The 41999-nt window shown below is 35.0% G+C and carries 35 protein-coding genes, 3 tRNA genes and 1 pseudogene (1 of these 39 running past the window's edge); 18 read left to right on the top strand and 21 right to left on the bottom strand.

From position 1 onward, the window contains the following. The 3 genes from ACFSR1_RS22805 to ACFSR1_RS22795 all read right to left on the bottom strand — a co-directional run. A partial coding sequence (locus tag ACFSR1_RS22805) for a matrixin family metalloprotease (protein WP_378295333.1) occupies window positions 1-1235 on the bottom strand: 1235 nt, incomplete at its 3' end. 74 nt (window positions 1236-1309) lie between these two features. Continuing rightward, window positions 1310-1795 carry a hypothetical protein gene (locus ACFSR1_RS22800; RefSeq protein ID WP_378295332.1) on the bottom strand — a complete coding sequence of 162 codons (486 nt, stop codon included), beginning with the start codon at window positions 1793-1795 and terminating at the stop codon, window positions 1310-1312. A 1-nt stretch (window position 1796) separates the two neighbouring features. Continuing rightward, a complete protein-coding gene (locus tag ACFSR1_RS22795; protein WP_378295331.1) occupies window positions 1797-2189 on the bottom strand; it encodes a hypothetical protein in 393 nt (130 codons plus the stop codon). Window positions 2190-3674: 1485 nt separating this feature from the next. On the opposite strand from ACFSR1_RS22795, the gene ACFSR1_RS22790 reads away from it, so the two are divergent. Together ACFSR1_RS22790 and ACFSR1_RS22785 are read left to right on the top strand one after the other, a co-directional pair. Further along, the gene (locus ACFSR1_RS22790) at window positions 3675-6665 is read left to right on the top strand and encodes an amidohydrolase family protein (protein WP_378295330.1); all 2991 of its coding nucleotides are present in this window, start codon (window positions 3675-3677) and stop codon (window positions 6663-6665) included. Between the two features lie 25 nt (window positions 6666-6690). After that, entirely contained in the window at window positions 6691-7983 is a 1293-nt protein-coding gene (locus tag ACFSR1_RS22785; RefSeq protein ID WP_378295329.1) for an amidohydrolase family protein, read from the top strand. A 58-nt stretch (window positions 7984-8041) separates the two neighbouring features. On the opposite strand, the gene ACFSR1_RS22780 is transcribed toward ACFSR1_RS22785, so the two are convergent. From ACFSR1_RS22780 to tgt, 10 genes are all read right to left on the bottom strand, one after another. After that, window positions 8042-8359, bottom strand: coding sequence for a hypothetical protein (locus tag ACFSR1_RS22780; RefSeq protein WP_378295328.1), 318 nt, complete (start codon window positions 8357-8359; stop codon window positions 8042-8044). 110 nt (window positions 8360-8469) lie between these two features. Beyond that, window positions 8470-9591, bottom strand: a complete 1122-nt coding sequence (locus ACFSR1_RS22775; RefSeq protein ID WP_378295327.1) for a pyridoxal-phosphate-dependent aminotransferase family protein — start codon at window positions 9589-9591, stop codon at window positions 8470-8472. 507 nt (window positions 9592-10098) lie between these two features. Further along, window positions 10099-10893, bottom strand: a complete 795-nt coding sequence (locus ACFSR1_RS22770) for a DUF6503 family protein (RefSeq protein WP_378295326.1) — start codon at window positions 10891-10893, stop codon at window positions 10099-10101. A gap of 71 nt (window positions 10894-10964) precedes the next feature. Beyond that, window positions 10965-11957 (bottom strand): DKNYY domain-containing protein, encoded by a 993-nt coding sequence (locus ACFSR1_RS22765; RefSeq protein ID WP_378295325.1) that lies wholly within the window; start codon window positions 11955-11957, stop codon window positions 10965-10967. A 97-nt stretch (window positions 11958-12054) separates the two neighbouring features. Further along, window positions 12055-13239 carry an asparagine synthetase B gene (locus tag ACFSR1_RS22760; RefSeq protein WP_378295434.1) on the bottom strand — a complete coding sequence of 395 codons (1185 nt, stop codon included), beginning with the start codon at window positions 13237-13239 and terminating at the stop codon, window positions 12055-12057. 79 nt (window positions 13240-13318) lie between these two features. Further along, window positions 13319-14866 carry a replicative DNA helicase gene (dnaB, locus tag ACFSR1_RS22755; protein ID WP_378295324.1) on the bottom strand — a complete coding sequence of 516 codons (1548 nt, stop codon included), beginning with the start codon at window positions 14864-14866 and terminating at the stop codon, window positions 13319-13321. A 168-nt stretch (window positions 14867-15034) separates the two neighbouring features. Further along, complete coding sequence (locus ACFSR1_RS22750; protein ID WP_378295323.1) at window positions 15035-15988, bottom strand: acetyl-CoA carboxylase carboxyltransferase subunit alpha; 954 nt, start codon at window positions 15986-15988, stop codon at window positions 15035-15037. 69 nt (window positions 15989-16057) lie between these two features. Next, window positions 16058-16972, bottom strand: coding sequence for a DMT family transporter (locus ACFSR1_RS22745; RefSeq protein ID WP_378295322.1), 915 nt, complete (start codon window positions 16970-16972; stop codon window positions 16058-16060). Beyond that, window positions 16959-18035, bottom strand: coding sequence for an LptF/LptG family permease (locus ACFSR1_RS22740; protein ID WP_378295321.1), 1077 nt, complete (start codon window positions 18033-18035; stop codon window positions 16959-16961). Before ACFSR1_RS22740 ends, ACFSR1_RS22745 begins: the two co-directional genes overlap by 14 nt. Before the next feature lies 1 nt (window position 18036). After that, window positions 18037-19167 carry a tRNA guanosine(34) transglycosylase Tgt gene (gene tgt, locus ACFSR1_RS22735; protein ID WP_378295320.1) on the bottom strand — a complete coding sequence of 377 codons (1131 nt, stop codon included), beginning with the start codon at window positions 19165-19167 and terminating at the stop codon, window positions 18037-18039. A gap of 177 nt (window positions 19168-19344) precedes the next feature. Between tgt and ACFSR1_RS22730 the strand changes: the two genes are divergently transcribed. From ACFSR1_RS22730 to ACFSR1_RS22720, 3 genes are all read left to right on the top strand, one after another. Further along, the gene (locus ACFSR1_RS22730; protein WP_378295319.1) at window positions 19345-20190 is read left to right on the top strand and encodes a transketolase; all 846 of its coding nucleotides are present in this window, start codon (window positions 19345-19347) and stop codon (window positions 20188-20190) included. Between the two features lie 51 nt (window positions 20191-20241). After that, window positions 20242-21195, top strand: coding sequence for a transketolase family protein (locus ACFSR1_RS22725; RefSeq protein ID WP_378295318.1), 954 nt, complete (start codon window positions 20242-20244; stop codon window positions 21193-21195). 156 nt (window positions 21196-21351) lie between these two features. After that, a complete protein-coding gene (locus ACFSR1_RS22720) occupies window positions 21352-21969 on the top strand; it encodes a porin family protein (RefSeq protein WP_378295317.1) in 618 nt (205 codons plus the stop codon). Window positions 21970-22038: 69 nt separating this feature from the next. Here the strand turns inward: ACFSR1_RS22720 and ACFSR1_RS22715 are convergent, their stop codons facing one another. Then, window positions 22039-23319, bottom strand: coding sequence for an FKBP-type peptidyl-prolyl cis-trans isomerase (locus tag ACFSR1_RS22715; protein WP_378295316.1), 1281 nt, complete (start codon window positions 23317-23319; stop codon window positions 22039-22041). Window positions 23320-23335: 16 nt separating this feature from the next. Between ACFSR1_RS22715 and ACFSR1_RS22710 the strand changes: the two genes are divergently transcribed. From ACFSR1_RS22710 to ACFSR1_RS22700, 3 genes are read left to right on the top strand one after another with little or no spacing between them, the layout of a single operon-like run. Beyond that, a complete protein-coding gene (locus ACFSR1_RS22710; protein ID WP_378295315.1) occupies window positions 23336-23725 on the top strand; it encodes an RNA-binding S4 domain-containing protein in 390 nt (129 codons plus the stop codon). Then, a complete protein-coding gene (locus ACFSR1_RS22705) occupies window positions 23722-24303 on the top strand; it encodes a methyltransferase domain-containing protein (protein WP_378295314.1) in 582 nt (193 codons plus the stop codon). The genes ACFSR1_RS22710 and ACFSR1_RS22705 overlap by 4 nt, the downstream gene beginning before the upstream one ends. A gap of 22 nt (window positions 24304-24325) precedes the next feature. Beyond that, on the top strand, window positions 24326-24826 hold the full coding sequence (locus ACFSR1_RS22700; protein ID WP_378295313.1) for a phosphoribosyltransferase family protein: 501 nt from the start codon (window positions 24326-24328) through the stop codon (window positions 24824-24826). Here ACFSR1_RS22700 and ACFSR1_RS22695 read toward each other — a convergent pair. Then, entirely contained in the window at window positions 24818-25339 is a 522-nt protein-coding gene (locus tag ACFSR1_RS22695; RefSeq protein ID WP_378295312.1) for a shikimate kinase, read from the bottom strand. The genes ACFSR1_RS22700 and ACFSR1_RS22695 overlap by 9 nt on opposite strands. Window positions 25340-25473: 134 nt before the next feature. On the opposite strand from ACFSR1_RS22695, the gene ACFSR1_RS22690 reads away from it, so the two are divergent. From ACFSR1_RS22690 to ACFSR1_RS22645, 10 genes and pseudogenes are all read left to right on the top strand, one after another. Continuing rightward, window positions 25474-25546 (top strand) — tRNA-Lys (locus ACFSR1_RS22690). Window positions 25547-25735: 189 nt separating this feature from the next. Next, window positions 25736-25808, top strand: a tRNA-Lys gene (locus ACFSR1_RS22685). Window positions 25809-25881: 73 nt separating this feature from the next. Beyond that, window positions 25882-25965: transfer RNA gene (locus ACFSR1_RS22680), tRNA-Leu, on the top strand. A gap of 167 nt (window positions 25966-26132) precedes the next feature. Continuing rightward, window positions 26133-26273: pseudogene (locus tag ACFSR1_RS22675) on the top strand (transposase); the annotation flags it as partial. A gap of 393 nt (window positions 26274-26666) precedes the next feature. Next, window positions 26667-27050 (top strand): BlaI/MecI/CopY family transcriptional regulator, encoded by a 384-nt coding sequence (locus ACFSR1_RS22670; protein ID WP_378295311.1) that lies wholly within the window; start codon window positions 26667-26669, stop codon window positions 27048-27050. 124 nt (window positions 27051-27174) lie between these two features. Beyond that, window positions 27175-28377, top strand: a complete 1203-nt coding sequence (locus ACFSR1_RS22665) for a peptidoglycan DD-metalloendopeptidase family protein (RefSeq protein ID WP_378295310.1) — start codon at window positions 27175-27177, stop codon at window positions 28375-28377. A gap of 286 nt (window positions 28378-28663) precedes the next feature. After that, a complete protein-coding gene (locus ACFSR1_RS22660) occupies window positions 28664-29560 on the top strand; it encodes a MerR family transcriptional regulator (RefSeq protein WP_378295309.1) in 897 nt (298 codons plus the stop codon). 25 nt (window positions 29561-29585) lie between these two features. Further along, entirely contained in the window at window positions 29586-31079 is a 1494-nt protein-coding gene (locus ACFSR1_RS22655) for a phytoene desaturase family protein (RefSeq protein ID WP_378295308.1), read from the top strand. An 89-nt stretch (window positions 31080-31168) separates the two neighbouring features. Continuing rightward, window positions 31169-32008: a phytoene/squalene synthase family protein gene (locus ACFSR1_RS22650; protein ID WP_378295307.1), complete on the top strand. Its 840-nt coding sequence runs from the start codon at window positions 31169-31171 to the stop codon at window positions 32006-32008. 27 nt (window positions 32009-32035) lie between these two features. Further along, entirely contained in the window at window positions 32036-32485 is a 450-nt protein-coding gene (locus tag ACFSR1_RS22645) for a beta-carotene hydroxylase (RefSeq protein ID WP_378295306.1), read from the top strand. Window positions 32486-32487: 2 nt separating this feature from the next. Here the strand turns inward: ACFSR1_RS22645 and ACFSR1_RS22640 are convergent, their stop codons facing one another. The 6 genes from ACFSR1_RS22640 to ACFSR1_RS22615 all read right to left on the bottom strand — a co-directional run. Continuing rightward, window positions 32488-33048, bottom strand: coding sequence for a TlpA family protein disulfide reductase (locus ACFSR1_RS22640; RefSeq protein WP_378295305.1), 561 nt, complete (start codon window positions 33046-33048; stop codon window positions 32488-32490). A gap of 513 nt (window positions 33049-33561) precedes the next feature. After that, window positions 33562-36012, bottom strand: coding sequence for a carbohydrate-binding protein (locus ACFSR1_RS22635; RefSeq protein WP_378295304.1), 2451 nt, complete (start codon window positions 36010-36012; stop codon window positions 33562-33564). Window positions 36013-36138: 126 nt separating this feature from the next. Further along, window positions 36139-38922 (bottom strand): G8 domain-containing protein, encoded by a 2784-nt coding sequence (locus ACFSR1_RS22630; protein WP_378295303.1) that lies wholly within the window; start codon window positions 38920-38922, stop codon window positions 36139-36141. 510 nt (window positions 38923-39432) lie between these two features. Continuing rightward, window positions 39433-40521 carry a hypothetical protein gene (locus ACFSR1_RS22625; RefSeq protein ID WP_378295302.1) on the bottom strand — a complete coding sequence of 363 codons (1089 nt, stop codon included), beginning with the start codon at window positions 40519-40521 and terminating at the stop codon, window positions 39433-39435. A gap of 74 nt (window positions 40522-40595) precedes the next feature. After that, the gene (locus ACFSR1_RS22620; protein ID WP_378295301.1) at window positions 40596-41264 is read right to left on the bottom strand and encodes a Crp/Fnr family transcriptional regulator; all 669 of its coding nucleotides are present in this window, start codon (window positions 41262-41264) and stop codon (window positions 40596-40598) included. 227 nt (window positions 41265-41491) lie between these two features. After that, on the bottom strand, window positions 41492-41999 hold the final stretch of the coding sequence (locus ACFSR1_RS22615; RefSeq protein ID WP_378295300.1) for a nicotinate phosphoribosyltransferase. Its footprint extends 938 nt past the window's final position; only the last 508 of its 1446 coding nucleotides appear in the window; its start codon lies beyond the right edge, outside the window — the gene reads right to left on this strand; it ends in the stop codon at window positions 41492-41494.

Genomic DNA, 41999 nt, shown 5'->3' with positions numbered 1-41999 from the left:
CCTACAGCTTGGATTGTTGAGTAATTGCTAATATCTTTCCATCCACTACTGTCTGACCAAGCAGGGTCATTATTAGCGACAGAAACCCATTTGTCGGTATTACGATCATATCTTAAAGTAATCATTCCAGCATCTGCTCTAGCAAGAAGATAAAGGTCGTTTCCTACACCTACAGCTTGGATTGTTGAGTAATTGCTAATATCTTTCCATCCACTACTGTCTGACCAAGCAGGGTCATTATTAGCGACAGAAACCCATTTGTCGGTATTACGATCATATCTTAAAGTAATCATTGCAGCATCTGCTCTAGCAACAAGATAAAGGTCGTTTCCTACACCTACAGCTTGGATTGTTGAGTAATTGCTAATATCTTTCCATCCACTACCGTCTGACCAAGCAGGGTCATTAGTGGCAACATTTCGCCAAATAGGAAAAGGATATAGTGAAGTAATTCCTAGAATATCATCTTCATCTAAATGTCTCTGGATACCCTTATAATTTGGCCACATAATAGAATTAAATACAGAAGAATGTCTTAAACCTAAAGAGTGTCCAAATTCGTGAGCAGCTACTGTTACGAGGTCAAAAGTATTTGCTTGATTAGGAATATTAACCGTCCATGTTTCAGCGTCATCAAAGTGAGCATCACCTGCAAAACTACCATTGGGTGGTGGAAAAAAAGCATGAGCCAAAACACCAAATTGTCCATCAAAAGGACAGCAATCACCATGATTTCCTTGAGTAAACCTAATAACTATATCAGGACTTTGATTTGGATCAATTTCGGTGAAATTAAGAGGTGAAACATTTGACCATAAGTCAAAAGCTTGATGAATAGCAGTTCTTATTTGATTCTGGGTTAAATCCGAAGTAAATTCTGTTATTGTGTATGTTAAGTTAGTCTTATTCCATCTTCGACCATCAACTTCAAAATTGTTAGAACGTCCTTGCCTTACATCGGGATTACCACATCTAGGAATAGACATTGATTTTTTAGTAGCTATGTCAAATTCTCCTGTTTGTTCCAATCCGAAGAAAGTTTGATAAGAAATGAGAGCAGCTCGAGTAGGGCTATCAAAAACACCTAAAATTGCAATGTTTTTGAAAGTTGAATCTTCTTTTTCTATCAGCAAGTATCCAAATGTATTTAGATACTTTTGTAGAATTTCGATATCATTTCCTTTGTCACCAATTTCAAGTGGACTTTTCAGCTTATACATTGGTTTTGGATTCATATTTTTTTCTTTTTTAATTGGGCATAACGATAAATATAACAAACGTTGTTGTCCCGAAGGGCAACTATGTTTTGTTATATAGTGCTAGCACCTGTCTTTTCATTTGCTTGTTCATCATCAATTCCTATCATAAAGGAAATACCATTAAATGTATTTCCTTTTAAATTTGAATCGCCTATAGTCAGCTGCTCTACATTTCCATAAAACATTAATCCAATTGGCCTCAGATCCAATTGATCTATTGAACAAGAGTTGTCATTGCTCATAATTCCGTGAATAATTATTGTATCATGAGTCTTTATTGTTATTTCTCGAGAAGTTATGTCAGTCAATATTTTTATTTTAGAGTGTTGACTTTCGTTGTTTATAATTAATGGGGCCCAATTATTTTGATCAATTTTTGTATAAAGCCAAACCTTGGGAATTTCACCCTTACCAATTAAAAGTGGTGCAAAATCATTGATTCCAATTAAACTCCCACCACCAATTATTTTATTAGAACAAACTTCTAATTCGGTAAGAGGTATATAATTTTTAGGTAGTTTTGTTTTGATGTTCATTTCACGAATTTTCAAAGTGGTCTTTAATTTTTTTTACAATTCTCCTTTTTTCATTAGGAACAAATCTATTAATACAATAACTAATAATCATTAAAATTAGTGCAATAAGAAATGCATAAACCTCCCATTCATCAAATGGTATTTCTGAATTTATCTTATTGCCTAATAATTTGGCTATCATATTTATAAATAATGCAATTACCGCTCCCAAAAGAGTATTTGCTATGTTCAACCAAAAACTTTCTCTTTTAATTATTTTATCAAAATCGTAACGTTCTAAAAGGAAAGGAATTCTAGGAATTGAAATTTGAGGATTAGTTTCAAGATTACCATTTATGTAAAGCGGTGTATCAAAAGTTTGTCCTGTAAAATCTTCTGGTTCTTCTTGATTCATATAGTTTTCATTGATAAAATAGCTAATTTTAGCTTTTATTAATTCTACTTAACTTCTAATTTTTATGTTGATGTTTCCTTATTTAAATTTATGTCAAATTTTCTAAAAAATTGATTAAATTCTCATCCTTTTTAATAAACATCAACCATCAGAATTATAGGGTTTTTATATGGATTGGTGCCTAACATGTTTATATTTACCGTACATATATTTATATCATACTTTTTAAATAGAGTTACCTATATATCTCCTCTATCGTTGGATATGTGTAGCTCTTACTTTCAAAACTAGTATTCCTATCCTGATTTCCTTTGTGGAAAACCACAGACAATATTTTAGTGCCCACTTTATTGTGGGATTAGTTCAGTTATTTACCATAACTGCTTGATTAATTAACTTGTCAAAATGTTTAATAAGATCCCGCTCTACAGCGGGATTAGTTCAACTAGTTATCATGACCGCGTTGCTATGCAACTAGTCAGAATAAAGTTTTACTAACTTGATAATGTGGGGTGGGTTACGATAAGTGGTGTAAAACTATAAAATAAACTCGTACATTGTTTACGGTAAAACCGTAAAATTTAATCAGACCTCTGGGAACACCTTATTTTACTATGGTTTTAATTTTTAGATAAGGGAAAATTTATTCAAAATTTAGTTGTAATTCGTTTTATTAACTGATTTTTTCCCTTATATCCTTGATGAGATTTCTTGTCAAGCAAAATAGAATTCGCAATTCATTAGTCATTATTTTACAATTTCTACTTTCGTATTTCTTCATCCGGACTTCGAGCTTGTCAGTTGGCAGTTTTTAGTTGGCAGTGTGCAGGCTTCGACAACACTTCGACAAATCGCGCCCTGAGCGGAGTCGAAGGGCTCAGTGTGACACCTCAGTCCTCAGTCCTCAGTTGTCAGTTTGCAGTTTTTAGTTGGCAGTGTGCAGGCTTCGACAACACTTCGACAAATCGCGCCCTGAGCGGAGTCGAAGGGCTCAGTGTGACACCTCAGGCTTCAGTCCTCAGTTGTTAGTCCATTGACCATTGACCATCAACTATCGACATAACTCATAATTCGTAATTCATAATTCATAATTCATAATTCTTAATTCTTAATTTGTAACTCGGACTTCGAGAGCCTCAGCCCTCAACCCTAAACAACACCTCGACACAGCGTGCCCTGAGCGGAGTCGAAGGGCTCAGTGTGACACCTCAATTGTCAGTTTGCAGTTTTTAGTTGGCAGTGCGCAGGCTTCGAGAACACCTCGACACAGCGTGCCCTGAGCGAAGCCGAAGGGCAATTCAGGCTTCGAGAGCCTCAGCCTTCCGTCTTCAGACCACAAACAATAAACAATCAACCAACAACTGTCAACCAGAAACCACAAACCATCAACCAAACTCCCTTTCCTGTTAAAAAAATACTAATTTGTAAGGTCTTTCTTTGGCAACAGTTATCTTTAAAAACGAATTCATCTTTACATTAACTCTTATGAAAAAACTATTCTTATCACTCTTTGTGATATGTATGGGATTTACGATTTCTGCTCAAGAATATTTCCCTAAAAATGATGGTGTGAAAACATCTAATTCTAATTATACCGTTTTTACCAATGCAACCATTCATACCTCCCCCACAACGGAGATCAAAAATGGAATGTTAATTATCCAGAAAGGAAAAATCAAAGAAGTAGGAACGAACCTTTCTATTCCAAAAAACAGTGTCGTAGTAGATTTACAAGGCAAGCACATCTATGCCTCCTTTATTGATCCTTTTACGGACTTCGGAATTAAGAAACCTAAAAAAAATGGAAACTCTTTTCGAAGGAATCCACAATATGATGCCAGTCGAGAAGGTTATTATTGGAACGACCATATCCGTCCGGAAACAAATCCTTTGCATAGCTTTACTTATGATAAAAAGAAAGCTGATGAGTATATCAAAGAAGGTTTCGGAACTTTAAACACCCATATGCCTGACGGGATCATTAGAGGAACCGGTTTGCTGGTTGCTCTTAATAACGAGGGGACAGAAGGAGAACGTTTACTAAGTGATGCTTCTGCACAGTTCCTCTCTTTCTCCAAAAGCGAAAAAAGCAACCAGGCCTACCCAACTTCTTTAATGGGAGCGATGGCCTTATTGAGACAGGTGTATCTGGATGCGGATTGGTATGCCAAAGGAAACATAAATAATAAAGACTTATCCTTAGAAGCGCTACATAATAATAAAGGGTTACCGCAGATTTTTGAAGCTGGAAGCAGGATTAATGGTTTTAGAGCCGATAAGGTTGGAGATCAGTTTAATATTCAATACATCCTTGTTGGTGGCGGTGATGAATATGCAAGAATAGACAAGGTGAAGGCTACCAATGCCAAATATATCATACCACTTGATTTCCCGGAAGCTTATGATGTTTCGGATCCCTATATGGCCAACTTGGTAAGTCTTGGTGATATGCGCCACTGGAATCAGGCTCCATCTAACCCATCCGTTCTTGCAAAAAATGGGATTCAATTTTCACTAACCACGCATAAACTAAAAAAAATAGCGGACCTCAATGCTAGAATTGAAAAAGCTATAGCACACGGTTTAGACAAGAAAACGGTCTTGGCATCACTTACTACAATTCCGGCTCAAATGCTGGGAAAAAGTGATGTACTAGGTACTTTAAAAAAAGGTGCCTATGCAAACTTCTTAATTACCAGCAATGAACTGTTTTCTAAAGACAATATGATTTATGAAAATTGGGTACAAGGTCATAAAAACATAGTCAATGATATGAATACCACAGATATTAACGGAACGTATGATGTAACCCTTGCCGGAAAAACATACGATCTCTCTATCTCTGGAAAACCTTCAAAACCAAAAGCAGAAATAAAACTTGGAGAAACCAAATTAGGAAGTAAAATTACGTACAAAGATAATTGGGTATCCATCATATTTACTGATGCTGACACCACAAAAACCGAATACACCAGAATTGTTACTTCCATAAATAACAATGCCAAATATTGGACCGGAAAAGCCTTGCTGCCCAACGGAGCCGAAACAACCTTTACTGCAAAACAAAAGCCACCAAAGGAGGATAAAAAAGAAGATCCAAAGAAACCGGAAGACAAAAAAGAGGATCCAAAGGTATTGCCTGTTACCTACCCCAATATCGCATATGGTACCAGCACACTCCCTAAATCTGAAAATGTATTGTTTAAAAATGCAACCGTCTGGACCAATGAATCTGATGGAATTCTTACGGATACGGATGTATTGATTAAAAATGGAAAAATAGCTGCTATCGGAAAAAACCTTTCTGCAGGTAATGCCAAGGTTATTGATGCCACCGGAAAACACTTAACTACAGGTATTATTGACGAGCATTCTCATATCGCCGCTGCTGCCATCAACGAAGCCGGTCATAATTCTACCGCAGAAGTAACTATTGAAGATGTAGTGTCTCCAGATGATATTAATATCTACAGAAATCTGGCTGGTGGAGTAACCTCGATTCAGATCCTACACGGTTCTGCAAACCCGATTGGAGGTAGATCTGCCATTATCAAATTAAAATGGGGAGAAAGCGCAGAAAATCTGATCTACAACAATTCTCCTAAATTTATAAAATTTGCTCTTGGAGAGAATGTGAAACAGAGTAATTGGGGCGATGCAGAAAGAATTCGTTTCCCACAAACACGTATGGGAGTCGAACAAGTATATATTGATTATTTCACCCGCGCTAAAAACTATGAGCAACTAAAGAATAGTGGAAATCCATATCGTAAAGACATAGAAATGGAAACCCTTCTGGAAATTCTAAACGGTAAACGCTATATCAGTTGTCACTCTTATGTGCAGAGTGAAATCAATATGCTGATGAAAGTTGCTGAGATGTTCAATTTTAGAATAAATACGTTTACACATATACTTGAAGGCTATAAAGTAGCTGATAAAATGGCGGCTCACGGCGTTGGTGGATCAACGTTTTCTGATTGGTGGGCATACAAATATGAAGTAAATGACGCTATCCCTTACAATGCTTCGATCATGCATAATCAAGGGGTTACTGTTGCTATTAATAGTGATGATGCAGAAATGTCTAGAAGGCTGAACCAAGAAGCAGCAAAATCTGTAAAATATGGAGGTGTTAGCGAAGAAGACGCTTGGAAGTTTGTAACATTAAACCCTGCTAAACTATTACATATAGATGATCGCGTAGGAAGTATTAAAGTAGGTAAAGACGCTGATTTGGTTTTATGGACTGATCATCCCTTATCGGTATATTCAAAAGCTGAAAAAACACTGATAGAAGGTGCGGTTTATTTTGACCTGGAAAAGGATAAAGCAATGAGAAAAACGATTGCACAAGAGAGAAATCAACTCTCCACTATGCTGCTTAAAGCAAAAAACAATGGTTTGAAAACGCAACCTCCTAAGAAAAAGGAAAAGCAACATTTTCATTGTAACACCTTAGAAAGTATTCATTAAAAAACCTGGATTAAAAATAAAACAGATGAAAAATATCTCATATATATTGTTGTTCGTACTGGTTGCCTTCGGAAACCTAACAGCGCAGCAAACACCTGCTAAAAAGCAAACGGAAGCAATCACTATTATCGGTGCAACCGCGCACATTGGTAATGGAGAAGTTATTGAAAACTGCATGATTGCTTTTGAAAATGGAAAAATAACCTTTGTTGGAACCGGTAGAAATGTACCCACCAAAGGAACAGTAATTGATGCATCCGGCAAACACGTATATCCCGGTTTTATTGCTCCTAATACCACACTCGGATTGGTAGAAATTGGAGCGGTGAGAGCTACTGATGACGATAGTGAAATTGGAGGTTTTAATCCTCATATACGAAGTATTATTGCCTATAATGCCGAAAGTAAAATTGTGGAGAGTATGCGTCCTAACGGAGTTTTGATCGCACAAACAACTCCACGCGGAGGATGGATATCCGGAACCTCATCTATTGTACAGTTGGATGCCTGGAATTGGGAAGATGCGGCAATAAAAACTGATGACGGTATACACCTTAACTGGCCTAGTCCTTTTAGTAGAGGGAGATGGTGGTTAGGAGAAGATCCTGGTTTTAAGCCAAATAAAAAATATCAGGAACAAGTTACAGAAATCTCTGATTTTATAAATCAGGCAAAAGCCACGATAAAATCTGATTCGGGTAAGGAACACTTACCACATATGGCTATGAAAAATATTTTTGATGGTTCACAAAGGTTGTTTATACACGTGAGTCCGGAAAAAGCTATTCTAGATGTATTGAGTTTTATTCAGGAACAAGGTATCAAAAATGTGGTCCTGGTACACGCAGATGAGGCGTACAAAGTTGCTGACCAATTAAAACAAAGAAATATTCCTGTATTATTAACAAGAACTCATTCCACTCCGGATTACGAAGATGATGACTATGACTTACCTTATAAAAATGCAAAACTATTAATGGATGCAGGAGTATTGGTTGCCTTAGAAAATAGCGGTCAGATGGAACGTGCCAATGCACGTAACCTTCCTTTTCAGGCGGGCACCGTTGCTGCACACGGATTAGACAAAGAGAAAGCGCTGCAACTGATCACTGGTAACAGCGCCAAGATATTAGGTATAGATGATATGGTAGGCACCTTGGAAGTTGGTAAGGATGCAACGTTATTTATTAGTATTGGTGATGCTTTGGATATGCGAACAAATCAATTGGAGAAAGCTTTTATTCAAGGTAGAGATATAAGTTTAGAGAGCCATCAAACGGAACTTTGGAAACGATATAGTAACAAATACGGTAAATAATTAAAAACAAATTTACCGCAAAAAAAAGAGGCACTTGAGTAAAGTGCCTCTTTTTTTTTTAGATTCCCAGTTTCTCCATTTGATGTTTGCTTTTATATTTAAGCGCCACGGTAACTCTAACGGATTCGTAGATTTCATCTTCTCCTCTTGATCTCCATAATGCTTTTACACCTTCTTTCACCAACCAGGAAAATGATGGCGTATAGGTAGGTCTTGGCACTAAATGCATCGCATTAGAAGCCTCCAACGCTTCTGCATACATTTCTGCTGCCAGATCACCTAAATCATCAGTGACATTATATTCTGAAATGGTGTTATTAGGATAAAAAAAGTTTAAGATTTCTACGACCATTTGATCATTGCTTATAGAACTCATTGAATAAGGTTTTAAGAGATTAAAAATAACTTGTTCTACAAAATTTGTAAAATTTAATCCAATATCACACCCGGTTTTCAGTGAAATTCTTCACCCCGTTTTCGAGTATCTTAACTTTTAAACTCTTTCATATCCTGAAGTGCGCTTATTAGCATATTTACATGATTGAGCGTACAGCTTTCTCCCATAATACCAATCCTCCATATTTTACCGGCAAACGCTCCCAGTCCTCCTCCTACTTCAATATTATATTCATTCAATAATTTTTTACGTAGTAATGCTTCATCATTTCCTTCAGGCAAAAAAACTGAATTCAAATTAGGTAACCTATATTTTTCTTCAACCAAATATTTAAATCCTAAATTCTCCAATTTAGTTTTTAGAACCTGATGAACCTCTTGATGTCGTTTCCATCTATTTTCTAAACCTTCCTCCAGTACAATTCGCAGAGATTCTCTTAGCGCATATACAGAAGATACCGGTGCAGTATGATGATATGCTCGTTTGGCACCACCCCAATAATTTTTCACCAGACTTAAATCCAGAAACCAGCTTTGTACTTTTGTTTTTCTATTTTCTAAAACCTCTAAAGCTCTGTCTGAAAAACTTACCGGAGATAATCCCGGAGGAGCGCTTAGATTTTTTTGTGTTCCTGTGTAAATAGCATCAATATTCCAATCATCCACTCTTAATTCCATTCCACAATAAGAAGTCACTGCATCTACCATCAATAAACCTCCTGCATTGTGTACCAAATCACTTATTTCTTTAAGTGGTTGCAATGCGCCTGTAGAAGTTTCTGCGTGAACTAATGCAACGAGTTTTGGTTTCTTACAAATATCTAATGCTTTTTTTATGTCATCCGGAGTAACAACAGTTCCCCACTCTTTTTCAATTTTATGAACTTTTGCACCACATCTTTCTGCGATATCCGCCATTCTACCACCAAAAACTCCGTTAATACAGATAATTACTTCGTCTCCCGGTTCTAATAAATTTACCAAACAAGTCTCCATACCGGCACTTCCGGGAGCAGAAACCACAAATGTCATGTGATTTTTTGTCAGGAAAGTTTCTTGTACCATCGTTTTAACCTCATCCATAATCGTTACGAATTCGGGATCTAAATGGCCTATCAAGGGTGTGGACATTGCTTTAAGCACTCTAGGATGTGCATCTGATGGTCCTGGTCCCATAAGTATCCTGTTGCTCGTAGTAAGTTCTGTATACATAAAATTAGTTTTTGCGTGTGTTACTATATCGTTTTCGTAAATAGAATTAAATAAAGGATATAAAATTAACTAATTCTAAAAATGTATTTAAAATGACTTTATAGTACTCTTGTTAAAAAGCCTATTCGCAATGATTATTTCGCAATAAAGAAGCGGATTTCTTTTATAAAATTGTCGGATCCTAAAAATTCCATGTAAATTTTTATCAAAAAAAAACTGATTATCTGTAATGAATCATAATTATAGATGGAATGTCAGTCAGGTCGAGCGCAGTCTAGACCTAATCTTAAATTGGTTAGGTTAACAACCTCTCGACTGCGCTCGAGGAGACAATAGACCATGAAAGGTTGCGGATATTCAAAAAAAAATCTGTTTTACTAAAAAAATAAAGAGCTCTACCGGTTTTAAATAGTAGAGCTCTTTATGCTTTTAAAAAGGCTGTCTAAAAAGCAGTTCACATTTGTCAAACTGACAAATCATATTGTTTTTTGCTTTTCAGACGGCCTCCTATTTTACTTCTCTAGGTTTACTAAATATAGATGCATCCATTTTTTCTGAACTTGTAGAAGCATTCACAAACTTTCTTTCACTTTTGACATCACCAACAACACCTTCTTCATATGCTCTCCATTTTAGTGTTTTGGGAAGTAATAATCCATTCACATCATTCCAGTCCGTATATTCTATCAAACTTATCTTTTCACTACTTTCTTTACTAAAAAACGTTACCGTATATCCCAAGTATTTCATCTTATAGGATTCAGCATCATAGTACAAGAAATAATTATCTTTTGGGGAATCACCAATTGCTTCTCCATAGGATATTTTATAACCGGGATATGACACATCACCAACTTTCAGATCATCAACTTTTTGGTAAGAAATACCTTCATCACCTAATACAAATGGCATTGCGTAGAAATAGAACATCAAATTATGATAAAAGCGAGGGTTTCCTTTAAAATAGGTAGAATCTTGTTCTATCCAAGCTTCTTCCCCATCAAAACCCAATACAAATTTATCGGTTTCAATGCGAGCGTGTCTAGTTTTGAGATCTGTCGTGTGTTTTTCATTACCTTCTGGATTCGAAAGTTCAAAAACCAATGTATGTTGTTGATCAAAAGTCTCTATGCCTCCGTGAGCTTTGAAAACTGCAGCTATATCTGCCGGAAAATCCTTGGAGCGATCTGGTGTAGTTTCTTCTACCGGTTGTTCGTTGGCTATTTCTTTTTCTTCTTTTGGAGCTTGTTTACAGGAAAACAAAATGCCCATCGCGAGTGTAAATATTGTTATTTTTCTCATTATTGAATTTAGGTTATGATTTAAGTAAACCATAGTCGCATTCAACTCACAACCTTACAAACTAAAACCTACTAATTCTTTTTCTTTACAACTTCTCCTGCTTCGTAGATATGATTTTTATCCGAAAAAGTATAGTTAACATCATTATACTTAAAAGTATTCACATCAGCTCCTTCAATAATTTTTCCGTGAAAAAATACGTGGTTCACATCTTTTGCATATCCGTATTCAATGTCTTTAAAGGTGGATGCATCTGCACCTTCGATAATCAATCCTTCATAAAAGATCTGATTGTCTATTTTGAGAAGTGAATGATCTTCGAAAAAACTAATTTGTTCACTATCTTGAAATGGAAGTATGATTACTTTGTCTATATTTTCAAAACCTCTGTGACTAAGATAAAAATACACGTTTTGATCATCACGAATATGTGAAGATGTCAGCGATATTACTTTAGCAGGATTCGCTTCTTCAACTTTTAATAAAGGTTTACCATAATAATAGTGATAAACCCCATTCTTGTCTTTGCAAAATTGATCATTGATGATTTCAAAAGATCCGTGATCTACCTCGGTACATATTTGATTATTGCGATAAATGAAATTTTTATCCTTTGCAAAATCATATCCTAATGGCTCATAAGTTTCAGCATCTGCTCCTTCTAAAATTTTAAAACCTTCTTCATCAGAGTCATGCAGATAATAAAGATCGTCTGTCAATATGTATACGTGATTTTTATCCATAGGAACGAAACCAGCTTTCACCTGAAAAGAAGGAACATCTATCGGAGAATTTATAATTCTGGATTTAAAATATGCATATTGCTTATCCTTGGCATAATCTCTTCCTAAAACCTGAAAAGTGGCTAAATCTACTTGCATTTCGTCTTTTCCTAATGAAAACCAATTCCCCATTGGGCTATAGATAATTCCTTCACCATCTCTTGTGTAGTAATAAGAATCTGATAATTCTTTATTCACAGCTTTTCCAAAAGGATTAAAAAAGCGATAGACTCCGTAAATAAACAAAGATCCAATTATCAGGAGTATTGCGGCTATTATCATAATAATTTTCTTTACCATTGGATAAAATTATGGAAAGTAATATGATTGTTTTACCCTATAAACCGTGTTTTTAGGTTTCAATTAGGCGGAGCGCTTCTTAGGTTTTCTGTTTTTTCTTTTTAGCAGCCGGAAATAGTACATTGTTCAGAATTAAACGATATCCTGGAGAGTTTGGATGCAATTCTAGCTCGGTTTTTGGATCACCCACTCTATGCTGATAATCCTCGGGATCATGACCTCCATAAAATGTAAAGAATCCTTTGCCTTTGATTCCGTGAATATATCTCGCCTCATTATTGGTTCTGTTTTCTCCCAGCACCAGTACATTGGATTTAATTTCATCAGGATCATATGCTGTGGTTTGCCCCATAAATCCTTTAACCAAAGCGGTATGATTCTGGCAAAGCATTGTAGGTATCGGATCCCATTTTGCAGAAAAATCCATGAGTGTAAAATAATCCGTCGTTTTAGGAATACGTCGCTTGCGAGTCATATCAATAGATGAAAACTCATATACATTAGGACTACGTTCTAAAGTAAAGTTTTTGAATGCGAATGTTTTATTGTAATCAATTTTAGATTGATATCCCGGTTCACTAGGATCACCATCGAACATAGGTTCGCAGATATCTACTCCTTCTGCTGCCAACGCGATCTCAAAACTATCGGTAGCACTGCACATCGCAAACATAAATCCACCACCAACTACATAATCTCTAATTTTTAGAGCGACAGCTAACTTTTCTTCAGAAACTTTTTGATAGCCCAGTTCATTTGCTAATTTCTCGGCCTGAGCCTTCTCCTTTATATACCAAGGAGTAGCTCTATAGGTATTATAAAACTTTCCATATTGTCCGGTAAAATCTTCGTGATGCAAATGCAGCCAATCATATAATATCAGATTATCTTCTAATACTTCTTTATCATACACCGTTTCATAAGGAATCTCTGCAAAAGTCAACACCATCGTTACCGCATCATCCCAAGGTTGGTTTCCTTTAGGAGAATACACCGCAATCTTAGGTGCTTTCTCTAGAACTACCGCTTCCATATTCTTTGACGGGCTGCTTATTTCTGCTAGAATCTCCTCTGTTTTAGCAGCACTCAAAACTTCATAAGAAACTCCCCGGATCGTACATTCTTTCCTAATGTTTTCTGTATCAGGCAAAAGGAAAGAGCCTCCTCTATAATTTAGCAACCATTTAACTTTAAGATCTTTGCTTAAAGTCCAATACGTAATTCCATAGGCTTTTAAATGGTTTTGCTGACTATCGGCATCCATGGGGATCAACACATATGAAGCATACGATTGAAAAGAAAAGAAAAACAATAAGATATAAACTAGAAACTTATACTTTATTTTAGAAAGGAACATCGTCATCATCATTAGAATCATTTATGCTACTCCCAAAAGCTTCATCTGCACTAGGAAGATGGCTCGTACTAAACGGATCTTCTTCTTCTTTGCCATCGTTCATTTTAGAATGAAACTCAAAAGGAGTACTAAAGTCATCTAAGTTATCAAATTTACCTAAGTGACCAATGAATTTTAACCTAATATTTTCTAAACCACCGTTACGATGCTTTGCGACAATGAATTCTCCTTGTCCTTGGGTAGGAGACCTTTCTTCATCATCCCATTCATCAATTTTGTAATATTCGGGTCTAAATATAAATGCAACAATATCCGCATCCTGCTCAATCGCTCCAGATTCCCTAAGGTCACTCAATAATGGTCTTTTACTACCTCCACGGGTTTCTACTGCACGTGATAACTGTGATAATGCGATAACCGGTATGTTTAATTCTTTGGCTAATGCTTTTAAGTTACGAGAAATCGTCGAAATTTCTTGTTCACGATTTCCGTTCTTACCACTTCCACCGGCTGTCATCAACTGTAAGTAATCGATAACGATCATTTTTATTCCGTGCTGAGAAGAAAGACGTCTTGCTTTTGCCCTTAAATCAAAAATCGAAAGAGAAGGTGTATCATCAATAAAAAGCGGAGCTTTCTCGAGATCCTTCACTTTTACATTCAGTTGTTCCCACTCGTGTTTTTCTAACTTACCAGTACGCAGTTTTTCTGAAGAAAGCCCTGTTTCAGAAGAAATCAAACGCGTAATTAACTGTACTGATGACATCTCTAACGAAAAGAATGCTACAGGAATGTTAGCTCCAACTGCCATATTTCTGGCCATAGATAATGTCAAAGCCGTCTTACCCATACCAGGACGTGCTGCCACGATGATCAAATCACTAGGCTGCCAACCCGAGGTAAGCTTATCTAATTTATCAAAACCAGAAGGAACACCACTCATTCCTTCTTTATTGGATATTTCCTGAATCTTTTTCTTAGCTTGAATTACTAAACTCTGAGCAGTTTCTGTAGATCTTTTAATATTTCCCTGAGTAACTTCATACAATCTTGATTCTGCCATATCCAAAAGATCAAAAACATCGGTGGTCTCATCATAAGACTCTTCGATAATTTCATTTGATATTTTGATCAAGCTTCGTTGTATATATTTCTGCAAAATTATACGTGCATGAAACTCGATATGTGCCGAAGAAGCTACCTTTTGGGTCAATTGAATCAGATAAAATTCCCCACCTGCTAATTCTAGTTTCGCATCTTTCTTTAATTGACTGGAAACAGTTAATAAGTCAATAGGTTCTGAGTTTTCAAACAGTTTATAGATTGCTTCGAAGATATATTTATGAGACTCTCTATAAAAAACATCAGGATTAAGAATATCAATAATTTCATCTACTCCCTTTTTATCAATCATCATTGCTCCAAGCACAACTTCCTCTAAATCAGTTGCTTGAGGAGGTATTTTTCCTTTTTCCAGCGAAATTACGTTCCCCCGACCATAATTAGATTGCTGTGCTTGCTGTACTTTTTCCATAACCACGAAAGTAAAAAAATTGTAAAGAGATGGACCCTATACAAAGATAATGAATGTCCACCAGTCTTCAACAAATGAACTGTTGATAACTTAATTATATTGTTAATAAGCATAAAAAAATCTGAAGTCAAAAACTTCAGATTTAGATGTCAAGTGATTTATTAGGGGTTAACCTTTAAAGACTCCCATATTTGCATATTTATCCATACGCTTTTCCACCAATTCTTCTGGTGATAAGTTTTTCATTTCGTCAAGAGATGATAAAATTTTGTCACGTACGGCTTCAAATGTTTTTTCACGATTGCTATGTGCTCCGCCCAAAGGTTCTTTTACGATTTCATCGACAACCTTTAGCTTAACACTATCTTTTGCAGTAAGTTTTAGTGCTTCGGCGGCAATTTCTTTTTGTTCCCAGCTTCTCCAAAGTATAGAAGAACAATTTTCTGGAGAAATTACAGAATACCAAGCATTCTCCAACATCAACACCTTATCTCCCACTCCTATTCCTAATGCACCACCACTGGCACCTTCACCAATGATTACCACAATAATAGGTACTTTAAGACGCGTCATTTCCATAATGTTCCTGGCGATAGCTTCTCCTTGCCCTCTTTCTTCTGCTTCCAATCCCGGATAAGCTCCCGGAGTGTCTATAAAACAAACCACAGGAATATTAAACTTTTCTGCACTTTTCATTAATCGAAGTGCTTTTCTATACCCTTCGGGATTTGCCATCCCAAAGTTACGATACTGTCTTGTTTTAGTATTATATCCCTTTTGTTGACCAATAAACATAAAACTCTGATCACCAATTTTACCAAGACCACCAATCATTGCTTTGTCATCCTTTACATTACGATCTCCATGCAATTCTAAGAAAGAATCACCGCAGATTGCATTAATATAGTCTAATGTATAAGGTCTAGATGGATGTCTTGATAATTGTACCCGCTGCCAAGCAGTCAGGTTTTTATAAATCTCCTTCTTCGTCTCGTTTAACTTCTTCTCGATTTGCTTACATGTATCGGTAACATCAACATCGCTCTCTGCTCCAATAGCGCAAGCTTTCTCAAATTGTTCCTCGAGTTCTTTTATGGGGAGTTCAAATTCTAAATATTCCATATCAAGAATATATTTTATTTTTAACTAGGGTTAGCAGACAAATATAAAACAATACTTGGTAAACTGGTATTAAGACCTTTGTCTTTTTATTTTTTTAATATTTTTAAATACACCATTTAACACTACAGTTGCAAGTATAATAAGGGCTCCGTAATAAAATCCGGGGTTCATTTTTTCTGAATCTCCAAAAATTAAATACGCTAATACAATTCCATAAATTGGTTCTAAATTAATCGTTAGCATTACGGTATAAGGACTTAAGTATTTCATTACCTGAACAGAACCTATAAACGCATAAGCTGTACAAACAGATGCCAAAATAATGAGATACACCCAATCCGAAGTTGACAATTGAAAGAAAGCAACTGAAAAACCTTCATTTTCGTTTCCTATGAAAGAAATACCTATCAAATAGATTGTAACAAAACCAACTCCACTTAATAATTCATAAAAAGAAATCATAGAAGGTGTATATTGTTGTGCAATCTTTCCGTTTATTAAAGAAAAAACAGAGGATAAAAAAGCAGAACACAACGCATATATAATACCCAGAAAATAATCTCCTTCTACATTAAAAATAATATACAGTCCGCAAATTACCATAAGCCCAAAGACAACTTCATACCAGATCAATTTTCTTTTATAGAAAATAGGTTCTAAAATTGAAGTAAAAAAAGCACCGGTAGATAAAACCGCTAGTGTAATCGAGACATTAGAGACTTTTATAGCCGCAAAAAATGTAATCCAATGCAGTGCTATAATTGCTCCGGCAATACATAGTGTAACCAGAAGTTTTGTGGATATATTTAGGGATATTTTTCTGAAATAAATATAAACATAAATAAATCCAGAAGCCATTAACATTCTGTACCAAACTAAAGGAAGGGCATCAATAGAAATCAATTCTCCAAGTATTGCTGTAAATCCCCAGACAAATACTATAAAATGAAAATGTAAGTAATTTTGAAGCTTAGCGTTTGGCATTATACAAGAGATAAATAGCTAAAATTCCAAAAGAAACATTTGGAAACCACACAGCCACCAATGGTGGAAAATCAGATTGATTAGCCATCGTACCCAATACTTTATCAAAAAAGATAAAAACGAAAGCTAATGAGATACCTACGGCTAGATTTACTCCCATTCCTCCTCTGCGTTTCATAGAAGATACTGCCACACCAATAACCGTAAGAATAAACGCAGAAACCGGGATGCTCCATCTTTTATATGCAACCACTTTGTATCGATTAATATCAGAAGATCCTCTTTTACTTTCTTTTTCGATAAATTTACTTAACTGCATATAATTAAGTGTCTCTGCTACATACGTAACTGGGGTGAATTCATCTATATTAAACGGTAATACAGTATCCTTTTTTCTGGCTTTTTCTATAATATCTTCATCTTCCAAAACGGTTCGCTTCACAAAATCCCTTAATTCATAAATGCTATCCTTCTCAATAAAGGTGATTGTCCTTGCAGAAATTTTGGTTACCAGTTTATTTCCATCAAAATACTCTAACGTAAAATTAGTAGCCTTTTTTTGTAGAGGTTTAAAATCATTAGCATACAAAAAAATACTATCGTTAAGTTGTCGGTATACATTTCTGGTTTCCTGAACCTTCTTACCCTTTTTCAAGTAAGAATATTTAAACTCATTAAAACCCTGACTCGCCTTTGGAGCCAAAAACAATCCCATCGCCAAAGCACCTACACAAATTAAAACAGCACCAATCATATATGGACGTAGGAATCTCCAAAACGAAACCCCAGAACTTAAAAAAGCGATAATCTCAGTCTTATTAGCCAACTTGGATGTAAACCAAATTACAGAAAGGAAAACAAATAAAGGAAATAATAAATTCGCAAAATATACTGTAAAATCCAGATAATAAGAGACCACAGCTTCAAAAGGAACTTTATGCTCTAAAATATTATCTATTTTCTCTGAAAGGTCTACTATAATACCTATAGGAATAAATAAAAGGATCATTGTAAAGAATGTTCCTAAATATCTTTTAAGTATATACCAGTCTAATATTTTCAAATTATAGTCTTTTATCCATTTGTTTAACCATCATATTTTTCCAGGTATAGAAATCCCCGGCTAAGATATGTTTTCTTGCTTCTCTAACCAACCATAAATAAAAGCCTAAATTATGAATGGTAGCTATTTGTCTTCCAAGCATTTCATTAACCGAAAAAAGATGTTTTAAATATGCTTTAGAATACTCTGTATCCACATAGGTAATCGCCATTTCATCGATTGGAGAAAAATCATCTTCCCACTTTTTATTCTTTATATTTATCGTTCCGTGTGCAGTAAACAACATTCCATTTCTTCCGTTACGTGTTGGCATTACACAATCAAACATATCAATCCCTAGCGCAATATTTTCTAAAATATTAATAGGCGTTCCTACACCCATCAAGTATCTGGGTTTATCTTCTGGCAATATTTCGGTTACTACTTCTGTCATTGCATACATTTCCTCTGCCGGTTCACCCACTGATAATCCTCCGATTGCATTTCCTTCTGCTCCTGCATTGGCGATATACTCTGCCGACTGTTTTCTAAGGTCTTTATAGGTACTTCCTTGCACGATCGGAAAAAAAGTCTGATCATATCCATATTTAACCGGTATTTTTTCAAGATGTTGCATACATCTATCTAACCACCTGTGCGTCATATGCATACTTCTTTTGGCATATCGATAATCACAAGGATACGGAGTACATTCATCAAAAGCCATAATGATATCAGCTCCAATGGTACGCTGTATTTCCATTACATTTTCTGGAGTAAAAAAGTGATATGAACCATCAATATGGGATTTAAACTTAACACCTTCTTCTTTGATTTTACGATTTGCTGATAAAGAATATACCTGATACCCACCGCTATCTGTAAGTATATTTCTGTCCCAATTCATAAATTTATGCAAACCTCCGGCTTTCTCCAGAATTGTTGTTTGTGGTCTCAGGTATAAATGATACGTATTTCCTAAAATAATATCTGGGTTGATATCATTTTTTAATTCTCTTTGATGCACACCTTTTACGGTTGCTACAGTACCAACAGGCATAAAAATCGGAGTCTCAATAACTCCGTGATCCGTGGTTATTTTTCCGGCTCTGGCTTTACTTTGAGGATCCTTAGATAATAGGTCGAATTGCATAATTTTTATTTCGTAGAGCGCAAAGATAACTAACTAAAACTACTTTGATAAAGTGAAGTTTCCGAAAACTTTTCGTTATTAACAATCGTATCTTAATTAAAAGCTGTTCAGACATTTTGCCACGGTAATCAAAACCTTTATTTTTGCGCCTTAATCATTAAGCCAATTTGCATAGCAATGCCAAAAACACAACAATTAGAAGATTTTGTGACTCAGGTACGTAGAGATATTCTTCGACAAGTCCACAAAGTAAACTCAGGACATCCAGGTGGTTCGCTGGGATGTACGGAATTTTTTGTAGCTCTTTATCAAGAAATTCTAGAAAGAAAAGATGGTTTCGATATGGACGGAAAGGAAGAGGATCTCTTTTTCTTATCCAACGGACATATTTCTCCGGTCTATTATAGTGTATTAGCAAGAAGTGGATATTTTCCAGTAGAGGAGCTAAATACATTTAGATTAATCAATAGCAGACTTCAGGGACATCCTACGACACACGAAGGACTTCCTGGGATTAGAATAGCTTCTGGTTCTCTGGGACAAGGAATGTCTGTTGCTATTGGAGCTGCACAAGCAAAAAAACTAAACAACGACAATCATCTTGTCTATAGTCTTCATGGAGATGGAGAGTTACAAGAAGGTCAGATTTGGGAAGCTGCTATGTATGCTGCCGGAAAAAAAGTAGACAATCTTATTTCTACGATAGATCTTAACGGACAACAAATAGATGGATCTACTGATGATGTATTACCTTTAGGTAGCTTAAGAGCTAAATTTGAAGCTTTTGGTTGGGATGTTATGGAAATCAAAGAAGGGAATAATATTACTGCTGTAATTGAGGGTCTTAAAGAAGCTAAAACTAGATCAGGAAAAGGAAAACCAGTTTGTATTCTGATGCATACGGTAATGGGTAATGGTGTAGATTTTATGATGCATACACACGCCTGGCACGGTAAAGCTCCAAATGATGAGCAATTAGAAATAGGTTTAGCTCAAAACCCTGAAACCTTAGGAGACTATTAAGGCATACAAAAGAGATTTCTGTTTTACAGAAATTACTTAAAAAAAACATACATGAAAAAATATATAGATACAGGAAAAAAAGACACACGTTCCGGTTTTGGAGCTGGTCTTGAAGTACTTGGAAAAACAAACGAGAATGTTGTTGCACTTTGTGCAGATCTTATTGGTTCTCTGAAAATGGATGCTTTTATAGCAAATAATCCGGATCGCTTTTTTCAGATAGGAATTGCTGAAGCAAATATGATGGGAATTGCAGCGGGAATGACCATTGGAGGTAAAATTCCGTTTACAGGAACTTTTGCAAATTTTTCTACTGGTCGTGTTTATGACCAAATTCGTCAATCTATCGCATATAGCGGTAAAAATGTAAAAATTTGTGCATCTCACGCAGGTCTGACACTTGGAGAAGATGGTGCTACACATCAAATCTTAGAAGACATTGGGTTAATGAAAATGTTACCAGGTATGGTGGTTATTAATCCTTGTGACTATAATCAAACCAAAGCAGCCACTATTGCGATTGCAGAGTATGAAGGCCCAGTGTACTTACGTTTTGGTAGACCAAAAGTAGCTAATTTTACTCCTGAAGATCAGAAATTCGAAATTGGTAAAGCGGTTCATTTGCAAGAAGGTAGTGATGTAACCATTGTAGCTACGGGACATTTGGTATGGGAAGCTTTATTAGCTGCTGAAACCTTGCAGGAAAAAGGAATTAGCGCAGAAGTAATTAACATCCATACGATTAAACCACTTGATAATGAAGCAATCTTAAACTCTGTTAAAAAAACAGGCTGTATTGTGACTGCAGAAGAACATAACTTCTTGGGAGGTCTTGGTGAAAGTGTATCTAGAGTATTAGCACAACACCACCCTACTCCACAAGAATTTATTGCTACCAATGATACTTTTGGAGAAAGTGGAACTCCTGACCAGTTAATGGAAAAATATGGCTTAAATGCTGAAGCAATAACCAAAGCTGTAGAAAAAGTTATAAAGAGAAAATAAGCATCATAATTGAATATATATTCTAAAGCCTTCTGTTCATAACAGAAGGCTTTTTTATTGCGGCTAAGAATAATTTGAGTTCATTTTCGTTATAAAAGAAACACTGACCGCCAAAAAATAGTTAATTATTTATTCATCTTTTAAAACTCATTTAAAATGAAAAATGTATTAGTGTTTTTAATCCTTTTATGTTCTTACGGAATTATCGCACAGGAAAAAGGAATCAATTTTGGTGTAAAAGCTGGTCTAAATTATGGCGACAATGGTAAAATAGAGTTCAGTGATGTTACAAATGCCGGTGGTAATTTATTATCAGAAAATGCAGATGATCGCGTGGGATATCATATTGGAATATTCTTAAGAGGAGATATCACAGATAATTTTTATCTAAAACCAGAGCTTCAATACACGCAGAATAGTAGTTCGTATTCATTTAACAACAGAAAGCTGGATTATGATATAAAAAAGCTGGATCTGCCAATTTTAGCCGGAGTATATCTATTAGGTCCCATACACGTCTTTGGTGGTCCTTCTTTACAATACATAGTTGATAATGACTTGGAAGATGTAAGATTAAGTGAGGTTAAAAATGAATTTACCGTAGGTGTTCAATTTGGCGTTGGATTACAAATAAGACGACTTAATATCGACCTAAGATACGAAAGAGGAATTACCGAAAACCAAGCTCAGGCGATAGATGAAAACACTGGCCAAACAATCAGAGTGGATTCCAGGCCAAATCAGTTTATACTAAGTTTAGCTTTAGACTTATAAAATTTTAAGAAGAAGATCAATAAAAAACTCCGGGAATTCCCGGAGTTTTTTATTGATCTTTTTTTTGTCTTAATCTTCTCTCGAAGCAGTATCGTCTGTATCCAGATAATTAGGAATTCCGTCTCCATCAGTATCATCGTTGGTAGGATCTCCATCACCTATATCATTGGTAGGATCCCCATCACCGTCTCTATCGAAATTCAGGTCTGTATCAGGTTCTAAATCCTCATCTATAGTCCGTGTTCCATCACCATCGTCATCAACATCCAAATAATCAGGAAAACCATTCAAATCAGTATCATCATCAGCGTCAAAAACCAGTCTATCACCATCTATATCTTCCAGGTATGAAGGAACCCCATCGTTATCATGATCCGACTCTACACTACCATATAATTGAATATTAAAAATAAGCGGTGCGTATTGTGGAATACCATTCTGTGGCTCTGCAAAATATCCTAGACCTGAAGGAATAAAAACCGTAAAATTTCCAAAATCCATGTTATAATTCACGGTTCCATCATTTGGATCCGGAACGTTAAATCCAGAAGCCCCTCTAAAATCTACCACAGATTCTCTGAAACCTTCAATGATATTCACCAAATCAAACCAAACCGGAGTAACAGCACTATCAAATACTCTTCTATCCGGATTATTATTATCCACTGGATCTTTTTCATCAATAACACCATCTCCATCGGAATCTGATGAGTTTGGGTTATTATCAATATCAGCATCATCCGCTATTCCATCTCCATCGCTATCTGTTTTAGTTACAGAATCATCAATCAAATCCGGTTCTCCGTTTCCATCAGCATCTACATCTCCATCATTCGGAATACCGTCAGCATCATCATCTTCATAGTCATAAAACACTTCTCCTCTATACGTTACGTAAACAGAATCCGCAAAAGTAGGCTGACGCTCAGTTTGTACACCCGTATTTTGCTTAAGAAAATATAGTGTGTAATCAACATCATTACTAGTTAAAGTTTTAGTTTCTAAAAGTCCAGAATCCCAAATAGAAGTCTGACCACTATTATCACCAGCTATAGTATCAAATTGTACTATCTGATAATCTGGATTTGCTGCATTATCAACTAGTGTGAAAAAGTGAGTTTTCAAATACTCCTGAATTAGAGGATCTTCATTAGCTTGTTGCTCTGCTTCATCTCTAGGGGGTACGGCGATGATACCATCATCATCATCATTATTACAAGCATATAGTGCTGCCAAAACCATTCCTATGGCAAAAATATATCTTCTTACATTCATCTGATTGCTTTTTTGAAGGCGCAAGATACAATTTTCTTGTACTTTTGCTCCATTATTATGATAGATAAAACGCATTTTTTAATCATTTTTTATGCGAGTTGATAAATATTTATGGTGTATCCGATATTTCAAGACACGTAGTATTGCTACCAAGGCTTGCAAAGAAGGTAAAGTAAGAGTAAACGGGGATCTTATAAAACCATCCCGAGAAATATATCCTACTGATAAAATTACTGTTCGCAAAAATCAGGTTAACTATGAACTTATTGTATTAGACACACCAAAAAGTCGACTTGGCGCTAAGTTGGTCGACATATACCGTAAAGACGTTACTCCTGCAGAAGCGTTGCAAAAACTTGATCTTTTGAATTACTCTAAAGATTACTACAGAAAGAAAGGTGCGGGAAGACCTACCAAAAAGGATAGAAGGGATATCGATGACTGGTTCGATGAACCGTCTGATAATGATAGTGAAGAATGAAATTAGATTCACATTTTTGGAGCAAAAAATATAAGTTGCAACAGACAGGCTGGGACATCGGGTATGCTGCTCCGGCTATCGTTTCGTATTTTGATCAATTAGATGATAAAAATGTTAAAATATTGATTCCGGGATGCGGTAATGCATATGAGGCTATACACTTATTCGAAAAAGGGTTCAAAAACATCTACATACTGGATTTTGTGAAGGAAACATTAGAAAAATTTGAAAAAAAACATCCTGATTTTCCCAAAAAACAAATTTTATTTAAAGACTTTTTCAGCTTAGAAGAACAATTTGATTTTATTATAGAGCAAACTTTTTTTTGCGCCCTATTACCGAATCAAAGAAAAGAATATGTTACTAAAATGAAATCCCTTCTAAAACCAGGTGGAAAACTAGTTGGGATTTTTTTTGATATTGATTTCGAAAAATCAGGTCCTCCATTTGGTGGAAACAAAAAGGAATATTTAAAACTATTCTCTTCGTCTTTCAAAATTAAAACACTGGAAAAATGTTATAATTCCATTCCACCTCGCATGGGTAACGAACTCTTTTTTATCTTTGAGGCTGACTGAAGAAAATAAACATCAATTACTTATGCAAACTAAAAACAATATCATTCTTACTCACGAACAAATTCAGCATAAGATTAAGCGGATAGCCTATCAGATTTATGAGTCCAATGTTAACGAAAAAGAAATAGTTATTGCAGGTATTTCAGAAAACGGTTACATTTTTGCCCAAAGACTGAAAACTATTTTAGAAGACATCTCAGATATTGCAGTTACCCTTTGTGAGGTTACCATGGATAAAACTTCACCCCAAAATACAGTAAAGACTTCCATTTCTGCATCTGACTATAAAAACAAATCGCTTGTACTAGCTGATGATGTCCTAAATTCGGGAACTGCTTTGGTATATGGAGTCAAACACTTTTTAGACGTTCCACTTGTACGATTTAAAACTGCGGTTCTTGTAAATAGGAATCATAAAAAATACCCTATTAAAGCAGATTTTAAAGGTATTTCTTTATCTACCTCTCTGCACGAGCACGTTAATGTTACCTTTGGCAAAAACGATCTTGCTATATTAGAATAAAGTTTCTTGTATTTCTGCTACTACTTCTTTAACCGTTTTATCATCGGTTGAGATTACATATTCAGCTTGATTATAATAAAAGGAACGTTCAAAAAGATGTTTTCTAATAAAATCCTTTAGATCCTCCTCTAAGTTTAAATGTGATATCAGAGGGCGTTTATCTTTTTCAACAAATAATCTATCCACCAGTTCTTGCAAAGATGTTTTTAAATAAACACTTTTAGCATCCTTGTTATCTTTAATTAACTCCAGATTTCCTGCAAAACAAGGTGTTCCACCTCCCAAAGAAATTATAGTATTTGAATAAGTTTCCAGAACCTCTTTTAGATATTCATTTTCTTTTTTCCTGAAATATATTTCTCCCTTTTCTTCAAAAATTTGATTTATGGATTTTTTTTCTTGAGCCTCAATGTAATCATCTAAATCAAGACATTCCATTTTTAATTTAGATGCTAAATCCCTGCCAATAGAGGACTTACCGCAACCCATATACCCTAATAAAATAATATTCATAAACTAAAACTTAAACTATTTATGCCTGAAAAAAAGAGCATTTTAAATAAAACGTAAATTTATATTAAATTCTTCTTGAAAAATAAATTAATGATAGTATATTTGCACCCGCATTCAAGGAAAAAAGAATGTATGACCGGGTAGCTCAGTTGGTAGAGCATCTCCCTTTTAAGGAGAGGGTCCTGGGTTCGAGCCCCAGCCCGGTCACTGTTAAAGGAATAATTATTATATTTTAATGATTATTTGTTTTAAAAGTTCAAAGTGATAATGGTGAGAAGCATATCCTGAGCGTAGTCAAAGGAAGCCCCAGCCCGGTCGCTAGTAAACGAATAATGATTAAGTTTTAATGATTATTCTTGAGTTCTTATAAAATATCTGATAATTAATTTATCTAATGACCGGGTAGCTCAGTTGGTAGAGCATCTCCCTTTTAAGGAGAGGGTCCTGGGTTCGAGCCCCAGCCCGGTCACTAAAAAGTATCGCAATTCTCTTGTGATACTTTTTTAGTTTTATACTATATTGTAAAATAAGCATCTTCATTTACCCGGATGCTGGAATTGGTAGACAGGCATGGTTGAGGGCCATGTGTCCATTAGGGCGTGTGGGTTCGACTCCCATTCCGGGTACTTTTATCCTTGTTAAGTATATATTTTATAATACCCTTCCCGGTCCAGTAATTTCTTTATCAACCAACACTAAAAAAGTATTGATATTGGTATCGTTTTATTGAACTTTTAATTTACTAATCCGCACGGAAAACATTTCCGCGCTATCGGCTCAAGCTATCGGCTCAATCTTAAACTATTTCATCAATAGAAGTACCAATGCATCAGCAGAATCTTTTAATGCAAAGATAAAAGCATTCAGAGCACAGTTCAGAGGGGTCAAAAATGTAGAATTCTTCCTCTTTAGATTAACCAGAATATTTGCATAAACACAACAATTGGTCTTGATCCAATAAAATTCACAAAGGTTTATAAAACAATTGCTTTCAGTAATTTTGTTTCTATACCTACAGACATCCTCAGGAATTCACCATACAAAAAAAATATAAATTATAGATAGTTGCACTTACTCATATACAAACTTCTAGAAATCCTCTAAACCTAAAAATAATACTTTGTATAAGATTAAAAACAACCTTATAACTATAAATATAGTATTATTACTATTTTTATAGTTATATTACTAAAAATATAGTTATATTTGTCATATGAAATAAGCCATAAGAATTAAATTGATACGCACCAATATGATCATATGGCTATTCCATTTTTGCACTGAGCTATGTCGAAGTGTGACCATTAAAAGCAATTAACATTAACAGATGAAAGATTTAACAAAGGCAGAAGAGCAGATTATGAGATATCTTTGGAAGCTCGAAAAAGCATTCCTAAAAGATATTGTAGAACAATTTCCGGAACCGCGCCCTGCATATACAACTATATCTACTGTGATTAGAACTTTGGTTACAAAAGAATTTATAAGTTTTACTACCTACGGAAGAATAAAAGAGTATTATCCTCTGATATCTAAAGAAACTTATTTCAAAAATCATTTTAAAGGAGTGGTCAAGAATTTCTTTAGCGGTTCGATCAGCAAGTTTGCAATGTTTTTTACAAATGACGATGACCTGAACGTATCCGAATTAGAAAAAATGAAGCAGCTTATTGAAGAAAAAATTGATAAACTAAAAAAAGAAGATGAGTAATTTTTTCATATACCTTATACAAACGAGTATTTGCTTAGCAGTTTTATACAGCTCATATTATCTATTCTTTCGAAAGTTAACTTTTCATAAGATCAACAGAATACTGCTGCTACTTTTATTACCAATGTCCCTGTGGCTTCCATTTATCAATCAAATTGAACTTCCAATTGCAAATCACGCAGTTATTATACCAGATTTTGATGATATTTTACCTGTAGAGAATCTATCTCAAGAAGTCCTTTTGCAATCTTCTGGGCACTCCGAGAAGGATTGGAATCCAATTCATTTACTTTATATAGTTTATAGTATTGGTGTATTTATCTGTCTATTAAGGTTATTATTATCCATTACACAGCTTTATACATTAAAAAGAAGGTCTATAACTTTCGTTAGAGATGGATTTTACTTTATTTCTGCAGACACACCTACTATATTCTCCTGTTTCCGTTGGATTTTTATTCCAAAAGATAAAATAAATGAAATCGACGTACCTATACTCGAACATGAGAAAGTTCACGTAAAACTTGGCCACACTATTGATCTAATAGTAACAGAAATATACTTGGTTGTATTCTGGTTTAATCCATTTTCGTACTTATTTAGAAAATCAATTAAGTCAATTCACGAGTTTCAGGCTGATCAATCCGTAATCAACAGTAAAATCAAAAAATCACATTATTTAGAACTCCTGATAAAAAATCTAGGGACAAACCAAACCGCAAAATTATATAGTTATTTTAATCATTCATTAATCAAAAAACGAATAGACATGATCACAAAAACCAATTCCAATCAAAAACACCTTATCCGATACATTTTGCTTATCCCGGTACTGGCGATACTTTTTATGGCTTTTATAAAACCAGAACCTGAAACCTATCATATAATACAACAAGTATTAACAGAGGAAAATGTTATAGAAACTCCGCCTTCTATTTTCCCAATTCAAAATGGATCAAAAGATGATATTACTGCAACTTACGGACCTGGATTTAATCATCCAATAAAGAAAAGAAAAGCTTTTCATCAAGGAATCGATATCAGAGCCAAAGTAGGAACTCCAGTATTAGCCACTGCAAATGGGGTTATTTCATTTGTAAAAAGCAAAGGTGATTGGGGAAACCTAATCATTATCTCTCACGCAGATGGATATGAGACCTGGTATGCACATCTGGACAGTTTTCAAGTTACAGAAAATCAGGAGGTCAAAATAGGGCAAGTTATAGGTAATAGCGGAAACACAGGACTTTCTACAGGGCCTCATCTTCATTATGAAGTAAAACGTAATGGAAAAAGATTAAATCCAATGGATTATTTAGGAAAATAATCGCATAAAATAAGCAAGCATAGACACTATGCTTGCTTGTTATTCTTCACAAATTATTCGGTAGAAACATCAAAAAGAAACAGTCCGTAGCAAATTAGCCCCTTTTAGTTTTTTTTAGAATTTATATAAATCTCAATCGGCTATTTCTAACTTAGATTCAGCATCTGGTACCGATTTTAAAAACTGATTCAGCTTCATTTTAACAATTACCTGCAATATTTTAACAAGTACTACAAGCAGAATATCCACTTTTTTTTTAAATTTGTTTAACTATTATTAAAAAAAAGTGAACAATATTAAACAAAATTTTAGTATTAAAGATCTTGAAAACCTATGTGGAGTAAAAGCACATACTATCAGGATATGGGAAAAAAGATATAATCTCTTGTCACCCGATCGTACTGAAACCAATATACGGACTTATAGTCTAAAAAGCTTACAGAAATTACTGAATGTCACATATCTGGTCAATAGCGGATATAAAATATCCAGAGTTTCTAAACTGAACAACGAAGAAATTGATGAATATGTAAGACGAATCGTATCCGACAATAGCACTAAAAATCAAGCGATTAATTCTTTAAAAATCTCTATGCTTAATTATGATTTGCAGTTATTCTTGGGTACCTATGAGCAATTATCAGAAAAAAGAACATTCAGACAAATTTTTACGGATGTATTCATTCCTTTATTAACGGAAATAGGACTTTTGTGGCAAACAAATACGATTAGCCCTTCTCATGAACATTTTATCACTAATCTGATAAAGCAAAAACTTTTAATCAATATAGAGAAGCTTCAGTATTCTAAATCTACAAAAACTGACAAGGCTTTTATTCTATATCTACCAGAAAACGAAATACACGAATTAGGTTTACTATATCTTAATTATGAAATTTTACTGAAAGGATACAAGGCAATTTACCTTGGACCAAGCATTCCATTAGATAGCCTGCCTAATATGCTTTCTTTTCACGAAAATACTGTTTTTGTTTCTTACTTCACCGTAAGACCCGAAAAGGATAAAATAGGAGAATATGTACAAAAATTCAACGAAGTAGTTTGCTCTAAGCGAGAAAGTGAATTTTGGATGCTAGGCAAGCAAACCATGCATCTATCGGGTAACAGCGCACCCAACCATCGTTATTTTTCTTCCATCACCGATTTTATAAAAGAATTATAACCCGCTAACAATCAAATACAAATCCATGTCACAAAAAGTAGTAATCATCGGTTCCGGCTTTTCATCGCTTTCTGCCTCCTGCTATCTTGCTCAACTAGGCTATGACGTTACCATATATGAAAAAAACGATACGGTTGGTGGTCGAGCAAGGCAACTAAAAAGAGATGGATTTACTTTTGATATCGGACCTTCCTGGTATTGGATGCCTGATGTGTTTGAGAAGTTTTTTAATGATTTTAACACATCTCCTTCTGAATTTTATACGTTAGATAAGTTAAATCCTGCGTACAAGGTATTTTTTGAAAACAAAGAAAGTATCACCATTGAGGATACGCTAGAAAAAATCTATGCTGCTTTCGAAAAGGAAGAAAAAGGAAGTTCGGATAAATTAAAAAAGTTCATATCCGCTGCTAAAAGTAATTATGACATAGCAATTAAGGAGTTAGTATATAGACCTGGTATTTCGCCAATAGAATTGGTAACCAAAGAAACGATTAAAAAAATCGGGCAGTTTTTCAGTACTGTTTCTAAAGAAGTAAGAAAAGAATTTAAAAATAAAAAGTTAATTCAAATTCTGGAGTTCCCTGTACTCTTTCTTGGTGCTAAACCAAGTGACACACCTGCATTTTATAATTTCATGAATTATGCTGATTTTGGATTAGGAACTTGGCACCCCAAAGGCGGAATGTATCAAGTTATTTTGGGAATGAAAAAATTAGCCGAATCTTTAGGTGTCCAAATCTTAACTAATTCCCCGGTTGATAAAATTTTAGTTAAGAATAGTACTGCCGAAGGAATTGTTGTGAATAATTCCGAAATCAAAGCTGATATTGTATTATGTGGTGCGGACTACCATCACGGAGAGACCTTATTAGAGCCAAAGTATCGACAATATTCTGAATCATATTGGGAACGCAAAACGTTTGCCCCCTCTTCTCTTCTTTTTTATGTTGGATTTGATAAAAAACTAAAAAACATAAACCATCATAATTTGTTTTTCGATACTGATTTTGACAAACACGCGAAAGATATTTATGACGCCCCTCAATGGCCAGAAGATCCTCTTTTCTATGCCAATTTTACTTCGGTTACTGATTCAGGATCAGCTCCGGATGGTAAGGAAAATGGTTTTTTTCTAATCCCTCTAGCACCGGGAATTGAAGATACGTCTGATCTCAGGGAAACATATTTTAATAAAATTATAACTCGTTTTGAAGATTTGACCGAACAAAGTGTCCAAAATAATATTATCTTTAAGGAGTCCTTTTGTGTGAAAGACTTTATAAAAGAATATAACTCATACAAAGGAAATGCCTATGGAATGGCAAATACACTGTTGCAAACAGCATTTCTTAGACCTAAGTTGAAAAGTAAAAAAGTTCAACATCTATTTTTTACAGGACAACTAACTGTTCCCGGACCAGGAGTTCCACCATCATTGATTTCTGGAAAACTGGTAGCAGGATTAATAGAATCACAATTCAATCTATCTAGTAAACCAAAACTACAGATTGTGTGATCTAAAATGCGCTTAACAAATTTGTTTAACAGACCTAAATTTAATTTACTGATTGATCAATAAATTAAATAGAAACTAAAACCATACCGATGAAAGCTTTATTTGACTCCGTTTCTTATAGTTGTAGTAAACTTGTTACCAACTCCTATAGTACTTCATTTTCTTTAGCATCCAAAATGTTGTCTGACTCTATACGCCAGGATATCTATAACATTTATGGATTTGTAAGATTTGCTGATGAAATTGTAGACAGCTTCCACGAATATGATAAAGAGACTTTATTTAATGATTTTGAAGCTGAAATGTATAAGGCGATTGAACAAAAGATTAGTTTGAACCCTATCCTTAATTCATTTCAAAAAACCGTACATCAGTACGATATAGAACCAGAATTGTACGAGGCTTTTATGAAAAGTATGCGTTTAGATCTTCATAAAACTAACTATCTGACCAGTGCTGAATATAATGAATATATTTATGGTTCGGCAGATGTGGTTGGTCTTATGTGTCTTAAAGTATTTGTAAAAGGAAATGCTGAAAAATATAATGAATTGAAGGAAAGTGCGATGCATTTAGGTTCAGCCTTTCAAAAGGTTAATTTCTTGCGAGATCTTAAAGCAGATTTTGAAGATTTAAGTAGAACTTATTTCCCCAACACAGATTTAACCCAGTTAGATGAGGCTTCAAAACTTAGCATCATAGAAGAAATTCAGGAAGATTTTGATAAAGGTTTTGAAGGTATTATGAAACTACCTGTTGAAGCAAAATTTGGAGTATACACCGCCTATATTTATTACAAAAAATTACTTAATAAATTAAAAGCTACTCCTTCTGTAGAAATCAAAAACACCAGAATCCGTGTGCCAAATTATCAAAAATTTGGACTATTAGCTAAATCGTATTTTGATTATAGATTTCACTTAATATAATAGTACTTTTGAAGAAATTTATATAAGATGAATATTCTGATTTGGATATCGATTTTTATAGCTACTTTCTGTTTTATGGAATTTATGGCTTGGTTCACTCACAAGTACATCATGCACGGTTTTTTATGGCCTCTTCATAAAGACCATCATCATAAAGATCATAGCAGTTGGTGGGAGCGCAATGATCTGTTTTTTGTCTTTTATGCCGTCATCAGCATGTCTTGTATCATGCTTCACGACCCAGTCTCTTTCTGGATGGGAAAACCCATTGGTTTTGGAATTTTAGCATATGGTATCGCTTACTTTTTTGTACACGATATTTTTATACATCAGCGCTTTAAATTATTCCGAAACGCAAATCATTGGTATGCAAAAGGTGTTCGAAGAGCTCACAAAATACACCATAAACATTTAGGTAAAAGTAAAGGTGAGTGTTTTGGGATGTTATTTGTTCCTTTTAAATATTTTAAAAAGTAGTGTTACTCTACTAATAGTTGGTCTAATGTAGTCCTCACTTTATCCGTATTCCAATCCGCTGCACCGACTTTATGAATCACAATATTTCCTTTTTTATCGATCAGGTATGTTCCAGGAATAGGCTTATGAACAAAAGGTTTAGGATGTTCTGATAATGATCTATAAATTGGATAATCATAGCTTTTATCTTTCATAAATTTATTCAGCTCCGGATCATCATCTTCAGTTAGGAAAACAAAAACTACTTTATCTTTATAATCATTGTACAGTTCCTGAAGTGATGGCATTTCTGCAATACAAGGAGGACACCAGGTAGCCCAATAGTTTAATAAAATAACTTTACCTTCTGCCGTACTGAAATTCATTGACTCTGTATTTACTCCATGAAGCTTCCAATCATAAGAAGCGACCTGAGCACGTTCCTCTACAGCAACTAAGCTTGGACTAAAAGAAAATATTCTGGTTAAGAAAATTTGCATCATTCCTCGTGTACTAGGAATAAAAAAAAGTAATAATACAATTACAAAAACTAAGTTAGATATATTCTTTTTGTTGAATTTCATAAGTGATCTTGTGTAATATTACCATTAAAATTTGTTAGTAAAAACAGGTTCCTTACAAAAGTAAATAAAGAATTAGAAGTTATAAGATAGTTTTTTAAAAAGATATTCCCCGAGAGACCCTTATCATTATTTGATGGATGGTCTGAAGGCAAAAAGATTTGGAAAAAACATAGTATTCCTTCAGAATCTACATTAACATGAATCTATAATTATAACAAAAAATTTCTTAAAACCAACTATCCCCGAGACAGAGCCATAGGAGTATTTCGCTGGTTTCATTTTGATCTAGGGATCAAAAAACGAAATTTTATATTTCCCCCTCACCCCAACTCTCTCCACCGAAAGGAGAGGGAGAAATAGGAAACCCCGAGGCAGAGCCTCGAGGAATTCTTTAGATTAAAAAGGGTTCGACTATTCATAAGTCAAACCCTTGTATTAAAATTACGGTGATAGTTTCAAAAAAAAATAAGCTTTTAGCCAGTCTAATAGTATGATACATACCAAACCAAATCCTTACTCTAAAACTATTTTTTTTACGATACCTTCATTCGTTTTTAGAATATAAATACCTCCTATAATATTCGATAAATCTATCATATCACCGGTTCCTTTTGAAATTAATTGACCATTGATCGTATACACATTCCAAACCAATGATCTATTTAAATATACAACACCTGTTTTACTGGGGTTTGGATGCAATGTCAAACTTTCAACGGGTTTGTTACTTCTATCATTTTGATTGAATGATCTTTCTATGCTCAGCTTATCAATATTAAATCTTCCTTTTAGTATATTTAATCTTAATATGTGTTGACCTCTTGGAAGCTTTACTCTGTATCGAGTTTTATTTTCATAGGTATTCCAACTTTTGGTATTACCAAATGTGCCATTAGTAAACAATACTTGGTTTAGATCTGCTAACTCAGCTCCTATAGCTGTTCCATCATGAATCGTTGAATATCTAAAATTGAAATTATAATAGGCCTCTTCTGCAATGTTCACAGAGTATTCTAACCACTCTCCATCCTTTGTCCACCCTAAATGGCGACCGGTTTCTCCAGCGATATTTCCAATATCCACTCCTTCATTTACCCTATAGGCATTTCCAAGGTTTTGAGCATCTGTATCGCTGTAAGCAATTCCTTCTCCTCCAATATCATAATTCTCTGCTTCGATCACTCCGGGAACTGGCCAGGGACTATCTATTAAAGGCTCTTGCTCTCCACGTACCGTAATCACTACCTCATCCTGAGCCGTATTACCTGTCCTGTCTACCGCAATAACTTTTAGTGTATGCTGCCCTTTTGTTAATCCTAAGATTTCGTTGTCTTCGCCCCAAGTATAAGGTCTTGTGTTCCTAACATTGATAGAAATGTTATCGATAAAAAGTTCAGCAGACAAAAGATCTCCATCTGGATCGGCAATGAAGGTTCGCACCAACAGTTCATCATATCCTTCCCTAAACACTTGATTTTCGGTTGGGCTGTCTATTCTTACTTCGGGTGCAGAGCTAATAACGGATCCATCAACAATTACTTCATATTTAAGAAAAGAAAATGCCGGTAGGGTCGTACTTAAATTAATGGTTGACTTGTTGTTAGTAGCATTGGTAGTTGTGGTAGTCATCCAATCTGACCAAGGCAAAGTTCCATTTGCCTTATTATAAATAGCTAAACGATACCGAACTGAACTCCCTACCGGGGTATCAAACGTCGCTTTAAAATTTAGTTGTTCCGCAACATTCGAATTGGGTCTATGACTATGATTATATGCCATAATATTGTATTGTTGATTTTCTGGATCATATGTAAAAAGACCATTTACGTAATTATTATTTGAATTCTGATTCCCAGATTTTGAACTTTTGTAATACGTATTTCCTTTTAATTTAGAAAATTCTGCATTGGCTGGTGAGTAATTGTCTCCTGGTCCCCATTGGAACAAATTGACCATGTCATGTTCAAAAAACATTTTCATTAAAGCTACCATAAATGCATTCTGATGAGCAGTAGAAGCTTCTGTATACCCATTGCCTTGGCCATTTAAGGTCTCAAGTAATGCAAACTCGTGAATTTCGAGTTTGGCATTTGAATTCCACTGAGGTATGTCTTTAATAGCACCGAAATCTTTCGCATAAACTTCATCTAAATCAATTCGACCAGATTGATTAAAAAAAGGATAGAAAGATACACCAACGAAATCATAGTGCACATTATTAGCTTTACACCATTTTACAAAATCTGTTCCCCAAGGAAAATTTGAAGATTCCCATAAAAAGTGAGAACCAACTTTCGCATCCGGAAGTACAGAATGAATAGCTCGCACTGATCTTCTATAAAATTGAAAAAATCGCTGTTGTGTCCCTGTCCAGTGACCCGAAGTACCAATTTCTCGTCCAATACCAAATTGTACTTTTAACATTTCTTCTCTACCATAGGTGTTGATCAAAAAACGCATCACTTCTTTCAAATAGTTTGCCCAAGCATTGAAGTCTCTTGGAGGTTCAGCATTCCCATAGGTAGATACTTTGTATTCATTTCCGGGTAACGTACCATCTGCATTACGTTGAAAATCCCAAGAAGGATTATCAAGAACAATTTGATGAAGTCCAACTCCCTTATCAAAAATTCCATCGATTTGTGTTTTTAATCGACTAAAATCAGTGACAAATTGCGTTCCATTCCATCTATAAGAATCTTTAAAAAATTCAGGTTGATTATTTCTAGCAATTCCACCCAACGGACGTACAATACATAATTTTGAATTTGGAGTCGATGGCATCCTAAAACCATTTGCTGGATGAATCCGATTAAATACATCTAACTGGTAAGGAATATTCTGTTTTGCATTTTCTTCTATTGTATAATCGCAATTAATTGTAATTTGAGCATTGATTACAGTTATAAAAAACAATAAACTTGTTAGTAATACATGAGTTAGTGTATGATTTTTAGTTTTCATAATCGAATTGAGTTTGTGTTAGTATTACTTTGATTTATTTTATGGTGATCTCTTTTTTCCTCTTGAAAATTTGAATCTTTAAGACTTAAAAAGTGAAAGAATCTCGGTTTATAAAGGCTAATAATATTATCGTTTAATCAGGATTTTTTTTGTTGTTTTATCTCCGGTATCAAATAATACCTCTAACAAATAAAGTCCTTCGGACAGATTGGAAACGTTGATTTCGGACATATCCAATCCACTATCCTTCATCATCGATTCGACTTTTTGACCATTTAGATTATAAAAAAGAACTCTTCTTATTTGATTGGCATCTGCTTCATCTACGTCCAGGTAAATCACTGTGGTTGCAGGATTTGGAAAAATACTCATCGCTGCGACTTTATCTATATCATTACGCCTGTTTCTATAGGAATCAGCGGTTCTTGTATCAGACCATTTTGGAGAAACTGCATTATTACAACCTCTTAGCACCTGATATTGATAGGATTGATCTCCATCAAGACCATTAATCTGAGCATATGAATTGGTAGTTTTCACACTTTTATATGTCCAATGCAATGAATTTGCTGCTTTATAACGAACGGCAACCTGCTCTTGTTTATCATCACTACTAAAATTGATTCTTAGCGTATTATCATTTCGCCAGTTTTCTGAAGTAATCTGCACTAAATCACACGTTCTTCTTTGTAAATGCAAACGCACTAATTCTCGAGCTACATTTTGTACATCACTTGGATCATTTATCTTACTTGCCCTTCTTTGAAAAATTCCCGCCAAACCATATCCTGCTAACTCCAGATTATTAAAAACCAAACCATTAGAATGTTCGCCCTGTAATCCAAAATCCATTACATTATAGTCATCTCCGTATCTCCTTCGTTGTGCATTATATACTTCCATATTGTTAAACTGCGTATTCGAAGTATAAGAAGCACTGATCGCCATAAAATTGTTCCATACAATTTGATTTGAAACAAACTGTCTGGTACGAGAAACATTATTAGAATTAAAATATCTTAAATACGGCCCTTGTTCATAAAATTTGTTTGCTACAGCATTATTGAATCTAATGTTCAAACCTATGTGACTTGCATAAGAAACATTGTTATCACATTCTAGCATAGGAAAATCAACTAAGACATACATGCGCTCTGGTTCATTTTCATATCCACGAACAATTTCTCTGGGTCTGATAGAGCTTCCGAAGCCTGCGTATACTTTTCTGGCAATGGATTCCCGTATTCCTACAAACGTACTGTATGTCCATTGATTTTGGATTAAAGCATCCTGAACGCCACCCGTGGTAAACCAAATCATTCCACTACCATTACAGCTTGCTGCTATGTTATTGGTAGCTCTTACCGCCGGTCCCTGAAACCAAAAACCATCGCCACCAAAACCAAAATCATTAATTACAGGTAGTCTGGAATTCATTTTAAAACCTAATCTACGCTCCCTTAACTCTCCATTTCCATGTCCTTGTATAGCCATATTATTATTGAAAGTTCCTAATTCGTCACCAATCTCCGTTACAAAACCAGCTCCGGTAAAATTGAAGGCTACGTTATTGTTAAAGTCTACGTGACTAGAATGGTTTACAAACCCCCATCCCGGCGTATCTTCTACCACACAATAGGAAACCGTTGCTAAAGCTTTGTTTACATCATTCTCATTCACACCATTTCTATGGAAATGAACAGCATATCTACCTCTATTATTTTTGATCGTTGATGGATTTGTTTTTCTTCTCGCTTGTCCGCGACTAGCACCTGAAGTATTTCTTCCTGCCACCTGAAAATCGTCTAACGGAATTCGTTTATCGGTTCTACCTAATTGATAAAAACGAGCCCCGCGTATAGTTACATTGCTTCCTTTCATAAACATTGTATGCCCTCTGCGTGATGAATCACTGGATTCTGATCTGAATATTACATTTCTTGATACATTCGCCACATGAAATGGAAGTGACGATTTAGGACGGACGTGATCAAATTTTAAAGCAGGTTCAAAAGTTATCGTATTTCCTTCGATTCCGGTGATGGTAACTTTCTCATCCGTAAAAGCCTCGGCGATTTGAGCTCGGGTTGGTTTCTGACTCTCTCTTAATTCATTTCCAGCTAAATTGAGACGTAACCTTCCAGGATTGAATGTAGTCGCAGGTATCACTATTTCATCACCAGCTTGCCATTCTGTCCCAACAGAATTGTAAATCTGGATTGATCTATCTCCGGCTCTGGCGTCTCCCGCATTGACAAACGGACTTTTAGTCTGACCAAAAATTTGGCAGGTTCCTTCCACAATAAGACCTCTGTTCGATAAGGTTGGATTGGTTATTGCGCCGTTATCCAAAAATACAATTTCTGTGGTTCTGTTAGATTTTACAGGAGCAGTACTAGTACCTATTCGTAACGCTCCACCTGCTTGAACTTTAAGAGTTTCTACCAACAACCTTGTATTGCGTCTTTTATTCATATTTAATGTGCCATATACTTCAATGTATTGAAGTCTTGCGGATTCTCGTCTTATTACGTTAACGGTTATTCCTGCCGGAATAATGACCATATCCCCATCACCAGGTAATTGACCACCCCAAGTTGCAGGATTATTCCATTTACCTGAAGTAGTAGCGCTCACTTGATTTATAGCTAAAGGAGGAGGAGCACAATCAAAATTGGAAGTAACTTTGGTAAAATTTTTACTGCTATTTACTTGATCAAAATCTATGATATCTGTAAAATACTCAGTAATTCGGTCCCAAAAACTGACCTTCTCAGAATCAGATTTTATAGTATTATTTATACTGTTAGTACTGTTTAAACTATACGCGTTAATTGGTAAACATAAAACGAATAGAAAAAGAGAGCAACCTAACAGGGTTGTTCTCAGAAAGAGTAACGAAGTTTTCATTTGTTGAGTTTGTCTTTAAAATATTAGTCTTGTTTGATAGTTAGAGTAAAAGCAAGGTTTCGCTATGCCTGTACAACAAAGCATTTGCATTTCACTAAAAATTGTTTTGAATACGATAAAGACAAACAAAGTTTTGTTCAAGCGTGTAAAACACTTTCTGGATTGACAAAACTTTTAAAAGGGGGAAAGTATTGTTGAGTACAAATATATAGAAAATACGGTTGTAAAGATTGTGTAAAGATATCTTTCAGGGTGTGCAATGGTTCTATTTAGGGTATACAATAGTTCTAAAAACCAAGAAATTAAGCTCAACTACATATTTTGAATGCCACGCTAATGCAAGTTTGTTTCGCTAAATCAATAAAGCGCAACCAGAGGTTGCGCTTTAAAACTAACAAAAAAACAACAATGAACTATTATGTTACGCTTCCTATGAGAGCGGAAAGCAACGTTAAGTTCACTTGATCGTTATGATACTTATTTTCTCTTTCATTTTTTTTGTAAAAACCACTATGGATTGTTTCTTGTAACCTGTATGGAATTAGATAAACTGAAACAACCTTTCAGATCATTAGCATTCATACCAGCCTCTGCACCTTCTAATCCATCTTCAAAACGTAAATACCAGATCAGACAAACTCCAGCTCCTGCGCTATCGAAATTCTCTGCTTGAACCATTTCTAAGGTTGGAGGTAACCCTAATATTTCTCCCTGGTCATCCGTTATTACCCAAGTACTATTCGTTCCGGAAGCATCTCCACTTAATGTGATTCCGCTTACCATATCGGGTGTTCCATCCACGGTAAACACAAACTCATTATTAGTTCCTCCTGATATCATTCCTGCATTGGCATTACAATTTCGAATTACTTCAATAGAATTAGATAAATCAAATGTTCCAGTAATTTCTCCAACAGTAGCAGCAGTTGCTATATTAGAGTCATCCTCGTAACGCGCATACCATATAAAACAAGTTCCCGGTCCAGCAGCGTTAAAATCCACACCCTGCACCATTTCTAAAGTTCCCGGGCGACCTAGAATATTATTCATTTCATCAGTAATCACCCAAGTACTATTCGTTCCGAAAGCATTGGTATCATCCAATGTAATTCCAGATACCATATCTGGTGTTCCATCTACGTCGAACTCAAAAGGGCCTCCAGAAATACTTCCTGCATTTACTACTTGATTACGAACTACAGTGATTGAATTAGAGAGATCAAAATCTCCCGTTATATCGTTCGCATTCATTCCCATTTCTAGTCCTGTTACTGCACCATTATATCTAGCGTACCAGATCAAACAAGTTCCTGCTCCTGCTCCGTCGAAATTAACACCTTCTACAGCTTCTAGTGTAGGAGGCATTCCTAAAATATTTCCTTGATCATCAGTAATCACCCAGGTACTATTTTCACCGAATGCAGTAGAGGCATCTAATGTGATTCCGGAAACCATATCGGCTTCGCCATCCACATCAAACTCAAAAGGGCCACCAGAAATTGTACCCGCATTTGCGACACGTATTGTATCGTCATCATCGCTACAGGAAACTGCAATTAAACCAATCGCTAGCATTCCTATCATTAATTTTTTAAACATTGCTTTTTGTTTTATGATTATTATTACTGTAAAAGTAAATTCATAAAACTTTTTAAAATGTTAGCTAGCTAACACTAAGCGACATTTTTTAAACGAATTTCCTTTCGATTAAAATCAATTTGTTTCGATTCTTTTAATTCGTTCATAATAATATTAAGCGTAGGGCGTGAAGTACCGATCAAGTTGGCAATATCTCTTTGGGTATAAGGGTGTTGAATAACTGTATCTCCTGTATTAGGACAGCAATACCCAAAATCTTCTTTGAGTTCGTCAAAGAATTCTAGTAGTCGAGTTTTGGTATCTTTAAATAGTAGCAACTGTAATCTTCTTTCGAGTCGTTTAAAACGCATACCGATAAATTTATACACTTTTAGACTAAAGGTTTGATTATCGCGCATTAAGTCGTGCATCGTTTGCACTCCAATGGGGCAAATAGAAGTCGCATTATCAACAGACTGAGCAAACTCTGTTCTTCTGTCTTCTCCTAGAATTGCTTTTTCTCCAAAAAGCTCTCCTCGAGTTAAGATTGCTTTTACCACTTCGTTACCGTCTTCAGAATAGTAGCCTATTTTTACTTTTCCTTTTTCGATCAAATATACTTTGTTTGCCGAATCTTCTTCGAAGTAGATATAATCACTTTTTTTATAAGCGTCGAAGTCGTGATGTTTCTTGTACTTTTTAAATTTATGAGGACATAATACCTTAAAGAGATTGGCATCCTCAAAAAACCAGATTGCACTCATGATGTTTGTGTTTTTTATTAAGTTAGTTAGATCTCAAATTAATGATATCATGAAAGGTGTCGTAATCCACGTACTAACCTTACAAAGAAATTGGTGATTTTTTTTAAAGATCCATGGAATACAATGTCTATGTATAATAATAACAGCTTCTTTATAGGAAACCCTATATATGCATAAAAAAACTCCCAAAAGTAATTTTTGAGAGTTCCTATTGATATGTATTATATTTATTCTAAAATACGTTTTCGTATAACAGATAGACTGTCATCGATGACTAATTTACCATCTTTAAAAACTGTCTGAAACAATCCCTGAGTTTCTTCTTCTATAGTACATTGATCTTTTAGGGCAATTTCTCCATTAGACTTATACAGTTGCATCAATCCTTTTGCAGATTTTTTGGTTCCATCATCTGTGATAGGGTCTTTAAAAATTTCTCTTCCTTCTCCGTTTACCTCAACATACGTAGCCTTCATAGCAAATCCAAAAGTATCTCTGGTATTATATTGATAGGTAAAGCTTCCTATACCAAGAACTACGTTGGTAGATGCAAAACCTTTTTGCTTTAGACGTTCACAAATCTGGGTAGCTCTATCAATTGTGATACTATCCCCATAAATAGCTCCAATTTTTGGGTTGAGTACTTTATACCCTTGTTCATTAATGGTTCCTCCAAATTCATCCCATAGTAATTCGATGACTCCTTTGGCGATTACCGGATCTTTGTGTTCGCAA

Source organism: Aquimarina rubra (assembly GCF_042684305.1).
GTDB classification, from domain to species: Bacteria; Bacteroidota; Bacteroidia; order Flavobacteriales; family Flavobacteriaceae; genus Aquimarina; species Aquimarina rubra.
This window is presented reverse-complemented; position numbering and strand designations above follow the sequence as displayed.

Bases quoted from the DNA above. Each gene is read 5' to 3' on its own strand.
- ACFSR1_RS22800 (WP_378295332.1), bottom strand. From the start codon at position 1,795: ATGAACATCAAAACAAAACTACCTAAAAATTATATACCTCTTACCGAA.
- ACFSR1_RS22795 (WP_378295331.1), bottom strand. From the start codon at position 2,189: ATGAATCAAGAAGAACCAGAAGATTTTACAGGACAAACTTTTGATACA.
- ACFSR1_RS22790 (WP_378295330.1), top strand. From the start codon at position 3,675: ATGAAAAAACTATTCTTATCACTCTTTGTGATATGTATGGGATTTACG.
- ACFSR1_RS22785 (WP_378295329.1), top strand. From the start codon at position 6,691: ATGAAAAATATCTCATATATATTGTTGTTCGTACTGGTTGCCTTCGGA.
- ACFSR1_RS22780 (WP_378295328.1), bottom strand. From the start codon at position 8,359: ATGAGTTCTATAAGCAATGATCAAATGGTCGTAGAAATCTTAAACTTT.
- ACFSR1_RS22775 (WP_378295327.1), bottom strand. From the start codon at position 9,591: ATGTATACAGAACTTACTACGAGCAACAGGATACTTATGGGACCAGGA.
- ACFSR1_RS22770 (WP_378295326.1), bottom strand. From the start codon at position 10,893: ATGAGAAAAATAACAATATTTACACTCGCGATGGGCATTTTGTTTTCC.
- ACFSR1_RS22765 (WP_378295325.1), bottom strand. From the start codon at position 11,957: ATGATAATAGCCGCAATACTCCTGATAATTGGATCTTTGTTTATTTAC.
- ACFSR1_RS22760 (WP_378295434.1), bottom strand. From the start codon at position 13,239: ATGGATGCCGATAGTCAGCAAAACCATTTAAAAGCCTATGGAATTACG.
- dnaB (WP_378295324.1), bottom strand. From the start codon at position 14,866: ATGGAAAAAGTACAGCAAGCACAGCAATCTAATTATGGTCGGGGGAAC.
- ACFSR1_RS22750 (WP_378295323.1), bottom strand. From the start codon at position 15,988: ATGGAATATTTAGAATTTGAACTCCCCATAAAAGAACTCGAGGAACAA.
- ACFSR1_RS22745 (WP_378295322.1), bottom strand. From the start codon at position 16,972: ATGCCAAACGCTAAGCTTCAAAATTACTTACATTTTCATTTTATAGTA.
- tgt (WP_378295320.1), bottom strand. From the start codon at position 19,167: ATGCAATTCGACCTATTATCTAAGGATCCTCAAAGTAAAGCCAGAGCC.
- ACFSR1_RS22730 (WP_378295319.1), top strand. From the start codon at position 19,345: ATGCCAAAAACACAACAATTAGAAGATTTTGTGACTCAGGTACGTAGA.
- ACFSR1_RS22725 (WP_378295318.1), top strand. From the start codon at position 20,242: ATGAAAAAATATATAGATACAGGAAAAAAAGACACACGTTCCGGTTTT.
- ACFSR1_RS22720 (WP_378295317.1), top strand. From the start codon at position 21,352: ATGAAAAATGTATTAGTGTTTTTAATCCTTTTATGTTCTTACGGAATT.
- ACFSR1_RS22715 (WP_378295316.1), bottom strand. From the start codon at position 23,319: ATGCGTTTTATCTATCATAATAATGGAGCAAAAGTACAAGAAAATTGT.
- ACFSR1_RS22710 (WP_378295315.1), top strand. From the start codon at position 23,336: ATGCGAGTTGATAAATATTTATGGTGTATCCGATATTTCAAGACACGT.
- ACFSR1_RS22705 (WP_378295314.1), top strand. From the start codon at position 23,722: ATGAAATTAGATTCACATTTTTGGAGCAAAAAATATAAGTTGCAACAG.
- ACFSR1_RS22700 (WP_378295313.1), top strand. From the start codon at position 24,326: ATGCAAACTAAAAACAATATCATTCTTACTCACGAACAAATTCAGCAT.
- ACFSR1_RS22695 (WP_378295312.1), bottom strand. From the start codon at position 25,339: ATGAATATTATTTTATTAGGGTATATGGGTTGCGGTAAGTCCTCTATT.
- ACFSR1_RS22670 (WP_378295311.1), top strand. From the start codon at position 26,667: ATGAAAGATTTAACAAAGGCAGAAGAGCAGATTATGAGATATCTTTGG.
- ACFSR1_RS22665 (WP_378295310.1), top strand. From the start codon at position 27,175: ATGTCCCTGTGGCTTCCATTTATCAATCAAATTGAACTTCCAATTGCA.
- ACFSR1_RS22655 (WP_378295308.1), top strand. From the start codon at position 29,586: ATGTCACAAAAAGTAGTAATCATCGGTTCCGGCTTTTCATCGCTTTCT.
- ACFSR1_RS22650 (WP_378295307.1), top strand. From the start codon at position 31,169: ATGAAAGCTTTATTTGACTCCGTTTCTTATAGTTGTAGTAAACTTGTT.
- ACFSR1_RS22645 (WP_378295306.1), top strand. From the start codon at position 32,036: ATGAATATTCTGATTTGGATATCGATTTTTATAGCTACTTTCTGTTTT.
- ACFSR1_RS22640 (WP_378295305.1), bottom strand. From the start codon at position 33,048: ATGAAATTCAACAAAAAGAATATATCTAACTTAGTTTTTGTAATTGTA.
- ACFSR1_RS22635 (WP_378295304.1), bottom strand. From the start codon at position 36,012: ATGAAAACTAAAAATCATACACTAACTCATGTATTACTAACAAGTTTA.
- ACFSR1_RS22630 (WP_378295303.1), bottom strand. From the start codon at position 38,922: ATGAAAACTTCGTTACTCTTTCTGAGAACAACCCTGTTAGGTTGCTCT.
- ACFSR1_RS22625 (WP_378295302.1), bottom strand. From the start codon at position 40,521: ATGTTTAAAAAATTAATGATAGGAATGCTAGCGATTGGTTTAATTGCA.
- ACFSR1_RS22620 (WP_378295301.1), bottom strand. From the start codon at position 41,264: ATGAGTGCAATCTGGTTTTTTGAGGATGCCAATCTCTTTAAGGTATTA.